Source organism: Streptosporangium jomthongense, assembly GCF_042650425.1.
Classification (GTDB): domain Bacteria; phylum Actinomycetota; class Actinomycetes; order Streptosporangiales; family Streptosporangiaceae; genus Streptosporangium.
This window is the reverse complement of record NZ_JBHSBC010000012.1, coordinates 323,567-381,237: the sequence shown is the minus strand read 5'-3', so window position 1 is coordinate 381,237 and position 57,671 is coordinate 323,567. Positions and strand designations below refer to the sequence as shown.

51 protein-coding genes and 1 tRNA gene (2 of these 52 running past the window's edge) are annotated in these 57,671 nt (G+C 69.5%); 39 read left to right on the top strand and 13 right to left on the bottom strand.

The features are described 5' to 3' along the window. From ACFOYY_RS13420 to ACFOYY_RS13375, 10 genes are all read left to right on the top strand, one after another. Positions 1–198 carry the 3' portion of a DUF2752 domain-containing protein gene (locus ACFOYY_RS13420; RefSeq protein ID WP_386189949.1) on the top strand. 195 nt of this gene lie to the left of the window's left edge, so 198 of the gene's 393 nt are visible here — the last part of the coding sequence; the start codon falls outside the window, past its left edge; its stop codon occupies positions 196–198. Positions 199–366: 168 nt separating this feature from the next. Beyond that, a complete protein-coding gene (gene trpC / locus ACFOYY_RS13415; RefSeq protein ID WP_352009057.1) occupies positions 367–1,176 on the top strand; it encodes an indole-3-glycerol phosphate synthase TrpC in 810 nt (269 codons plus the stop codon). A 22-nt stretch (positions 1,177–1,198) separates the two neighbouring features. Then, complete coding sequence (gene trpB / locus ACFOYY_RS13410) at positions 1,199–2,422, top strand: tryptophan synthase subunit beta (protein WP_386190055.1); 1,224 nt, start codon at positions 1,199–1,201, stop codon at positions 2,420–2,422. Positions 2,423–2,488: 66 nt separating this feature from the next. Then, entirely contained in the window at positions 2,489–3,283 is a 795-nt protein-coding gene (gene trpA / locus ACFOYY_RS13405; protein ID WP_352009058.1) for a tryptophan synthase subunit alpha, read from the top strand. Positions 3,284–3,947: 664 nt separating this feature from the next. Continuing rightward, positions 3,948–4,454 (top strand): DoxX family protein, encoded by a 507-nt coding sequence (locus tag ACFOYY_RS13400; protein ID WP_352009059.1) that lies wholly within the window; start codon positions 3,948–3,950, stop codon positions 4,452–4,454. Next, positions 4,454–5,218 carry a DsbA family protein gene (locus ACFOYY_RS13395; RefSeq protein ID WP_352009060.1) on the top strand — a complete coding sequence of 255 codons (765 nt, stop codon included), beginning with the start codon at positions 4,454–4,456 and terminating at the stop codon, positions 5,216–5,218. The genes ACFOYY_RS13400 and ACFOYY_RS13395 overlap by 1 nt, the downstream gene beginning before the upstream one ends. 26 nt (positions 5,219–5,244) lie before the next feature. Further along, a complete protein-coding gene (gene lgt / locus ACFOYY_RS13390) occupies positions 5,245–6,357 on the top strand; it encodes a prolipoprotein diacylglyceryl transferase (RefSeq protein ID WP_386189948.1) in 1,113 nt (370 codons plus the stop codon). 45 nt (positions 6,358–6,402) lie between these two features. Then, positions 6,403–7,122 carry a VIT1/CCC1 transporter family protein gene (locus tag ACFOYY_RS13385; protein ID WP_352009062.1) on the top strand — a complete coding sequence of 240 codons (720 nt, stop codon included), beginning with the start codon at positions 6,403–6,405 and terminating at the stop codon, positions 7,120–7,122. Next, positions 7,119–7,961 (top strand): hypothetical protein, encoded by an 843-nt coding sequence (locus tag ACFOYY_RS13380; protein WP_352009063.1) that lies wholly within the window; start codon positions 7,119–7,121, stop codon positions 7,959–7,961. The genes ACFOYY_RS13385 and ACFOYY_RS13380 overlap by 4 nt, the downstream gene beginning before the upstream one ends. A gap of 26 nt (positions 7,962–7,987) precedes the next feature. Continuing rightward, positions 7,988–8,623, top strand: a complete 636-nt coding sequence (locus tag ACFOYY_RS13375) for a hypothetical protein (protein ID WP_386189947.1) — start codon at positions 7,988–7,990, stop codon at positions 8,621–8,623. Between the two features lie 6 nt (positions 8,624–8,629). On the opposite strand, the gene ACFOYY_RS13370 is transcribed toward ACFOYY_RS13375, so the two are convergent. Then, a complete protein-coding gene (locus ACFOYY_RS13370) occupies positions 8,630–10,162 on the bottom strand; it encodes a bis-aminopropyl spermidine synthase family protein (RefSeq protein WP_352009065.1) in 1,533 nt (510 codons plus the stop codon). 199 nt (positions 10,163–10,361) lie between these two features. Between ACFOYY_RS13370 and gltB the strand changes: the two genes are divergently transcribed. The 4 genes from gltB (at position 10,362) to pyk (ending at position 20,181) form a co-directional block, all read left to right on the top strand. After that, entirely contained in the window at positions 10,362–14,867 is a 4,506-nt protein-coding gene (gltB, locus tag ACFOYY_RS13365) for a glutamate synthase large subunit (protein WP_386189946.1), read from the top strand. A gap of 14 nt (positions 14,868–14,881) precedes the next feature. Then, complete coding sequence (locus tag ACFOYY_RS13360; protein ID WP_362771577.1) at positions 14,882–16,360, top strand: glutamate synthase subunit beta; 1,479 nt, start codon at positions 14,882–14,884, stop codon at positions 16,358–16,360. Between the two features lie 117 nt (positions 16,361–16,477). Next, complete coding sequence (locus ACFOYY_RS13355) at positions 16,478–18,130, top strand: S8 family peptidase (RefSeq protein ID WP_386189945.1); 1,653 nt, start codon at positions 16,478–16,480, stop codon at positions 18,128–18,130. A 620-nt stretch (positions 18,131–18,750) separates the two neighbouring features. Then, positions 18,751–20,181, top strand: a complete 1,431-nt coding sequence (pyk, locus tag ACFOYY_RS13350; protein ID WP_352009069.1) for a pyruvate kinase — start codon at positions 18,751–18,753, stop codon at positions 20,179–20,181. 70 nt (positions 20,182–20,251) lie between these two features. Here pyk and ACFOYY_RS13345 read toward each other — a convergent pair whose 3' ends face one another. The 3 genes from ACFOYY_RS13345 to ACFOYY_RS13335 form a co-directional block, all read right to left on the bottom strand. Further along, positions 20,252–20,794, bottom strand: coding sequence for a GNAT family N-acetyltransferase (locus ACFOYY_RS13345; RefSeq protein WP_352009070.1), 543 nt, complete (start codon positions 20,792–20,794; stop codon positions 20,252–20,254). 81 nt (positions 20,795–20,875) lie between these two features. Beyond that, positions 20,876–21,631, bottom strand: coding sequence for a helix-turn-helix domain-containing protein (locus ACFOYY_RS13340; protein ID WP_352009071.1), 756 nt, complete (start codon positions 21,629–21,631; stop codon positions 20,876–20,878). Between the two features lie 75 nt (positions 21,632–21,706). Next, positions 21,707–21,782: transfer RNA gene (locus tag ACFOYY_RS13335), tRNA-Leu, on the bottom strand. A 129-nt stretch (positions 21,783–21,911) separates the two neighbouring features. Here ACFOYY_RS13335 and ACFOYY_RS13330 point away from each other — a divergent pair. The 6 genes from ACFOYY_RS13330 to ACFOYY_RS13305 all read left to right on the top strand — a co-directional run bounded on the left by ACFOYY_RS13330 (position 21,912) and on the right by ACFOYY_RS13305 (position 27,819). Beyond that, complete coding sequence (locus ACFOYY_RS13330) at positions 21,912–22,493, top strand: ANTAR domain-containing response regulator (RefSeq protein ID WP_352009462.1); 582 nt, start codon at positions 21,912–21,914, stop codon at positions 22,491–22,493. Positions 22,494–22,851: 358 nt separating this feature from the next. After that, entirely contained in the window at positions 22,852–24,030 is a 1,179-nt protein-coding gene (locus tag ACFOYY_RS13325; RefSeq protein WP_386190054.1) for a branched-chain amino acid ABC transporter substrate-binding protein, read from the top strand. A gap of 160 nt (positions 24,031–24,190) precedes the next feature. Continuing rightward, positions 24,191–25,159 carry a branched-chain amino acid ABC transporter permease gene (locus ACFOYY_RS13320; protein WP_352009072.1) on the top strand — a complete coding sequence of 323 codons (969 nt, stop codon included), beginning with the start codon at positions 24,191–24,193 and terminating at the stop codon, positions 25,157–25,159. Beyond that, positions 25,156–26,301 carry a branched-chain amino acid ABC transporter permease gene (locus ACFOYY_RS13315; protein ID WP_352009073.1) on the top strand — a complete coding sequence of 382 codons (1,146 nt, stop codon included), beginning with the start codon at positions 25,156–25,158 and terminating at the stop codon, positions 26,299–26,301. The genes ACFOYY_RS13320 and ACFOYY_RS13315 overlap by 4 nt, the downstream gene beginning before the upstream one ends. After that, positions 26,298–27,110: an ABC transporter ATP-binding protein gene (locus ACFOYY_RS13310; protein WP_362771583.1), complete on the top strand. Its 813-nt coding sequence runs from the start codon at positions 26,298–26,300 to the stop codon at positions 27,108–27,110. Before ACFOYY_RS13315 ends, ACFOYY_RS13310 begins: the two co-directional genes overlap by 4 nt. After that, complete coding sequence (locus ACFOYY_RS13305; RefSeq protein WP_352009075.1) at positions 27,100–27,819, top strand: ABC transporter ATP-binding protein; 720 nt, start codon at positions 27,100–27,102, stop codon at positions 27,817–27,819. Before ACFOYY_RS13310 ends, ACFOYY_RS13305 begins: the two co-directional genes overlap by 11 nt. A 49-nt stretch (positions 27,820–27,868) precedes the next feature. Here ACFOYY_RS13305 and ACFOYY_RS13300 read toward each other — a convergent pair whose 3' ends face one another. After that, positions 27,869–28,420 (bottom strand): DUF4352 domain-containing protein, encoded by a 552-nt coding sequence (locus ACFOYY_RS13300; protein WP_386189944.1) that lies wholly within the window; start codon positions 28,418–28,420, stop codon positions 27,869–27,871. A 342-nt stretch (positions 28,421–28,762) separates the two neighbouring features. Here ACFOYY_RS13300 and ACFOYY_RS13295 point away from each other — a divergent pair, with 342 nt between their 5' ends. Genes ACFOYY_RS13295 through ACFOYY_RS13285 form a run of 3 tightly spaced genes read left to right on the top strand, consistent with a single transcriptional unit; the run spans position 28,763 to position 31,242 of the window. Continuing rightward, positions 28,763–29,605, top strand: a complete 843-nt coding sequence (locus tag ACFOYY_RS13295) for an ABC transporter substrate-binding protein (RefSeq protein WP_352009077.1) — start codon at positions 28,763–28,765, stop codon at positions 29,603–29,605. Positions 29,606–29,608: 3 nt separating this feature from the next. Beyond that, a complete protein-coding gene (locus ACFOYY_RS13290) occupies positions 29,609–30,460 on the top strand; it encodes an amino acid ABC transporter permease (RefSeq protein ID WP_362771587.1) in 852 nt (283 codons plus the stop codon). Beyond that, positions 30,457–31,242 (top strand): amino acid ABC transporter ATP-binding protein, encoded by a 786-nt coding sequence (locus ACFOYY_RS13285; protein ID WP_352009079.1) that lies wholly within the window; start codon positions 30,457–30,459, stop codon positions 31,240–31,242. The genes ACFOYY_RS13290 and ACFOYY_RS13285 overlap by 4 nt, the downstream gene beginning before the upstream one ends. Positions 31,243–31,470: 228 nt before the next feature. On the opposite strand, the gene ACFOYY_RS13280 is transcribed toward ACFOYY_RS13285, so the two are convergent. Continuing rightward, a complete protein-coding gene (locus ACFOYY_RS13280) occupies positions 31,471–31,890 on the bottom strand; it encodes a PaaI family thioesterase (protein WP_362916463.1) in 420 nt (139 codons plus the stop codon). Between the two features lie 68 nt (positions 31,891–31,958). Between ACFOYY_RS13280 and polA the strand changes: the two genes are divergently transcribed. The 6 genes from polA to ACFOYY_RS13250 all read left to right on the top strand — a co-directional run bounded on the left by polA (position 31,959) and on the right by ACFOYY_RS13250 (position 39,994). Further along, positions 31,959–34,658, top strand: coding sequence for a DNA polymerase I (polA, locus tag ACFOYY_RS13275; protein ID WP_352009081.1), 2,700 nt, complete (start codon positions 31,959–31,961; stop codon positions 34,656–34,658). 187 nt (positions 34,659–34,845) lie between these two features. Continuing rightward, positions 34,846–35,994, top strand: coding sequence for a polysaccharide deacetylase family protein (locus ACFOYY_RS13270; RefSeq protein ID WP_352009082.1), 1,149 nt, complete (start codon positions 34,846–34,848; stop codon positions 35,992–35,994). Between the two features lie 217 nt (positions 35,995–36,211). Beyond that, positions 36,212–37,693: a 30S ribosomal protein S1 gene (gene rpsA / locus ACFOYY_RS13265; protein WP_352009083.1), complete on the top strand. Its 1,482-nt coding sequence runs from the start codon at positions 36,212–36,214 to the stop codon at positions 37,691–37,693. A 165-nt stretch (positions 37,694–37,858) separates the two neighbouring features. Further along, the gene (locus ACFOYY_RS13260; RefSeq protein WP_352009464.1) at positions 37,859–38,308 is read left to right on the top strand and encodes a GNAT family N-acetyltransferase; all 450 of its coding nucleotides are present in this window, start codon (positions 37,859–37,861) and stop codon (positions 38,306–38,308) included. A gap of 20 nt (positions 38,309–38,328) precedes the next feature. Next, positions 38,329–38,928, top strand: a complete 600-nt coding sequence (coaE, locus tag ACFOYY_RS13255) for a dephospho-CoA kinase (protein WP_362771591.1) — start codon at positions 38,329–38,331, stop codon at positions 38,926–38,928. Positions 38,929–39,124: 196 nt separating this feature from the next. Next, the gene (locus tag ACFOYY_RS13250) at positions 39,125–39,994 is read left to right on the top strand and encodes a PIG-L family deacetylase (protein ID WP_386189943.1); all 870 of its coding nucleotides are present in this window, start codon (positions 39,125–39,127) and stop codon (positions 39,992–39,994) included. Between the two features lie 103 nt (positions 39,995–40,097). Here the strand turns inward: ACFOYY_RS13250 and ACFOYY_RS13245 are convergent, their stop codons facing one another. The 3 genes from ACFOYY_RS13245 to ACFOYY_RS13235 are packed head-to-tail and all read right to left on the bottom strand — an operon-like array spanning position 40,098 to position 43,806. Then, positions 40,098–40,871: a sporulation protein gene (locus ACFOYY_RS13245; RefSeq protein ID WP_352009086.1), complete on the bottom strand. Its 774-nt coding sequence runs from the start codon at positions 40,869–40,871 to the stop codon at positions 40,098–40,100. 26 nt (positions 40,872–40,897) lie between these two features. Next, on the bottom strand, positions 40,898–42,160 hold the full coding sequence (locus ACFOYY_RS13240) for an SPFH domain-containing protein (RefSeq protein ID WP_352009087.1): 1,263 nt from the start codon (positions 42,158–42,160) through the stop codon (positions 40,898–40,900). Positions 42,161–42,162: 2 nt separating this feature from the next. Further along, a complete protein-coding gene (locus ACFOYY_RS13235) occupies positions 42,163–43,806 on the bottom strand; it encodes an SPFH domain-containing protein (protein WP_352009088.1) in 1,644 nt (547 codons plus the stop codon). A 188-nt stretch (positions 43,807–43,994) separates the two neighbouring features. Between ACFOYY_RS13235 and uvrB the strand changes: the two genes are divergently transcribed. Further along, a complete protein-coding gene (uvrB, locus tag ACFOYY_RS13230) occupies positions 43,995–46,106 on the top strand; it encodes an excinuclease ABC subunit UvrB (RefSeq protein ID WP_352009089.1) in 2,112 nt (703 codons plus the stop codon). Between the two features lie 59 nt (positions 46,107–46,165). Here the strand turns inward: uvrB and ACFOYY_RS13225 are convergent, their stop codons facing one another. The 4 genes from ACFOYY_RS13225 to ACFOYY_RS13210 form a co-directional block, all read right to left on the bottom strand. Next, a complete protein-coding gene (locus ACFOYY_RS13225; RefSeq protein ID WP_362771598.1) occupies positions 46,166–46,792 on the bottom strand; it encodes a hypothetical protein in 627 nt (208 codons plus the stop codon). A gap of 141 nt (positions 46,793–46,933) precedes the next feature. Further along, complete coding sequence (locus ACFOYY_RS13220) at positions 46,934–47,524, bottom strand: DUF4126 domain-containing protein (protein ID WP_352009091.1); 591 nt, start codon at positions 47,522–47,524, stop codon at positions 46,934–46,936. A 135-nt stretch (positions 47,525–47,659) separates the two neighbouring features. After that, positions 47,660–48,817, bottom strand: a complete 1,158-nt coding sequence (locus ACFOYY_RS13215) for a ScyD/ScyE family protein (RefSeq protein WP_386189942.1) — start codon at positions 48,815–48,817, stop codon at positions 47,660–47,662. A gap of 218 nt (positions 48,818–49,035) precedes the next feature. Continuing rightward, positions 49,036–49,761 carry an acyltransferase gene (locus ACFOYY_RS13210; protein ID WP_386189941.1) on the bottom strand — a complete coding sequence of 242 codons (726 nt, stop codon included), beginning with the start codon at positions 49,759–49,761 and terminating at the stop codon, positions 49,036–49,038. Positions 49,762–49,917: 156 nt separating this feature from the next. On the opposite strand from ACFOYY_RS13210, the gene ACFOYY_RS13205 reads away from it, so the two are divergent. From ACFOYY_RS13205 to ACFOYY_RS13165, 9 genes are all read left to right on the top strand, one after another. Beyond that, the gene (locus tag ACFOYY_RS13205) at positions 49,918–51,588 is read left to right on the top strand and encodes a CTP synthase (protein ID WP_352009094.1); all 1,671 of its coding nucleotides are present in this window, start codon (positions 49,918–49,920) and stop codon (positions 51,586–51,588) included. Beyond that, the gene (locus ACFOYY_RS13200) at positions 51,585–52,226 is read left to right on the top strand and encodes an NUDIX hydrolase (protein WP_352009095.1); all 642 of its coding nucleotides are present in this window, start codon (positions 51,585–51,587) and stop codon (positions 52,224–52,226) included. Before ACFOYY_RS13205 ends, ACFOYY_RS13200 begins: the two co-directional genes overlap by 4 nt. After that, positions 52,223–53,164: a site-specific tyrosine recombinase XerD gene (locus ACFOYY_RS13195; protein WP_386189940.1), complete on the top strand. Its 942-nt coding sequence runs from the start codon at positions 52,223–52,225 to the stop codon at positions 53,162–53,164. Before ACFOYY_RS13200 ends, ACFOYY_RS13195 begins: the two co-directional genes overlap by 4 nt. A 99-nt stretch (positions 53,165–53,263) precedes the next feature. Next, the gene (locus tag ACFOYY_RS13190; RefSeq protein ID WP_352009097.1) at positions 53,264–54,205 is read left to right on the top strand and encodes a ParA family protein; all 942 of its coding nucleotides are present in this window, start codon (positions 53,264–53,266) and stop codon (positions 54,203–54,205) included. Positions 54,206–54,254: 49 nt separating this feature from the next. After that, positions 54,255–55,082, top strand: a complete 828-nt coding sequence (locus ACFOYY_RS13185) for a segregation and condensation protein A (protein WP_352009098.1) — start codon at positions 54,255–54,257, stop codon at positions 55,080–55,082. Further along, complete coding sequence (gene scpB, locus ACFOYY_RS13180; protein WP_352009099.1) at positions 55,072–55,632, top strand: SMC-Scp complex subunit ScpB; 561 nt, start codon at positions 55,072–55,074, stop codon at positions 55,630–55,632. The genes ACFOYY_RS13185 and scpB overlap by 11 nt, the downstream gene beginning before the upstream one ends. After that, positions 55,629–57,218: a pseudouridine synthase gene (locus tag ACFOYY_RS13175; RefSeq protein ID WP_386189939.1), complete on the top strand. Its 1,590-nt coding sequence runs from the start codon at positions 55,629–55,631 to the stop codon at positions 57,216–57,218. Before scpB ends, ACFOYY_RS13175 begins: the two co-directional genes overlap by 4 nt. 54 nt (positions 57,219–57,272) lie before the next feature. After that, complete coding sequence (gene aroH / locus ACFOYY_RS13170) at positions 57,273–57,632, top strand: chorismate mutase (protein WP_352009101.1); 360 nt, start codon at positions 57,273–57,275, stop codon at positions 57,630–57,632. Between the two features lie 33 nt (positions 57,633–57,665). Continuing rightward, a protein-coding gene (locus ACFOYY_RS13165; protein ID WP_352009102.1) for a prephenate dehydrogenase crosses the window boundary here: on the top strand, positions 57,666–57,671 show its 5' portion. The gene runs 1,077 nt beyond the window's last position; 6 of the gene's 1,083 nt are visible here — the first part of the coding sequence; it begins with the start codon at positions 57,666–57,668; the stop codon falls past the right edge of the window.

Below are 57,671 nucleotides of genomic sequence, written 5' to 3'. Positions count from 1 at the left end.
CTGGGGTTCAATCCGTTCGTCGTGATCATGATCCCCGTGGTGGTCCTGCTGTGGGGACGCTGGGCGTTGTTCTCCTGGCAGGGAAGACGAGATGCCGGAAAAGTTATAAATCCTGCCTATGTATGGGCATTTCTTGGTTTAATGATCGTTTTTTGGATAGTGCGGAATGTTCCCTTTGGGGAATTCTTGGCCCCATAGTCACCTATAGGCGTCACCCGGTGGCGGGGCGACCACGGCAAGGCCGATAGCATCGGCGAGACAGGGCAATCGATCGGGAGGGGCCTTACTCGTGAGCGAGTGGAGTGAGCGGACCATGCGTACGGCAGCGTTCGCCGACATGACCTCCGAGTTTCGCGAGGAGGACAGGTGAGCGTACTGGAGGAGATCCTCGAAGGAGTCCGCGCGGACCTGGCCGACCGGCAGCAGACGGTGTCGCTGGCGCAGCTCAAGGAACGCGCGGAGCGGGCGCCCGCCCCCCGCGACGCCTACGCCGCTCTCGGCGGCGACCAGGTGGCGGTCATCGCGGAGGTGAAGCGTTCGAGCCCGTCGAAGGGCGCGCTGGCCGCCATCGCCGACCCCGCCGCGCTCGCCGGTGACTACGAGTCCGGTGGCGCCCACGTCATCAGCGTCCTGACCGAGCGTCGCCGCTTCGGCGGCAGCCTGGAGGACCTGGCCGCCGTCCGCGCCGTGGTCGACATCCCGGTGCTGCGCAAGGACTTCGTCGTCACCTCCTACCAGCTGTGGGAGGCCCGTGCCTACGGCGCGGACCTCGTGCTGCTGATCGTTGCCGCGCTCGAACAGAACGCGCTGGTCTCCCTCATCGAGCGGGCCGAGTCGATCGGGCTGGCCCCGCTGGTCGAGGTGCACACCGAGGAGGAGCTCGACCGGGCGCTCGCCGCCGGAGCGAAGATCATCGGTGTCAACGCGCGCAACCTCAAGACCCTCGAGGTCGACCGCGAGGTGTTCGCCAAGATCGCCCCGAAGATCCCGGACGGTATCATCAAGATCGCCGAGTCGGGTGTGCGCGGTCCCCACGACCTGCTCGCCTACGCCAGGGCGGGGGCGGACGCCGTCCTTGTCGGCGAGAGCCTGGTGACCGGCAAGGACCCCAGGGCCGCCGTGGTCGACCTGGTCACCGCCGGAGCCCACCCCGCATCCCGACCAGAGGGACAGTGAGCACGTGACAGTGACAGACGGCATCCTCACCTCCGCGGACCTCGCGGGCAACGGCGTCCACGGCGACGACCCGGACACCGACGGCAAGTTCGGCGTCTTCGGTGGGCGCTACGTCCCCGAGGCCCTCATCCCCGCGCTGGACGAGGTGGCGGCCGAGTACGAGAAGGCCAGGAACGACCCCGCCTTCCTGCGGGAGTTCGACCACCTGCTGCGCACCTACGCGGGCAGGCCGACCGCCCTCACCGAGATCCCCCGCTTCTCCGAGCACGCGGGCGGCGCCCGGATCGTGCTCAAGCGCGAGGACCTGACCCACACCGGCGCCCACAAGATCAACAATGTGCTCGGCCAGGCCCTGCTCACCAAGCGGCTCGGCAAGAACCGCCTGATCGCCGAGACGGGCGCGGGTCAGCACGGCGTCGCGACGGCGACCGCCGCGGCCCTGATGGGCCTGGAGTGTGTGATCTACATGGGGGCCGTCGACTGCGAGCGCCAGGCGCTCAACGTCGCCCGCATGAAGCTGCTCGGCGCCAGTGTCGTCCCGGTGACCAACGGCAGCCAGACCCTCAAGGACGCCATCAACGAGGCCTTCCGCGACTGGGTGGCCAACGTCGACCACACGCACTACCTGTTCGGCACCATCGCCGGACCGCACCCGTTCCCCGAGATCGTCCGCGACTTCGCCCGCATCATCGGCGTCGAGGCCCGCCGCCAGATCCTCGACCTCGCGGGCAGGCTGCCCGACGCGGTGGCCGCGGCCGTCGGCGGCGGTTCCAACGCCATCGGCATCTTCCACGCCTTCCTTGAGGACCAGGACGTCCAGCTGCACGGCTACGAGGCCGGCGGCCGCGGCAAGGAGACCGGCGAGCACGCCCTCACCCTCACCGAGGGCTCCATCGGGGTCCTGCACGGGTCGCGCACCTACGTCCTGCAGGACGAGGAGGGCCAGACGATCGAGTCCCACTCGATCTCCGCGGGCCTCGACTACCCCGGTGTCGGCCCCGAGCACGCCTGGCTCAAGGACACCGGACGCGCCGCCTACCACGGCATCACCGACGCCGAGGCCATGGACGCCTTCGCCCTGCTCGCCAGGACCGAGGGCATCATCCCGGCCATCGAGTCCTCGCACGCGCTCGCCGGAGCCCTCAAGCTCGGCCGCGAGCTCGGCCCCGAGGCGCTCATCCTGGTCAACCTCTCAGGCCGGGGCGACAAGGACATGGGCACCGCCATGAAGTACTTCAACCTCTGACGACCGACTTGCTTCCCCTCCGCCCCGCGGAGGGGACGGAGGCCACGACCGACAACGGAACCAACGATGACGACTCTTCAGACGGTGTTCGCCAAGGCTAAGGCGGACGATCGCGCCGCCCTCATCGGATACCTCCCCGCGGGTTTCCCCACGAAGGACGGCGCGATCGCGGCCGCGACCGCCATGGTCGAGGCCGGCTGCGACGTGATCGAGATCGGCCTGCCGTACTCCGATCCGCTCATGGACGGCCCGACCATCCAGGACGCCGTGCACCGGTCGCTGATCAACGGCACCCGCATCGCCGACGTGCTGCGCACGGTCGAGGGGGTGGCCAAGACGGGCGCCGCCACGCTGGTCATGACCTACTGGAACCCGATCGACCGCTACGGCGCCGACCGGTTCGCCCGTGACCTGGCCGCAGCGGGCGGGACGGGGACCATCACCCCCGACCTGACCCCGGAGGAGTCGGGGCCGTGGCGGGAGGCCAGCGCGGGGGCCGGAATCGACACCGTCTTCCTCGTCGCACCCAGCTCTCCCGAGACACGCATCAAGGCCGTCGCCGAGTGCTGCACGGGCTTCGTCTACGCCGCCTCCCTGATGGGCGTCACCGGGGCGCGCGCCACGGTCGGTGAGGCCGCCGAAGGCCTGGTCGAGCGGACCCGCAGGCAGACCTCACTGCCGGTCTGCGTCGGCCTCGGAGTCGGCACCGGCGAGCAGGCGGCCCAGGTCGCCCGCTACGCCGACGGCGTCATCGTCGGCTCGGCGTTCATCCGCCGCCTGCTCGACGCCCCGGATGAGGCCTCGGGCCTGGCCGCGGTCAGGGAACTGGGAGCCGAGCTGGCGGCGGGCGTGCGCGCCTGATTCGCCGCTGAAAACCGGGCTTGCCCGGGACACGCCTGAAATCTCATACGACGCGGCCGTCCACACAGGACGGCCGCGTTCTTCGTACGGCGCCGCCCCATGGAGCCGGGGCGTCGTCATGCCCGCCGACCTGCGCGGAAGGCTGCGGCGTACTCTGGAAATGCGTACGCTGGAAGCGGCGCATCGGCCCCGGGGGTGCGAGACCTCTCTCCCGGTTCAGTCCGAACGCTCCCCCCGTTGACCTGAAAACGCCGCGAGGACCGTGCCTCGGCTACGATTTCCCAGTTCGAACAGGCTCGGCCCGCCGATCGCACAGGCGCAGGGACATGGGGGAAACCGGGACGGTCATCGAACCTGGAGGGTGTGTGCCAGTGGCGGAGGAGCCGAGGCGGCGGCCATGCCGTCCCCGCCTTCGCGCCATGCCACGCCCGGCCGGACACTCGGCGAACGGGAGACCGGAGTTTCGGGACCCTCACGGAGCGCGTTACGGTCGGCCGATTGACTTACCCGACGCTTATCCAGCACGTGATGGGGTTCCTCAGGAACGCGTGTAGCCGCCGGCGACGGCCGCGACGCAGGTCCGGAATGGGAGACGATGATGCTCGTGACTTCTGAAAAGCAGGCCCCCCCGAGGTCGCGCAGAGCTAGTTCGACGCTACCCTGGGTGACGACCGTCTCGCGGTTGGTGCTGGCGGGGGTGCTCATTGTCGCAGGTTGGGGCAAGATCGGCACGCCTGTGCTTTCCGTCCAGTCGGTCAAGGCGTACGAACTGCTTCCAGACTCGCTTGCCACGGTGGTCGGCTACGGCCTGCCCATCCTGGAGATCGTCATTGGGGTGTTGCTGGTTGTCGGACTGCTCACCCGCGTCGTGGGCGGCATCTCCGCGCTGCTCATGCTGGCGTTCGTCATCGGCATCGCCTCCGTGTGGGCGCGCGGCCTGCGGATCGACTGCGGCTGCTTCGGCGGCGGCGGCCAGCTCAAGCCGGGGGTCGAGCCCGACTACCTCGTCGACATCCTGCGGGACTCCGGTCTCTTCGTTCTCGGCGTGCTCGTCGCCCGGTTCGGTCCGGGACGACTCGCGCTGGACTCCGCGCTCGGGCTGGCCCCTGAGCGGGAGTCGTACGACGAGGTGGACGGCGAGGAGGAACCACGGAAACAGGAGGATCACTGATGGGCAAGGCCGCACGGGAGCACTCGGTGCGTGAGCGGATCAAGGCACAGCGGGAGGAGCAGCGGCAGAAGGAGCGGCTCAAGCGCGTCGCGACGGTGACGACCGTGGTGGTCGTCGCCCTCGGCGCGATCGGAGCCGGATGGTGGTACGCCGCCAACGGCAGCAAGCCCGAGGAGGTCACCCAGGCGCTCGCGCCGATCACCGCCTCCCCGGACGGTTCCGTCGTGATGGCCGTCGCGGGCGTCGAGAAGCCGGTCCTGGACGTCTACGAGGACTTCCAGTGCCCCGCGTGCAGGGCGATGGAGCAGACCAGCGGGCCCACCATCAAGAACCTGGCCGCCGAGGGAAAGGTCAAGGTGGTCTACCACCCCATCACGATCTTCTCGCAGGAGATGAACCAGGGCGTCACCAGGGGTAACTCCCTGCGTGCCGGGGCCGCCTCCCGGTGCATCCCCGGAGGGACCCCGTGGTCGAAGTTCCACGACAAGCTGTTCAAGGAGCAGCCCTCCGAGACCGTCGAGGGCTTCAAGGTGGACGACATGGTCGACTGGGGCAGAGACGCAGGGGTCACCGGCTCGGCCTTCGCCACCTGCGTGACCACCCAGCAGAAGGCCCAGGAGCAGATCGACTACAGCACCAGGACCATGCAGGCCGCCAAGCTCAGCGGCACGCCGACGCTGAAGATCAACGGGACCGAGATCGGCAACGACGTCGCGTTCAAGCCCGCGGATCTCCGTAAAGCCGTTCTCGATGCCGCCAAGTAGCCCGCGACACGGTAACGTCACCTGACATGCCCCTCGCCTCGATTCCCAGCCCCTCGCAGGGGGTCTGGTACCTCGGTGTAATCCCCATCAGGGCCTACGCGCTGTGCATCGTGCTCGGCGTCATCGTCGCCGTCGCCATCGGCGAGCGCCGCTGGCGCGCCCGTGGGGGAACGCCGGGCACCATCGTCGACCTCGCCGTCTGGGCCGTGCCGTTCGGCCTGGTCGGCGGGCGTCTCTACCACGTCATCACCGACTGGCAGCTCTACTTCGGGCCTGACGCCCCTCACACGCCCATCGAGGCGCTCTACATCTGGAACGGGGGGCTGGGCATCTGGGGGGCCGTCACCCTGGGCGCGCTGGGCGTCTGGTTCGGCTGCCGCAATCGGGGAATCTCGGTGTCCGCGGTCGCCGATGTCGTGGCCCCGGCCATCGCGGTCGGCCAGGCCATCGGCCGGTTGGGCAACTACTTCAACCAGGAGCTGTTCGGCAGCCCGACGACCCTGCCGTGGGGCCTGGAGATCGACCCCGACAAGCCGGGAACGCTGCCGGGGGTCTCCACCTACCACCCCGCCTTCCTGTACGAGATGGTGTGGGACCTGGGTCTGGCCCTCGTGCTGGTCTGGGCGGGCCACAGGTTCGCCCTCAGGCACGGCCGGTTGTTCCTGCTCTACATCGCGGGCTACACCCTGGGCCGGTTCTGGATCGAGGGGTTGCGCATCGACACCGCCCACCACATCCTCGGCCTGCGGCTCAACCAGTGGACCTCCATCGTGCTGTTCGTCGCGGCACTCATCTGGTTCTGGAGCACCAGGAACAAGACCGGTGAGGAGCGGGTCGTCGGGGTGACGCAGGACCAGGAGGCCGGCGATCCGGCCGACCCCGCGCACGCCGCCGACCAGGCGGACGAGCACGAGACCGGGCCGCGGGCGGAGTCCGAGGACGACCGGCCCGCTGATTCCGCGCCCCCCTCGGAGCAGGCCGGCGGGCAGGACGGGCAGGATGGAAAGGCGGAGTTCGTGTCCGCCTTCGCCCAGACGGGCGCAGAGACCGACCCCGCCCACGGGTCCGACCAGGCCGACGAGGCCGAGACGGCCGCGGCCGACGGCGAGCGCGCAGCAGGGGAGAAAGGCACGGCGTGAGCCGGGTCTGCCCCCGCTAAGGAACCAGGCGAAGAAAGAGGAACGATGAGTCAGGGCGGCGCCCAGGAGCGCGCCGAGATCCACCACGCCCACCGGGATGTCAACGGCGGCTGGCTGCGGCCCTCCGTCTTCGGGGCGATGGACGGGCTCGTGTCGAACTTCGCGCTGATCGCCGGTGTCGCGGGCGGCACGACGAGCACCCAGGTCGTCGTGCTGGCGGGCATCGCGGGCCTGGCGGCGGGGGCGTTCTCCATGGCGGGCGGCGAGTACGTCTCGGTCGCCAGCCAGCGGGAGCTCGCCGTCGCCGAGATCGACGTCGAGCGGCGTGAGCTGGAACGCAACCCCGAGGCCGAACTGCGCGAACTCGCCCAGCTCTACGAGTCGCGCGGTGTCCAGCCCGAGCTGGCGGCGGAGGTGGCCAGGCAGATCTCCCTCAATCCCGACAAGGCGCTTGAGGTGCACACCAGCGCCGAACTCGGCGTAACCCCGGGGGACCTTCCCTCGCCCAAGGTCGCCGCGGTCTCCTCGTTCCTGTCCTTCAGCGTCGGCGCGGTCCTGCCGCTGCTGCCGTACCTTCTCGGGGTCACCAGCCTGGTCGGTTCCGCGATCGTCTCGTGCCTGGCGCTGTTCGGGGCGGGGGCACTGGTCTCCAGGGTCACCGCGCGCAGCTGGTGGTACAGCGGGCTGCGCCAGCTCGGCGTCGGCGCGCTCGCCGCGCTCCTGACCTTCGGCCTCGGCCACCTGCTGGGCGGGGGCGGCCTGTGAACGCGCCCAGCCCCCAGGCCCCGACCCCGTCGCGCAGGCGCCGGCGCGGCTCCTCCAGGACGGCGCAGCCCGTGGAGGGCGGCAGACTGCGGGAGCTGGGGCTGAGTCGCCTCCAGCAGCGGCTGCTGGTGATCGGCGGTTCCGTCGTCGGAGTGATCGTCACCGCGGTCGTCCTGGCCTTTGTGATCTCCGCGGTCGGCAACGACTTCGTCCCCGAGCGGGCGACCGCCGCCGCCATCGTGACCCAGCCGAGGCCCGACACCTACAAGGGATGGAACTCGCCGAAGCTGTTCGCGCCCATCGAACGGAACACGGCCGACCCGGCGCCGCTCACCCTCAAGGAGATCTTCCCCGTCAGGACCCTCAAAGAGGGTGCGATCACCCTGAAGCTGGGCGCCACCAAACTCGACGCGACCTGCTCGGCGGCGGTCTGGGGGAGGGAACTGGCCGACCAGCTCACCAGGTCGGGCTGCACCCAGGCGCTGCGGGGCACCTACACCAGCGCGGACGGCCGCTACGTCGCGCAGTACACCCTGTTCAACCTGCGTGACACCGCCGCGGCCAACGAACTGGTCCAGTCCCTGACCGCGGGCTACCGGGGAGGCTGGCCACAGCCGCTGGGGCAGGGCGGCAGGGCACCGTTCTCCTCCTCCGGTTACAGCGAGGGCAGCGGCAACGCCATGGGCCACTACGCGGCCCTGGTCTGGATCGGCCGCGCCGACGGCGCCGATCCCGGCGAGAAGGACGACTTCGTCTCCCTGTCCCTGGCGGTCAGGGGCGCGGAGAGGGCCGTTTTCCGCCGTGTCGTCGCGGTGAAGCCCGCCGCGTCCCCCTCGTGACCCCACGGACAGTAGGCTCATCGGTCATGCGTAAGTGGATCATCGCCGTCGCCGTCGTGGCCCTCGCCGCCGCGGGGACCGCGGTGTTCCTGTGGTCACGGGCGGGTACGGACACCCAGCGCCCGGCGACCTTCAGGGCCGAGCGGACCACGGCGCACTACGACCCCATCGCCACCCGGGCCGCCGATCCCGACCCGCTGACCGTCGCGGAGGTCTTTCCCACGGGTTCGGTGAGCGCGGGCGGCGTCACGCTCACGCGCCAGGGCACCGAACAGCTGACCGACTGCGCCTCGGCGGTCTGGGGTGGGGCACGGGAGGCCGTGGCCGGATGCACCCAGGTGTTGCGCGCCCGTTACGCGACCCGTGACGGCCGGGTCCTCGGCCAGTTCGTCGTCTTCAACCTGGCCGACTCCGCCGCCGCCGACCGGCTCGTCGGCGTGCTGGGCCGTGACGGTTTCGTACGGCCGGTCCCGGGTGCCCCGGAGGGCTTCCAGGGGGCCGCGGGCTGGGCACAGGCCCGCGCCCTCGGCCACTACGTCACCGTCAGCTGGGTCGCCCCCGCCGGGAACACGGGGCAGGGGGCGGGTAAGGCCGACCTGACCTACCCGCAGGTGGCCGTCGACAGCCCCAGCCTGCTGCTCCAGCACCGTCTGGTGCGCTGAGCGCGCTCAGTCCGCGGGCACGGGCGCGGTCAGGGAGCGCGCGACCGCGTCCTGGAGCTCCCGCAGCCGGTGCGCGGGCAGTTCGAGGACGGTGACGTCCTGCGCCCACGGCGCGCTCAGCGCGACGAGTGCCCTGGCCTGCCGTTTGGTCAGCTCACCTCTGACCGAGATGAGAGCCTCCCGCCAGGTGTTGGCGACCTTGCCGTGGGCGTTGTCCAGGACGCGCCGCAGGACGCGGCCCTCGTCGGTCTGCGGGGGCGGCAGCCGTACGGCGTGCACGGTCCGGCCCTCGGCGGTCAGCTCGTAGACGGCCGACAGCTCGGCGGGCAGGGCGGTGGGAGGCTCGGCCAGTGTGACCTGGACCCGGCGGGCGCGGGTGGCCAGCAGCAGCCGGGGCAGCGCGGCCTCAAGCCCCGCGGGCACCGCGATCGCCACCTCGGCGGGGTCGGTGGCGTACGGCTTGGCGAGCCAGGTCGACAGGCGGGCCCTGGGGGTGCGGGGCAGCACCTGGGCGGGCCAGTCCCCGACCAGCACCTCGGGACTCCCGGTGACCGGGGGAGGAGGAGCGGATGAGGCCGCCGACTCGACCGCCTGGGGGCCCTGGGTGTAGATGGCGGCGCTGAGGCCCTCGACGCGGGCGGCGACGGCGGGCCAGGTCTTCGTGGTCGGCCGCAGGACGTACAGGTCGGCGGCCGAGCCGATGGCCTCGGCGCCGAGATAGCGGTTGAAGTCGGGGTAGATCGCCTCGTTGACGAGGTTGAGGGCGGACAGGGCGTTCTGCACCTTCAGCGCCAGGGCGGGAGTGCGTTCGCTGGCGCCGTAGGCCAGCAGGACGCGGCCCTGGTCGCGGTCGCGCAGCCCCTCGGCGGCGCGGGCGACGAACAGCCCGACCCCCTCGGGCGTGTAGGGCGGGTCGGTGATCGCCAGGTCGGCCCATCCGCGAGCCGAGGCGGGCAGGCCGAGGCGCAGGTCGGCCCAGCGGGTGCGCACCGGCAGGCCCAGGCGTCCGGCCTGCTCGGCGATGTAGCCGAGGATGCGCTCGTCGATGTCGGCGACGGTCACCTCAAGGCCGGGGCACAGCGCCGCGACGGCCAGCGAGGTCAGGTCGTGGTCGCCGACGCACAGCAGGCGGGCGCCGTCGAGCCAGAACCTCGCCTCAAGCAGCAGGGCCCGTCTGACCACGGTCTCCGCGGTCGCCGACACGTGGTCGAGCGTGTGACGCCCCCGGGGCGCGCCGGTGATCAGCTTCTCCATCGTGGCGACCAGGCCGGCCTGCTCGGGCAGCAGGTGGGCCACCGGGTCGGCGGGCGCACGGGACACGGGTGCCTCCGGCAGCGGGGCCCTGAGCCTGAACCGGTCGCCGGAGCGCTCCAGGTCGAGCTCGCGCAGCAGGGACTCGACCGTCCGCCGTGACGTCGCGGTCAGCCTGACCAGATCGGCGAGGGTCCACCAGCGGCCGTCGCCCAGCGCGGCCAGCACGGCCCTCGGTCTCCTGCCGTCGACTCCCGCCCGCGCGAGGAGATCCGCAATCGCGTCCATGCGCCAACCTTAGGGCGCCCGATGGAATGCCGTGCCGTACGGGCATGTTGACTGAAGTGGGCAAACCTGTACTAAATGGTCGCTATGCGGACCGGGTAGGTAGCTTTCCGGCAGGGTACGGTAATGTCTACCCACCACGCAGCAGGGCCAACGTCGTCCCTAGCTTGATCCAGAGCAGCGAGACGACGGGAGGGATTCGATGCCTGCTGCCCACCTCGGTTTCCCCGAGCCCCAGGGCCTGTACCACCCTTCGAACGAGCACGACGCCTGTGGCGTCGCCATGGTCGCCGACGTCGCGGGCCGCCGCAGCCACGACATCGTCACAAAGGCGCTGACGGCCCTGTGCAACCTCGACCACCGGGGAGCCCAGGGAAGCGAGCCCGACACCGGTGACGGTGCCGGCATCCTCACGCAGATCCCCGACACCTTCCTCCGCGCGGAGGCGGGCTTCCCGCTCCCCGAGGCGGGCTCGTACGCGGTCGGCACCGCCTTCCTGCCCGCCGAGGCGGAAGCCCGCCACGACGCGGTACGGCAGATCGAGCGGATCGCGGACGAGGAGGGCCTCACGGTCCTCGGCTGGCGCGACGTCCCGACCGACCGGGCACTGCCCGGCCCCAGCGCCCGTGCGACCATGCCGCACTTCGCGCAGCTGTTCGTCTCCTCCCCCGGAGGTGAGAGCGGCCTCCAGCTGGACCGGATCGCCTTCTGCCTGCGCAAGCGGGCCGAGCACGAGACGAAGGTCTACTTCCCCTCGCTCAGCTCACGGACGATCGTCTACAAGGGCATGCTCACCCCCGGCCAGGTCGAGCCTTTCTTCCCCGACCTGAGCGACGAGCGCTACGAGACCGCCATCTCGCTGGTCCACTCGCGCTTCTCGACCAACACCTTCCCCTCCTGGCCGCTGGCGCACCCCTACCGCTACGTCGCCCACAACGGCGAGATCAACACGGTCAAGGGCAACCGCAACTGGATGCGCGCCCGCGAGGCCATGCTGAGCACCGCCGCCCTGCCCGGCGACCTGTCGCGGCTGTTCCCGATCTGCGACCCGGACGGCTCCGACACCGCCTCCTTCGACGAGACGCTCGAACTGCTCCACCTCGCCGGACGCGAACTGCCCCACGCCGTGCTGATGATGATCCCCGAGGCGTGGGAGAACAACACCGAGATGGACCCCGCACGGCGGGCCTTCTACGAGTTCCACTCCACCCTCATGGAGGCCTGGGACGGCCCCGCCTCGATCACCTTCTCCGACGGCACCCTCGTCGGCGCGGTCCTCGACCGCAACGGCCTGCGCCCCGGCCGGTTCTGGGTGACCACCGACGGCCTCGTCGTACTCGCCTCGGAGGCGGGCGTCCTCGACATCCCCGCGCAGGACGTGGTCCGCAAGGGCCGCCTGCAGCCCGGCAGGATGTTCCTGGTCGACACCGCCCGCGGCAAGATCATCGAGGACGACGAGATCAAGGCCCGGCTCGCCGCCGAACTGCCCTACGGCGACTGGCTGCACGCGGGCCTGGTCCGCTTCGAGGAACTGCCCGCCCGCTCGCGGGAGATCCCCACCCACGAGGCGCTCATCAAGCGGCAGCAGACCTTCGGCTACACCGAGGAGGAGCTGCGGATCATCCTGGCGCCCATGGCGACCACGGGCGCCGAGCCCATCGGCTCCATGGGAACCGACACCCCCGTGGCCGTCCTCAGCGACCGGCCCAGGCTGCTGTTCGACTACTTCAGCCAGCTGTTCGCGCAGGTCACCAACCCGCCGCTGGACGCCATCCGCGAGGAACTCGTCACCTCCCTGGCCAGCACGCTCGGCCCCGAGGGCAACCTGCTCGCCCCCGAGCCCTCCTCCTGCCGCCAGCTCGTGCTGCCCTACCCGGTGATCGACAACGACGAGCTCGCCAAGATCATCCACATCAACGACGAAGGCGCGCTGCCCGGCTTCCGCCCGCACGTCGTCTCCGGCCTCTACGAGGTCCACGGCGGCGGCGAGGCCATGCTCCACCGCATCGAGGAGATCCGCACCGAGGTCTCCGCGGCGATCGAGGGCGGCGCACGGATCATCGTGCTGTCCGACCGGGGCTCCTCCGACGCCCTCGCGCCCATCCCGTCGCCGATGCTCACCGGCGCGGTGCACCACCACCTCATCGCCGAGAAGACCCGCACCCGGGTCGGCCTGGTCATCGAGACCGGCGAGGCACGTGAGGCCCACCACATGGCCCTGCTCATCGGCTACGGCGCGGGCGCCGTCAACCCCTACCTCGCCATCGAGACCGTCGAGGACATGATCGCCTCCGGCGTCCTGAAGGTCGAGCGCGACAAGGCCGTGCGCAACCTCATCAAGGCGTACGGCAAGGGCGTCCTGAAGGTCATGTCCAAGATGGGCGTGTCCACCGTCGCCTCCTACACCGGCGCGCAGATCTTCGAGGCGCTCGGCCTCGACGAGAACGTCATCGGCACCTGCTTCACCGGCACCACCTCCCGCCTCGGCGGCGTCGGCTTCGACGTCCTGGCCGGGGAGTCCGCGCTGCGCCACGCCCGCGCCTACCCCAGGGCGGAGAACGCCCACCGCAGGCTTGAGGTCGGCGGCGAGTACCAGTGGCGCCGCGAGGGCGAACCCCACCTGTTCAACCCCGAGACCGTCTTCAAGCTGCAGCACGCCACCCGCTCACGCCGCTATGAGATCTTCAAGGAGTACACCTCCCTCGTCGACTCCCAGGCCGAGCGGCTGATGACCCTGCGCGGCCTGTTCACCCTCCGTGAGGGAGTCCGCGAACCGGTCCCGATCGACGAGGTCGAACCGGTCAGCGAGATCGTCAAGCGCTTCTCGACCGGCGCCATGTCCTACGGCTCCATCTCCAGGGAGGCGCACGAGACCCTCGCCGTCGCGATGAACCGCCTCGGCGCCAAGTCCAACACCGGCGAGGGCGGCGAGGACCCCGACCGGCTCCACGACCCCGCCCGCCGTTCGGCCATCAAGCAGGTCGCCTCGGGCCGCTTCGGCGTCACCTCCGAGTACCTCGTCAACGCGGACGACCTGCAGATCAAGATGGCCCAGGGAGCCAAGCCCGGCGAGGGCGGCCAGCTGCCCGGCCACAAGGTCTACCCCTGGATCGCCAAGACCAGGCACTCCACCCCCGGCGTCGGCCTCATCTCGCCGCCGCCGCACCACGACATCTACTCCATCGAGGACCTCGCCCAGCTCATCCACGACCTGAAGAACGCCAACCCGGCCGCCCGCGTGCACGTCAAGCTCGTGGCGGAGGTCGGCGTCGGCACGGTCGCGGCGGGCGTGTCCAAGGCCCACGCCGACGTCGTGCTCATCTCCGGCCACGACGGCGGCACCGGCGCCTCCCCGCTCACCTCCCTCAAGCACGCGGGCGCCCCCTGGGAGCTCGGCCTGGCCGAGACCCAGCAGACGCTGCTGCTCAACGGGCTGCGCGACCGCATCGTCGTGCAGGTCGACGGCCAGCTCAAGACCGGCCGTGACGTGATCATCGCCGCGCTGCTCGGCGCCGAGGAATACGGCTTCGCCACCGCCCCGCTGGTCGTCTCCGGCTGCGTGATGATGCGCGTGTGCCACCTGGACACCTGCCCGGTCGGCGTCGCGACCCAGAACCCCGAGCTGCGCAGGCGCTTCAGCGGCAAGCCCGAGTTCGTCGTCAACTTCTTCGAGTTCATCGCCGAGGAGATCCGCGAATACCTCGCCGCCCTCGGCTTCCGAACCCTCGACGAAGCCGTCGGACACGCGGAACTGCTGGACACCGCCCCCGCCGAGCAGCACTGGAAGGCCTCAGGCCTGGACCTCACGCCGATCCTGCACCGCCCGGAACTCCCCGAGGGAACCGCGCTGCGCCGCGTCACCGAACAGGACCACGGCCTGGAACGAGCCCTCGACCACACCCTGATCCAGCTCGCCGAAGGCGCCCTGGCCAACGGCGACCCGGTCACGCTCGACCTGCCCATCCGCAACGTCAACCGTACGGTCGGCACCATGCTCGGCCACGAGGTGACCAAGCGGTACGGCGGCGCGGGACTACCCGACGACACCATCGACGTCCGCTTCACCGGCTCAGCGGGCAACTCCTTCGGCGCCTTCGTGCCCAAGGGCGTCACCCTGCGCCTGACCGGCGACGCCAACGACTACCTCGGCAAGGGCCTGTCCGGCGGCCGGATCACCGTGAGGCCGCACGAGGAGGCCCCCCTCGACGGCCACATCATCGCCGGAAACGTCGGCCTGTACGGAGCGACCTCCGGCGAGGCCCACATCCGCGGCGTCGTCGGCGAACGCTTCTGCGTACGGAACTCCGGGGCGACCGCCGTCGTCGAGGGCGTCGGCGACCACGGCTGCGAGTACATGACGGGCGGCAGGGTCGTCGTCCTCGGCCCCACCGGCCGCAACTTCGCCGCGGGCATGTCCGGCGGCGTCGCCTACCTCCTCGACCCGGAAACCGCGCGGATCAACCGCGAGATGGTCGAGATCGAGGACCTGGACGAGACCGACGCCGACACACTGCGGGAGATCGTCGAGACCCACCTGGCGGAGACCGGCTCGCCCGTCGCCAAGGAACTCCTGGCCGACTGGGACCCGGCCCGCTTCCGCAAGATCATGCCGACCGACTACAAGCGGGTGCTGCGCGCGGCCGAGGCCGCCAGGCGCGAGGGCAGAGACATCGACGAGGCGGTCATGACGGCCGCGGTGCAGGGATAAGGGGGTACACACCGATGGCTGACCCGAAGGGTTTCCTCACTCACGGACGCGAGCTGCCCGCCCGCCGCCCGGTCGACGTGCGCATCCGCGACTGGAAGGAGGTCTACCAGGACTTCCCCAGGCCCGCCCTGACCAAGCAGGCGTCCCGCTGCATGGACTGCGGCATCCCGTTCTGCCACAACGGCTGCCCCCTGGGCAACCTCATCCCCGAGTGGAACGACCTGGTCTACCGCGACGACTGGCGCGAGGCCGTCGAACGCCTGCACGCCACCAACAACTTCCCCGAGTTCACCGGCCGCCTGTGCCCCGCGCCCTGCGAGGCCGCCTGCGTGCTCGGCATCAACTCGGACCCGGTGGCGATCAAGCGCGTCGAGGTCGAGATCATCGACCGCGCCTTCGACGAGGGCTGGGTCACCCCCCAGACCCCCACGGCCAGGACCGGCAGGAAGATCGCCGTCGTCGGCTCGGGGCCCGCGGGCCTGGCCGCCGCCCAGCAGCTCACCAGGGCCGGGCACGACGTGGTGGTGTTCGAACGCGCCGACCGCGTCGGCGGCCTGCTGCGCTACGGCATCCCCGAGTTCAAGATGGAGAAGCGGCACATCGACCGCAGGCTCGCCCAGATGCGGGCCGAGGGCACCGAGTTCCGCACCGGCGTCAACGTCGGCGTCGACGTCACGGCCGCCCAGCTCCGCGCGGAGTTCGACGCCGTCGTCCTGGCCGGCGGCGCCACCCTGTGGCGGGACCTGCCGGTCGCCGGACGCGACCTCAAGGGCGTCCACCAGGCGATGGAGTACCTCCCCCTGGCCAACAAGGTCCAGGAGGGCGACCACACCGTCTCGGCGATCGACGCCAAGGACAAGCACGTCGTGGTCATCGGAGGCGGCGACACCGGAGCCGACTGCATCGGCACCGCGATCCGCCAGGGGGCGGCCTCCGTCACCCAGCTGGAGATCATGCCACAGCCCCCGGCCGAGCGCCCCGGCAGCCAGCCCTGGCCCACCTTCCCCATCCTGTTCAAGATGGAGAGCGCCCACGAGGAACTGGCCGACGGCGGCGGCGACCGCGTCTACGCCGTCTCGACCACCGAGTTCGTCGGCGACGCCGACGGCAACGTCAGGGCACTGCGTCTCGTCGAGGTCGAGGGCCCCGCGAACGGCTTCAAGCCGATCCCCGGCACCGAACGGGAGATCCCCGCAGACCTCGTCACCCTCTCCATGGGCTTCGTCGGCCCGGAGAAGGCCGGCCTGCTCCAGGACCTCGCGGACTCCGCCGACGGCGAGTTCTTCGACGCCCGGGGCAACGTCGCCAGGGACAAGGGCTACATGACCTCCGCCGAGGGCGTCTTCGTCGCCGGAGACATGGGACGCGGCCAGTCGCTGATCGTCTGGGCGATCGCCGAGGGCCGCTCCGCCGCCGCGGCCGTCGACCGCTACCTCACCGGCCAGACCGCCCTGCCGACGGCGATCCCGCCGACCGCCAGACCCCTGGTCTGAACACGACCCGGCGTTCCCGGTACGGCTCTGCGCCCGCCGTACCGGGAACATCGGTTTGCTTTGCAGGTCGGATGGCTTGAGGATGATTCTCCTGGCTCCAACGGATGTGGAGGATCGATGAACCGCTGGCGCGCACGCCTGACCGGGGCGGCAGCCGTCGTCGCCGTGGTTGCGGGTCTCACCGCGGCCGCCCCCGCGAACCAGGCCACGGCCGGCGGCGGGGCGCTGCGCGACTACCTCGTCTTCTACGCCGACGGCGCACGGACCGGAGCGGTCAAGGCCGTCGAGGAGGCCGGGGGAACCCCGCTCTCCACCGAACCCAAACTCGGCTACGTCGTCGCCAGAGGCCCCGCCGCCGGCTTCGTGGAGAGCCTCGCCGGTGACCCCTCCGTCGCCGGAGTCTCCGGCGACCGCAGGATCGGCCACGCCGCCTCCGTCCCCGCCACGGCGACCGGGGTCAACGTCTCCGACATCAGGACCATCGCCCTCAGCGGCGGCGAACCCCTCGCCGGACGGCAGTGGGACATGAAGATGATCGGCGCGACCGCCACCGGATCGCACGCCACCGCCCCCGGCGACAAGCGGGTGCTGGTCGGCGTCATCGACACCGGCATCGACGGCAAACACCCCGACATCGCCCCGAACTTCAACCGCGACCTCAGCCGCAACTTCGTCACCGACATCCCCAAGGACCCCAACGGCAAGGAACTCGACGGCCCCTGCGAGTTCAAGGGCTGCAAGGACCCCGTCGACCGGGACGACGACGGCCACGGAACCCACGTGGCCAGCACCATCGCCTCCCCGATCAACGGCCTGGGCATCGCAGGTGTCGCCCCCGGCGTCTCCCTCGTCAACCTCCGCGCGGGCCAGGACTCCGGGATGTTCTTCCTCAAACCCAGCATCGACGCCCTCACCTACGCCGCGGACAACGGCATCGACGTGGTCAACATGAGCTACTACATCGACCCGTGGCTGTTCAACTGCACCGCCAACCCCCGCGACTCCAAAGCGGAACAACTCGAACAGCGCGGCGTCATCACCGGCATGCAGCGCGCCCTCGACTACGCCCGCGCACACGGCGTCACCCTGATCAGCGCGATCGGCAACGAGGCCACCGACCTCGGAAACCCGAAGACCGACCTCATCAGCCCCGACTACCCCCTCGACGCGCAGCGCACCCGTAAGATCGGCAACTCCTGCCTCAGCGTCCCCGCCGAGTCCAAGGGCGTCATCTCGGTCTCCGCAGTCGGCCCGACCAAGCGCAAGGCCTCCTACTCCGACTACGGCCTCGAACAGACCGACCTGGCGGCCCCCGGCGGCGACGCCGCCGACGGCGAGAGCGGCCAGGACATCACCAGGACCGTTCTGGCGGCGGCCCCGGAAAACGTGCTCCGCGCCGAACACCTCATCGACGCCGACGGCAAGCCGCGCAGCGGCTCCGTCGTACGTGACTGCCAGGCGGGAACCTGCGCCTACTACCAGTACCTCGCCGGCAGCTCCATGGCCGCCCCGCACGCCACCGGCGTCGCCGCCGTGATCATCAGCCGCTTCGGCAAACCGTCCAAGGACGGCGTCACCATGCGCCCCGCCGACGTCGAACGGCTGCTCTACGCCAGCGCGACCCGCACCTCCTGCCCGAAGCCCCGCCGCTACGTCTACCAGGGCTTCGGCGACGAGGCCGCCCACACCTGCCAGGGCTCCAAGTCCCGCAACGGTTTCTACGGCCGCGGCATCGTCGACGCCGCCAAGGCCGCGACCATCGCCCCCTGACGTTCCGGGCGTCATACCCACACGGGCCGGTGACGCCCCGCGAGGGCGCCTGAACCGGGGCGGAGCCGCGTCCGCCCCGGCCCTGTGAGGCCGGCTGCCACACCCGCGGCGTTGCAACCGTCCATACGACGACGTACGGCACCGCCCCGTCGGGACCCGCTCCGTCCCACCCCGCCACCGGCAGGGGGGGCAGGCCCCTGACCGCCCGCGTCGCCGTACACGGGCACCAGGCCGGAGCGCCGCCACGGCTCACCGCCGCCGGTGCGGCACGACGACCGCGAACCCCCTCGACCACGTACGGCAGGACCAGCACCGATTGCATCGGACGCCCCGAAGAAGTCCGACGGGCTCATCCCGCCGGCCGGATGGAGATCGCCGTACCCGGCCGGTCCCGACGCCCGGCCGTACGGCACCGCCGCGACCGAGACCCCTCGGCCATCATGGTCCGCGCCCGCATTCACAGGCCACGACTCCGGCCGCCGCCTCAACACCCCAGGCACCCCACAGGCGTTCAACGGGAACACCCGGGTCCGCACCGGTGACACGATGTCATCGAGTTTTTCACCCCTGCTCCGGCCAACGTAACGACCAAGTGGTCTGTACCAATTAGGGTGGGACCCGTGACTCGTCGCGCAAAAATCGTCTGTACCCTCGGCCCCGCCACCTCCTCCCCGGAACGCCTCCGCGAACTCATCGCCGCAGGCATGGACGTGGCTCGTTTCAACCTCAGCCACGGCAGCCAGGAACTGCACAAAGAGGTATACGACAGGGTGAGGGAGGCCGCCGCCGAACTCGGCCGCGGTGTGGGCGTGCTCGCCGACCTGCAGGGCCCCAAGATCCGCGTCGGAAAGTTCGAGGAGGGTCCCGTCCGCCTCGGTTTCGGAGACGTCTTCACCATCACCACCGAGGACGTCCCCGGTGACCGCGAACAGGTCTCGACCACCTACCTCGGCCTCCACAAGGACGTCCGCCCCGGTGACAGCATCCTCGTCGACGACGGACGCGTCCACCTGGAGGTCACCCGCATCGACGGCCCCCGCGTGACCACCCGCGTGATCATCGGCGGCATGATCTCCGACAACAAGGGCCTCAACCTGCCCGGCGTCAACGTCAGCGCCCCCGCCCTCACCGACAAGGACGAGGCCGACCTCCGCTGGGCCCTGCGCACCGGCTTCGACCTCATCGCCCTGTCCTTCGTCCGGCGCCCCTCGGACGCCGACGTCGTCCGCAACATCATGGAACAGGAAGCCGTCCGCCTCCCGCTGCTCGCCAAGATCGAGAAGCCCCAGGCGGTCGAACGACTCCCCGAGATCATCGAGGCCTTCGACGGCATCATGGTCGCCCGCGGCGACCTCGGCGTCGAACTACCCCTCGAAGAGGTGCCGATCGTCCAGAAACGCGCCATCCAGCTCTGCCACGAGAAGGCCCGGCCGGTCATCGTCGCCACCCAGATGCTCGACTCCATGATCTCCGCCCCCCGCCCGACCCGCGCGGAGGCCTCCGACGTCGCCTACGCCGTCATGGAGGGCGCCGACGCCGTCATGCTCTCCGGCGAGACCTCCGTCGGCAACTACCCCATCGAGACCGTCCAGACCATGAGCCGCATCGCGGTCGCCGCGGAGAAGACCTCCCTGCACGCCACGCACAGCCTCGACCGGCTGCCCGAGACCACCGGAGGCGCCATCGCCCGCGCCGCGGCCGAGGTCGGCGCCATCGTCGGGGCCAAGGCCCTCGTCGCCTTCACCATGTCCGGCGAGACCGCCCGCCGCCTGGCCCGCTACCGCTCGCCCATCCCGCTGCTCGCCTTCACCTCCGCCCCCCACGTCCGCAACCAGCTGGCCCTCACCTGGGGCGTGGAGACCTTCGAGGTGCCCTTCGTCCACCACACCGACGACATGGTCCGCCAGGTCGAGGCCTCCCTGCTCGCCAACGCCCGCCTGGAGAAGGGCGACAAGGTCGTCATCGTCGCCGGATCCCCTCCCGGCACCGCGGGCTCGACCAACGCCCTGCGCGTCCACACCATCGGCGCGGCCGTCTCCCACCCCGCCTGACCAACCGCACCCAACCGGTACGGCCGGCGCCCCGACGCCCGCCGTACCGGCATCGTGGGCCAACGGCGGGTCAACCGTCGTACTCCCACGTCCGCAGGAACAACCTCCTGCCCTTCTCCTCACCGGGAATCGGCGGCGCCTCCGTCAGGGAGTAACCCGCCGCGCCCGCCACCGCCGCGCTCGCCGTGTTCTCCTTCTCGATCTCCAGCAGCAACCGGTCGATCCCCAGCGTGCCCCGCGCGAACTCCGTCATGACCCGCACCGCCCGCACCGCCAGCCCACGCCCCCGATGGGCCGCACCCACGCTGTAACCGATCTCCGCGACCCCCGAACCGGGCTCGCTCCACATCAGCAGCACCTCACCCAGCGCCGCCCCCGAGCCTTCTGTGATGGCCAGCTGGACGGCCTGCCCCGCCGCCCGGCGCTCCCGCGCACGCTTCAGATAGAGCCGGGCGGCCTCCAGATCGAACGGGGAGACCAGAGGCGTCCAGTAGGCCACCTCGGGATCGTCGAACAGGCCGACCATCGTCTCCAGGTCATCGTCCTCCCACTCCCGCAACACCAGGCCGTGCCCGCTCAGGCGGAGCTCCCCCGGGACGACGCCACCAGTCATGTCTGCCTCTCAGATCGAAGGGCCGCAACCGCCGACTCTTCCCGATGCCTCCCCTCAGCGGCAAGTCGTCCACGCGGACCGTCAGTGCTTCGGGCCGACGAACTCGTCCAGCCTCTCGACGGCCTCCCTGCGGGCGACGGAAACGGTGTTCGGCTTGGGACGACTCCAGGCGACCCCGAGCATGTCGAGGGTCTCCTCACAGAGGGTGAGAATGTCACGGGATTCGTTGACGAAGAGGTAACGCGGATATTCGTACCACTGTGACCGGCCGCCGAACTCTCGCCGGACCCGGTTGTTCGATCTGCATCCGTCGGAGTGGAAAAGGCCCCGTGCAAGGCTGCCGGGATTGGCCTCGACGATCTCTCGCTGCCAGCTCTCCAGACTGATCCGGCGTTCGTGTTTCTTTCCCGGCCCGTGCTGGGGGAACAGGTGAGGCCAGTGCTTGGAGAAGCAGTTGATCTCTGTGCATCCCTGGCGGGGGAGCCTGCGGACCTTGTTGCCCGGTCTGATGACGGTGAGGGCTTGGACGCACTCCTCCTGGAGCCCGGGCCAGGCGTCCGCGCACATGATCCGTAGTGACCACACCTGTTTCGCGGGGTCTCCGACGGCACTGATACAGCCGTCACCGAGATAAAGGCCCAGAAGGTAGGCGTAGACGTCACCGGGTGTGGGAGGCTGCGGGATCTCCTGACACCGGGGACACGAGGCCGTACGGGAGGGCGGACGGTCGGGATGGTCCCGCCACTGCCTGACCGTCGCCCGGGAAACACCCGTCTGGCGACTGACCGAGCTTATGGTCTGCCCGGAATCGAGCAGCCGGAGCACTCTCTGACGCACAGTGAGGTGATACATGCGGAGAGTTTCGCAGGAGGGTGCGACAAAAACGCGCGGTGCGCCGAGGGGTCTGACCTTTGGTGCCCTGAGTGGGATTCGAACCCACACTAGATGGTGTTTGAGACCATTTCCTCTGCCGTTGGGATATCAGGGCATATTTCCGGACTTGTCCGGATTGTGTGCCGGTGGTGAGCTTACCCAGAACTGGATCGGCTGTGGGCACCGGCGTGGTTCTAATCTAGCGGACATCGGTACTCTCTTGCTCGTGAGTACGCAGCGGCGAGTGGTGATCGCGGAAGACGAGGCTCTGATCCGCCTCGACCTGAAGGAGATGCTGGAGGAGGACGGGTACGCCGTCGTCGCGGAGGCCGGGGACGGGGAGGCCGCCGTCGCGCTGGCCGCCGAGCACCGGCCCGACCTGGTGATCCTGGATGTGAAGATGCCCATCCTGGACGGAATCTCGGCCGCCGAGCAGATCGTGTCGCGGCGGATCGCCCCGTGTCTGATTCTCACGGCGTTCTCCCAGCGTGATCTGGTGGAGCGGGCGAGGGACGCCGGGGCCATGGCGTATTTGGTGAAGCCGTTCACGAAGTCGGATCTGGTGCCCGCGATCGAGATGGCGGTCAGCAGGCACGAGGAGATCGTGGCGCTTGAGCGGGAGGTGGGGTCGCTCTCTGATCGGCTGGAGACGCGCAAGCTGGTCGAGCGGGCGAAGGGTCTGTTGATGTCGGAGCACGGGTGGAGTGAGCCGCAGGCGTTCCGGTGGATTCAGAAGGCGTCGATGGATCGCCGGTTGAGCATGCGTCAGGTGGCGCAGATCGTGGTCGACGGGGTGTCCGGGGCCGGGGGTGCGCCGGGGGAGTGAGGGGTGGGCCCGGTGGGGAGGCCCCCCTTCCTTTAGGAAGGTTTCCTGTTTGTTAAGCCCGCGCGGCTCCGGTGACCCCGGTCTGACGCGGGCTTTTGCATCTTCGAAGTGATCTATGTGAGGGTGGTGATGCGCGTGGTGACCATGACTTTTGTCAGTTATAGCTGAAAAGAATCGGTGTAATAACGAAATAGTTACGGTGGCCTGTCCTGTATCGACCCGTGACATCCGCTGGCTGTACTAACCGACACAACCCCCTGGCCACTCCGTCAGGGAGGGCATCTGTGAACCCGCTCCCCATGAGGGGTCGGGCGAAAGGAAGGCAACCTTGCGGCCCAAGACTGCTCGCCTCGGTGGAGTGCTCGCTGCCGGTGTGGCGCTCACCCTCGGTCTCGCTGCTTGTGGTAACAGTGGCTCTGGGACCCCGCAGTCGGACGGTGGCTCCAGTTCCGCCGACTCCGCTGCCGGGACCGTCAAAATCGGTTTCATGGGTGACCTGACCGGCGCCAACGCGGGTATCGTCATTCCGCCGTGGAACGGCGCGAACCTCGTCGTCGACGAGTACAACAAGACGAACCCGGCTGTGAAGATCGAGCTGGTCAAGTACGACAGCCAGGGTGACGCCTCCAAGGCCGTCGCGCTGGCGCAGCAGGCCATCAAGAGCGACAAGGTCGCCGGCCTGATCGGCCCGGCGTTCTCCGGTGAGTCCGCGCAGGTCGCGCCGGTGCTCGAAGAAGCGGGTGTTCCGAGCATCACGGCCTCGGCGACGAACGCCAAGCTCGCGGAGAACGGCTGGAAGTTCTGGCACCGTGTGCTGCCGAACGACGGCGTTCAGGGTCCCGGTATCGCGGACTTCATCGCGGGTGCGGCGGGTGCGAAGAACGTCTTCGTCATCGACGACAAGTCGGAGTACGGCAAGCCGCTGGCCGACGCGGTCCGTACGCAGCTCGGCACCAAGGGTGTGAAGCTGACCAACGACTCACTCGACCCGGCCGAGAGCGACTTCTCCTCGGTGGTGAACAAGGTCGCGGCGGCCAAGCCTGACGCGATCTTCTTCGGTGGTTACTACGCGGCGGGCGGCAACCTGCTCAAGCAGCTGCGTGACAAGGGCGTGAAGGACGCGAAGTTCTTCTCCGGCGACGGTTCGCTGGACAAGGGCCTCATCGACGGCGCCGGCGCGCAGAACGCCGAGGGCGCCCTCGTCGGCTGCCCCTGCTACATCGCCACCCCCGATGTCACCGACCCGAAGGTGAAGAGCTTCGCCGACTCTTACAAGGCGAAGTTCAACGCCGACCCGGCGATCTACGCCTCTGAGGGTTACGACGCCGCGTCCGTCTTCGTCGAGGCGGTCAAGGCGGGCAACACCACCACCGACAAGATCAACGAGTTCATCAAGACCGTTGACCTGGCCGGTGTCTCCAAGCAGGTGAAGTTCGGCGACAACGGTGAGGTCGTCGCCAAGGACATCTACATCTACCAGGTCAAGGGCGGCGCCATCACGCTGCTGGGCAAGGCCACCGAGGCCAAGCTGGGCTAGGGACGGACCGCGAGAAGAGAAGGTAGTTGGCGCACGGGGAGCGGGATCGCCGAAGCGCGGTCCCGCTTTCTGTGTACTTCCACCAGAGTCCACGAGGTTCTGCTGGAAGCGGTGTGCTACCGGCAGTGCAGGCGACCCCCGCTAGAAGTGGTAAACCCTAGTGCTCAATGACTTCATCAATCAGTTCTGGCCGGCCACAATCGACGGCCTGGCCTTCGGTTCGATCTACGCCCTGATAGCGCTCGGCTACACCATGGTGTACGGCGTGCTGCGTCTGATCAACTTCGCGCACTCGGAAGTGTTCATGATCGGGACCTTCGGCGCGATGTTCGTCCCGTTCGTGTTCGGCATAAGTTCACCCCTGACCGGCATCGCGCTGGCCGGGGTGATCCTGCTGATGGTCGTGGCCGGGATGCTCGCCTCCGCGGGAACCGCGGTGGCGCTGGAGCGGATCGCGTACCGGCCGTTGCGCAAGCGTGGGGCCTCCCGCCTCGCGGCGCTCATCTCGGCCATCGGTGCCTCGATCTTCCTGCAGGAGCTGTTCGCGCTCCTGGTGATTCCGAACGTCTTCAACCGCCCGCAGCAAGGCCGCATCCAGATGGGCCTTCCCCGGTTGATGGAACGGAACGAGCTTTTCTCGATCTTCGGCCACTCGGTCCGGGCGGACCAGGTGCTGGTGATCGTGGCGGCGGTCGGCATGATGATCGCCCTTGACGCCCTCGTCAACCGTACGAAGATCGGCCGTGGTATCCGCGCCACCGCGCAGGATCCGGAGGCGGCGGTCCTCATGGGCGTCGACATCAACAAGATCGTCCGGATGACGTTCCTGATCGGCGGCGGCATGGCCGGTGTGGCCGGGGCGCTGTATCTGATCTCGTACGAGAACACGTACTACTACATCGGCTTCCTCTTCGGGATCAAGGCGTTCACCGCGGCGGTCCTGGGCGGCATCGGCAACCTGCGCGGTGCTCTGGTGGGCGGTGTGGTGCTCGGCCTCGTGGAGAACTACGGGGCGATCTTCGCGGGCTCCGACTGGAAGCACGTGATCTCCTTCAGCATCCTCGTCTTGGTCCTGATGTTCCGCCCCACCGGAATCCTCGGTGAATCACTCCAGCAGGCGCGCGCATGAACCAGAAGAATTCACTGGCAGATTTCCGTCACAGGCTCAGCCAGTACGGCGACGCCGTACACGAGCGCTGGCTGAACACGCCGGGCTGGCAGCGCTGGGTCGTCTACGTTCTCCTGATCGTCGGGGCGCTGCTGCTGCCCTCGGAGAGCATCGGCTCGTTCATGTCGCCCTACACGGACTGGGCGAGCATCCTGTTCTTCCCGATCGGCACCTATGTGGTGCTGGCCATCGGGCTCAACGTGGTCGTCGGTCAGGCGGGCCTGCTCGACCTGGGGTTCGTCGCGTTCTACGCGGTCGGCGGCTACGCGATGGCGTTGATCGGCACCAGGCTCGGCTGGAACTTCTGGCTGATCCTGGTCGTCGGCATCGGGCTGTGCGCCCTGTCGGGCATCACGCTGGGCGCTCCGACGCTGCGGCTTCGCGGCGACTATCTGGCGATCGTCACGCTGGGCTTCGGTGAGATCATCCGGATCACGGCGCGTAACACCGACGCGATCGGCGGCCCGAACGGCGTCCGCGGCATCCCGCACCCGCCGAGCTTCCCCGACATCACGATCGGTGACGTGGCGATCTTCAAGTACGGCGTGCTCGACCCGCGGCCCTACTACTACCTGCTGGTCGCGCTCGCGGTCATCGTGATCATCCTGGTGAAGCGCTGGGAGAAGAGCCGGGTCGGACGGGCCTGGGCGGCGATCCGTGAGGACGAGGACGCGGCCGAGGTCATGGGTGTGCCGACGTTCCGCTTCAAGATGCTCGCCTTCGCGATCGGTGCCTCGATCGGCGGCGCGATGGGCGTGCTGTGGGCGGCCAAGGCCATCTCGATCAACCCGAACGACTTCCAGTTCCTGCTGTCCGCGACGATCCTGGCCGCGGTGGTCATGGGCGGCGCGGGCAACCTGCCGGGTGTCATCCTCGGCGCGTTCGTCGTGGCGTGGCTGCCTGAGCGCTTCCGTGGCCTGCAGGACTACCGCATGCTGATCTTCGGCGCGGTGCTGGTCGCTCTGATGATCTTCCGGCCCGAGGGGCTGCTGCCCTCGCGTCAACGCAAGGCGGAGCTGCAAGAGGGATCGGGCGGGATGGGAAGCCTCGGCGCAGAGGTGTCCGGTCCCGAGTCGCATGGTGAGGAGGTGGCCTCCCGATGAGCACCGAGGTGAGCGGGACGGCCGGTGGGCGCGGTGGCCGAGCGATGCTGGAACTGCAGGGTCTTGTCATGCGGTTCGGCGGCGTCACGGCGCTGCGCGAGGTCGATCTGACCATCGGCGAGGGGGAGATCTTCGCTCTCATCGGTCCGAACGGCGCGGGCAAGACCACGGTCTTCAACGTGGTGACCGGGGTCTACCAGCCGACGGAGGGGCAGGTCCTCTTCCAGGGCGAGCGGATCAGCGGTGTCAAGCGCTTCAGGATCACCAAGCGGGGCGTCGCCCGTACGTTCCAGAACATCCGGCTGTTCCACAACATGACGGCTGTGGAGAACGTCATGGTGGGCGCGGACGCGCACCACCGTTCGGGCATGCTGAGCGTGGCTCTCGGGCTTCCCGCGCACCGCAGGGCGGAGCGTGAGGGGCGCGCGCTGGCGATGGAGCTGCTCGACTTCGTCGGCATCTCGCACCGGGCGAACGACCACGCCAAGAACCTGCCCTACGGTGACCAGCGCAGGCTGGAGATCGCCCGCGCGCTGGCGACCAACCCGAAGTTGCTGCTGCTCGACGAGCCCGCCGCCGGTATGAACCCGGCGGAGAAGGTCGCCCTGCAGCAGCTGATCCGCGACATCCGCGACGCGGGGCGGACGATTCTCATCATCGAACACGACATGAGCCTCATCATGGGCATCAGCGACCGTATCGCGGTGCTGGACTTCGGCCAGAAGATCGCCGACGGCCTGCCGGACGAGGTGCGGAGCGACCCCCGGGTCATCGAGGCGTATTTGGGGGCTCCCGCAGATGCTTCTTGAGGTCAAGGACATCCACGTCCACTACGGAAAGATCGCGGCGCTCAAGGGCATCTCGGTCGAGGTGAACGAGGGCGAGATCGTCACGCTCATCGGCGCGAACGGGGCGGGCAAGACCACGACCCTGAAGACGATCTCCGGTCTGCGTGGCCTGACGTCGGGCAGCGTCGTCTTCGACGGCCAGGACATCAGCAAGATGCCGGGTCACAAGAGGGTCCTGGCGGGCCTGGGGCAGGCGCCTGAGGGCCGGGGGGTCTTCCCCGGTATGACGGTGCACGACAACCTGCTCATGGGTGCCTACACCCGTTCCGGTGACTTCGACGCGGACCTGGCCGAGGTCTACGAGCTGTTCCCGAGGCTCGCCGAGCGCAGGACGCAGATGGGCGGCACGATGTCCGGCGGTGAGCAGCAGATGCTGGCCATCGGGCGCGCGCTGATGGCCAAGCCGAAGGTGCTGCTGCTCGACGAGCCGTCGATGGGGCTGGCGCCGCTGATGGTGCAGCAGATCTTCTCGATCATCGAGGAGATCAACCGCCGTGGGACCACGGTGCTGCTGGTCGAGCAGAACGCCCAGCAGGCGCTGAAGCTGGCCCACCGGGCCTACGTCCTGGAGACCGGCAAGGTGGTCAAGAGCGCGCCCGCCGCCGACCTGCTCAACGACCCCGACGTGCAGGCCGCCTACCTGGGCGGCGGGCTCGGGCACGAGGCCTAGGAAGGGTTCCACGTCCTCGCCGCGCGCGTGCGGCGAGGACGTGCCCGGCCTAGCCCAGGGGGACGGTCGCGCCCTGGGTGGTGCCGCCGACGCCGAGGGGCGGGTCGCCGTACAGGCGGACGCCGGTGATCTTCGCGTCCTTGGGGACGTCGAACCACAGGTCCATCTCGATCCTGACCTCGGCACCGAGCGGGAGGGTGTCCGGCTGGCGTTTGATGGCCTGGGCGAACCTGTCGACGGCGTGGGCCGTGCCGTCGGCGGTGAGGAGCCGCTGGCGGCCGGCGACGAAGCGGGAGTTGGTGCGGCCCGGGTTCTCGGCGACGATCCGCACGACCACGTACTGGCCCTTGGCCTGCCACTCGCCGTGGCTGCCGACGAACCCGCTCAGGCCGGTCTGCAGGCCGATCACCTGGAAGCGGATGTCGCCGTCCGTCACGGGCGCGGCGGTGACCGGGTGCTCGCCCGGCCGTACCGGGCGGGGCGTCAGCTGGTAGGTGGGGGTGGGCGAGGGGGAGGGGGCCGCGGAGGGCTGCCCCGAGCACGCGGTGAGGAGCGCGGTGGCCAGGACGGCACCGGTCAACGTCTTTGGGAGGTTGCGCACACCGGGCAAGGTAACCGAGGCGTGGGCTGTTCCTCAATGTACTTTCCCCATGGATTCGGGGAGTTTCGTAGCGGCCTTTACCCCACCTGAAGTGCGAAGATAGAATATTTGCACCGTTTTGTGGCTTGGTGATTTCCTGTCCCGGACCGTATTGGGTGGCAGTGTTGACCACTCGGCGTCCGAAGGTGTCAAGGGCCTGGTGGGGCATGATACCGATCATGGTGGCGCCGAAAGGGGTTGTTGTCCGAATCGTGTTGTAGCGGTGATCCATACGTCCGTACGGGTGGGCAGTATTACCCGGAGGTAACTGTCCACGATGTGACTCTGACCGAAGGAGGCCTTGTGGGCCTGAGTTTTGTTTCCCGTCGTGTGCTCGCGGCGGGGGCGGTGGTGGTCGCCGGCACGTTCGGCCTCGCGGCCTGCGGTACCGAGAACACCGGAGGTTCCTCCGCGAGCGCCCCCTCGGAGGGCGGCGTGAAGGTGGTCCACCCTGGCAAGCTGACCACCTGCACGAACCTTCCCTACGAGCCCTTCGAGTTCAAGGAAGGGGACAAGACCGTCGGCTTCGACATCGACATCGTCGACCTGGCGGCCAAGAAGCTCGGCCTGACCCAGGACGTCGTCGACATCGACTTCGCCGTCATCAAGAGCGGCGCGGCGATGGCCGCGGGCAAGTGCGACGTGGCGGCGGCGGGCATGACCATCACGCCCGAGCGCAAGGCCAACATCGACTTCTCCGTTCCGTACTTCGACGCGACCCAGGCGTTGCTCGGCAAGAAGGGCATCGGGATCAAGACCCTTGAGGAGGTCAAGGCGAAGAACCTGCGCCTGGGCGCGCAGGCCTCGACCACGGGCCTGGAGTACGTCAGGAAGAACGGTTTCGACCCCAAGGAGTTCGCGGACTCGCCCAAGGAGCTGCTCGGCCTGCAGTCCGGCCAGGTCGACGTGATCGTCCAGGACCTGCCGGTCGTGCTGGCCTGGCTGAAGAAGCCGGAGATCGCCGACAAGTTCGAGCTGCTCGCCAGCCTGGACACCGGTGAGCAGTACGGCATCGGCCTGAAGAAGGGCGCCGACCCGGCGCTGCTCAAGGCCGTCGACGAGGCGATCACCACGGCCAAGGCGGACGGAACCTACGAGAAGCTCTACGTCAAGTGGTTCGGTAAGAAGCCCGGAGAGCTCGGCTGATCCATGACCGACCAGTCAACGACGGCTGAGAAACCGGGTCCGGCGGGGCGCGCCCGCAGGACCCGGCTCAGTCCGCGAAAGAGACAACGCGTCAGCCGGGCCGTCCAGTACGCCGTGCTGGTCGCCGTGGCCGTGTTCCTCGTCCTGCGCATCGACTGGAACAGTCTGGCGCAGAACTTCGCCAAGCCGGAGATCGCCGCCGAGGCGTGGCCCGAGGTGATCACGGTCGCGCTGAAGAACACGATCATCTACTCGGTCGGCGGTTTCGTCTTCGCCTTCCTGTTCGGCCTGCTGCTGGCCCTGATGAGGATGTCGTCGGTGCTGCCGTACCGATGGCTCGCGATCGCCTACATCGAGGTCTTCCGGGGCCTGCCCGCGCTGCTCATCTTCCTGCTCATCCTGTTCCTGCCACAGGCGCTGCCCGGCTTCCAGGTGCCCGGCGACACCTACGGGCAGGGCATCCTGGGCCTGACGGTCGTCGGGTCCGCCTACATGGCCGAGACGCTGCGCGCGGGCCTGCAGGCCGTTCCCAAGGGCCAGATGGAGGCGGCGCGCTCGCTGGGCATGTCCCACACCCGCGCCACGGTCAGCATCGTCATCCCGCAGGCCGTGCGGATCGTCATCCCGCCGACGACCAACCAGTTCGTGTCCCTGCTCAAGGACTCCTCACTGGTGCTGTTCCTCGGCGTGACCAGCGAGTACGTCGAGCTCACCAAGTTCGGCAACGACCTGGCCTCCACACACGCCAACGCCACGCCCATCCTGGTCGTCGGCATCACGTATCTGCTCGTCACGATCCCGCTGGGTTACCTCGCGAACCGGCTGGAGAGACGGCAGGGGAGGGGACGGCGATGACCGAGCCGACGACCCAGGCGGCCGCCCCCGTGGCGCACGCGGTCGAGATCAGGGACCTGCACAAGCGCTTCGGCAGGCTGGAGGTGCTCAGGGGGATCGACTTCGCCGTCGACCCCGGCCAGGTGGTGTGCGTCATCGGCCCCTCCGGGTCGGGCAAGTCGACGCTGCTGCGCTGCGTGAACCTGCTGGAGCAGCCGACCTCGGGCAAGGTCGTGCTCGAAGGCGTCGAACTGACCGACCCCGACGTCGACATCGACGCGGCCCGGCGCCGTGTCGGCATGGTCTTCCAGCAGTTCAACCTCTTCCCGCACATGACCGTGCTGCAGAACGTGATGATCGCCCAGCGGCGGGTGCTCAGGCGCGGCGCGGCCGAGGCCGAGCGGATCGCCAGGGAGCACCTGGCGAAGGTCGGCGTCCTGGAGAAGGCGGCCTTCTACCCGGCCCAGCTGTCCGGCGGCCAGCAGCAGCGGGTGGCCATCGCCAGGGCGCTGGCCATGAACCCCGCGTTGATGCTCTTCGACGAACCGACCTCCGCGCTCGACCCGGAGCTGGTCGGCGACGTGCTCACGGTCATGCGCAAACTGGCCGAGGAGGGCATGACGATGCTCGTGGTCACCCATGAGATGGCCTTCGCCAGGGACGTGGCCGACCGCGTGGTCTTCATGGACGGAGGCGTGATCGTCGAGGACGGCCCCCCGGACCAGGTGATCGGCTCACCCCGGTACGAACGGACCAGGAGCTTCCTGCGCCGGGTGCTCGACCCCACGCACACCGACGTGTGACCCTCGGCCCCGTACGGCCCGAGCCCGGAAGGGCCCGGGGCGGGCCGTACGGGGCCGAGCGAACACGAGCCCGGGGAGAGCCTTTGGCGCCGCGCAGGACTTCCCCGACCCTGCGCGTTTTCTACTCGGCTCCCCCACGGGCATCGATGTCACCCACCGTAGCGACTCCTGTGGCAAGAGTGCAAAAAGGGGAGGTCGGGTAATGATCGAAAACCGGTGAGTTCCCGTTCAGGCGTCGCGCAGCATGCAGGTCAGGCGTGAGCTGCACACCCTGCGGCCCCGCTCGTCGGTGATCTCGATCTCGTAGGTCGCCACGCTCCTGCCGCCGTGCACCCGGGTCGCGACGCCGGTGACGTGGCCGGAGCTGACGGCGCGGTGGTGGGTGGCGCTGATCTCGATGCCGACCGCGACACGCCCCTGGCCCGCGTGCAGGGCCGCCCCGATCGAGCCCAGGGTCTCGGCCAGCACACATGAGGCCCCGCCGTGCAGCAGGCCGTACGGCTGGGTGTTGCCCTCGACGGGCATGCGGCCCGTGACCCGCTCGGGGGAGGCCCCGGTCAGCTCGATGCCCATCCGCTCGACGAGCGCGCCACCGGCGCCGCCGAGGGTCTCTTCGAGGATCCGGGCGACTTCCTGTGGGTCTGTCATGGTCAAGGGGGCGTCTCCTTGTCGCGGGACCAGCGTTTTCTGTCGTATCAGGAGACTAGGCTTCCCCTGTGCCGAAGAACGAAGCGACCCCCTCGCGTCCGTGTCTGCTGCTGCTGGATGGACACTCCCTGGCATACCGGGCCTTCTACGCCCTGCCCGAGGAGAACTTCTCCACCACGACGGGGCAGACGACCAACGCCGTCTTCGGGTTCACCTCCATGCTGGTCAACGTGCTCCGTGACGAGCGGCCCACGCACGTGGCGGTCTGCTTCGACCGGTCAGAGCCGACGTTCCGGCATACGGAGTACCCGGAGTACAAGGCCAACCGCAGCGCGGCCCCGGACAGCTTCCGCAGCCAGATGAGCCTGATCCACGAGATGCTCGACGCCCTGCGCGTGCCGTACCTGTCGCTGGCCGGATACGAGGCCGACGACCTGATCGCCACGCTCGCCACCCGCGCCGCCGCGCAGGACATGAACGTGCTGGTCGTCACCGGTGACCGCGACGCGCTCCAGCTGGTCGACGAGCGCATCACGGTGCTGATGACCAGGGTCGGCATCAGCAACATGACCAGGTTCACGCCCGAGGCCGTGCTGGAGAAGTACGAGCTCACCCCCGCCCAGTATCCCGACTTCGCGGCCATCAGAGGCGACAGCAGCGACAACCTCAGGAACATCCCCGGTGTCGGCGAGAAGACCGCGGCCAAGTGGATCCGCGAGTTCGGCTCGCTGGAGGAACTGGTCAACCGGGTCGACGAGGTCAAGGGCAAGGTCGGGGACAAGCTGCGCGACCACCTCGACCAGGTCCTGCTGAACCGCCGTCTCACCCAGCTCACCCGGGACGTCCCGCTCGAAGCCGAGGTCACGGCGCTGACGGTCGGCCAGGGCGAGCGCGCCGAGATCGACAAGATCCTCGACACGCTGGAGTTCAGGGGCGAGCTGCGCGACCGGCTGTTCAAGACCCTCTCCTCGGCCGAGCCGGAGACGGGCGAGGGCTTCGAGGTCGAGACGGTCGTGCTCGGGCCGGACGAGGTCGGGCCCTGGCTGCGGGCCATGCCGGAGGGCCGGGCGGGCCTGGCCTTCCGGGGTTCCCACGGCAGCGGCACCGGGCGGGTCGACAGCGTCGCGATCGCCGCGCCCGGCGACGGCGGGCGCGGCGCGGCCTTCATCGACCAGACGACGCTCACCGAGGCCGACGAGGCGGCGCTGCGCGAGTGGCTGTGCGACGCGTCGCGGCCCAAGGCCGTGCACGACGCCAAGGGGCTGATCCTGGCGCTGTGGGCCCAGGGGATGGACCTGCGCGGGCTGACCAGCGACACGGCGCTGGCGGCCTACCTGGCGATGCCCGGCCAGCGCTCGTTCCCGCTTGAGGACCTCGTCCGGGTCTACCTGCGCCGGGAGTTGCGCGGGGAGGAGGACAACAGCGGCCAGGCCAGCCTGTTCGACGACCAGGAGACCGACGCCGCCCACGACCTCGGGCTGCGGGCCATGGCCGTGCGGGAGCTGGCCGACGCCCTTGAGGACTTCCTCGAACCACGGGGCGGCACCCACCTGATGGGCGACGTCGAGCTGCCCCTGGTGACGGTCCTGGCCGAGCTCGAACGGGCCGGGATCGCCGCGGACGGTCCCTACCTCAGCGGCCTGGAGGCCGAGTTCGGCGCCGCGGTCAAGCAGGCCGTCGACGCCGCGCACGCCGCCGTCGGGGAGCAGTTCAACCTGGGCTCGCCCAAGCAGCTCCAGGAGATCCTGTTCGTCAAGCTCGGGCTGCCCAAGACCAAGAAGATCAAGACCGGTTACAGCACGGACGCCGAACAGCTGGCCTGGCTGGCCACGCAGACCGACCACGAGCTGCCGGCCATCATGCTCAGACACCGTGACCAGGCCAAGCTGCGCGTCACGGTCGAGGGGCTGATCAAGGAGATCGCCGACGACGGCCGGATCCACACCACGTTCAACCAGATCATGGCGGCCACCGGGCGGCTCAGCTCGGAGAAGCCCAACCTGCAGAACATCCCGATCCGCACCGCCGAGGGCCGCAGGATCCGGCAGGGCTTCGTGGTCGGCCAGGGCTACGAGACCCTGCTGACCGCCGACTACAGCCAGATCGAGCTGCGGATCATGGCCCACCTGTCCGGCGACGCGTCGCTGATCGCGGCCTTCGAGTCCGGGCACGACTTCCACCAGGCGACCGCCGCGCGGGTCTTCGACATCGAGCCCCAGCAGGTCACCGGTGAGATGCGGGCCAAGATCAAGGCGATGAACTACGGCCTCGCCTACGGACTGTCCGACTTCGGGCTCTCCGGGCAGCTCGGCATCCCGGTGCAGGAGGCCAGGGCCCTCAAGGACGAGTACTTCGAGGAGTTCGGCGGCGTCCGCGACTTCCTCAACGCGATCGTCGTCCAGGCCAGGCAGGACGGCTACACCGAGACCATCATGGGCCGCCGCCGCTACCTGCCCGACCTCAACAGCGACAACAGGCAGCGCAGGGAGATGGCCGAGCGGATGGCGCTCAACGCGCCGATCCAGGGGTCGGCGGCCGACATCATCAAGGTCGCCATGCTCGGTGTGCACGACGCGGTCAAGGAGGCCGCTCTGCGCTCGCGGATGCTGCTCCAGGTCCACGACGAGCTGGTGTTCGAGGTGGCGCCGGGAGAGCTGGAGACCCTGCGTGAGCTGGTCGTCGACCGGATGAACGCCGCCTACTCGCTGCGCGTCCCCCTTGAGGTCTCCGTCGGGGTCGGCCGCACCTGGGAGGACGCGGGCCACTGAGGGCCGCCTTCCCGGTTCGATCCTCCGCACCCGCCCCGCGACGTTCCGCGGGGCGGGCGTCGTCACGATGTGGTTCCCGTGCGGACACCCAGTGGTGACCAGGTAGATCATTGGTTGTTTGCCCGGCCTGCCCGAGTCTGTTCTAGGGTGGTAATCCAGTCGAGATCTCGATGGGTACGGGAGTTTTGTGCGGAGTTCAGCGCCACTGACGCAGATCATCATGCTCGCCAACGTGGTGGTTGTGATCACCGCGGTGGTGGTGCTCCTGGTGCGCCCCGACGCGGCGCCGACCTCCGTCTCACTGGCGGGTACGGCGACGCCGCTCAGCACACCGCCGGTGACACCGCCCGCCCAGACCCCCTCCCCGCCGCCGTCGCCCGGCCCCTCGCCCGCGGTCACGCTGCCCTCCGCGGAGCTGCCGCCGCCGGTGGTGGCCTCGCCGGAGTTCGCCCGGCAGGTCAAGGCCAACGAGGCCGGAGTGGTCCCGGTGCTGATGTACCACCGCATCCAGAAGAAGCGGCTGGCCTCCATCGACAGGACCCCCGCCCAGGTGCGCCAGGAGATGGAGCGGCTGGCCAGGGACGGCTACGTGCCGATCACCGCGCACGAGTTCGTCACCGGCGACATCCGTGTCCCGGCGGGCAAGCACCCGGTCGTGCTGACCTTCGACGACGGTCACCCGAGCCACTTCGCGCTCGACAAGGCGGGCGTGCCGCTCAAGGACACCGCGGTCGGAATCATCTATCAGGTGGCCAAGAAGTACCCAGATTTTCGGCCTGTCGCGACATTTTGGGTAAATCATCAGCCCTTCGGGCTGCGGGACGCGCGCGCCCAGGAGAACGCGGTGCGGTGGCTGGCCTCGCGCGGCTTCGAGGTGGCCAACCACACCTGGGACCACCCCTACCTGCCGGGCCTGTCGAAGAAGCGGGTCGCCGAGCAGCTCGTCCGCGTCCAGCGGATGCTGGCCAAGTACGGCGCGGGCACCCCGGACACGCTGGCGCTGCCGTTCGGCGCCATGCCGCGCAAACGGTCGACCGTCCAGAAGGGCAAGTGGGACGGCACCTCCTTCGCCTTCAAGGGCGTCTTCCTGGCCGGCGCGCAGCCGTCGGTCTCGCCGTTCACCAAGGACTACGACTGGCGGGCGATCCAGCGGGTCCAGAGCAACGGCAAGAAGGGCGAATGCCGTAAGTGGTGCTCGCAGTACTGGCTGGAGTGGCTCAACAAGCACCCGGGCAAGCGGTACACGGCCGACGGGGATCCCGAACGCATCTCCGTTCCACGGGAACTTCGGGGTAATATCAGCCCGCAGTGGAAGCAGCGGATCAATGCCTACTGACGGCGTTGAGCCATGGCTTTGTCATCGGTGTGTCGTGCTACCGGATTGACCAGGCTCGTCTGTTCTCATATGCTGATCGCTGCGCTGTGGGCTCGCGTGTGTCTCGGACCGAGTGGGCTCGCGCTCGATCAGGCCGGTGGATTCCCGGCTGAACGATAAGAGGCCTGCCGCGTGTTCGCCACATCGACATCTGTCCGCGTTCGGAGCAATTCCACACATGACGAGCAGCACTGAGGCCACCTCGAGCACCCCGCAGGTAGCGGTCAACGACATCGGCTCCGAGGAAGAGTTCCTCGCAGCGATCGACCTGACCATCAAGTACTTCAACGACGGCGACATCGTCGAGGGCACCGTCGTCAAGGTCGATCGAGACGAAGTTTTGCTCGACATCGGCTACAAGACCGAGGGCGTCATCCCCTCGCGTGAGCTCTCGATCAAGCATGATGTCGACCCGGCGGACGTCGTCGAGGTTGGCGAGCACGTCGAGGCCCTTGTCCTCCAGAAGGAGGACAAGGAAGGCCGTCTCATCCTGTCCAAGAAGCGCGCCCAGTACGAGCGCGCCTGGGGCACGATCGAGAAGATCAAGGACGAGGACGGCATCGTCACCGGCACCGTCATCGAGGTCGTCAAGGGCGGCCTGATCCTCGACATCGGTCTGCGCGGCTTCCTTCCCGCCTCGCTGGTCGAGATGCGCCGGGTCCGCGACCTGCAGCCCTACGTGGGCCGTGAGCTCGAGGCCAAGATCATCGAGCTGGACAAGAACCGCAACAACGTGGTCCTGTCCCGCCGTGCCTGGCTGGAGCAGACCCAGTCCGAGGTTCGCCAGACGTTCCTCAACACCCTCCAGAAGGGCCAGGTCCGCAAGGGCGTCGTGTCCTCGATCGTCAACTTCGGTGCCTTCGTGGACCTCGGTGGCGTCGACGGACTGGTTCACGTCTCCGAGCTGTCCTGGAAGCACATCGACCACCCCTCCGAGGTCGTCGAGGTCGGCCAGGAGGTCACCGTCGAGGTTCTCGACGTCGACATGGAGCGCGAGCGGGTCTCGCTGTCGCTCAAGGCGACGCAGGAGGACCCCTGGCAGCAGTTCGCCCGCACCCACCAGATCGGCCAGGTCGTGCCGGGCCGCGTCACCAAGCTGGTGCCGTTCGGCGCGTTCGTCCGCGTCGAGGAGGGCATCGAGGGCCTGGTCCACATCTCCGAGCTGGCCGAGCGCCACGTCGAGATCCCCGAGCAGGTCGTCCAGGTCGGCGACGAGATCTTCGTGAAGATCATCGACATCGACCTCGACCGCCGCAGGATCTCGCTGTCGCTCAAGCAGGCCAACGAGAGCGCGCTGGGCGCCGACGTCGAGTTCGACCCCACGCTGTACGGCATGGCGGCGACCTACGACGACTCGGGCAACTACATCTACCCCGAGGGCTTCGACTCCGAGACCGGCGAGTGGCTTGAGGGCTTCGACCGCCAGCGCGAGGAGTGGGAGCGGCAGTACGCCGAGGCCCAGACCCGCTTCGAGGCGCACAAGCGTCAGATCGAGGAGGCCCGCAAGGCCGAGGCGGAGGCGGGCGAGGCAGCCCCCACCTCCTACTCGGGCGAGACCCCGGCCTCCGGTTCGAGCTCCTCCGCTCCGGCGGCGGGCGCTCTTGCCTCCGACGAGGCTCTCGCCGCCCTGCGGGAGAAGCTCGCGGGCGGTCAGAGCTGACCTCTTCCAGTGGTTGATGTGGCGATCTGAAGATCCGAGGAAGGGCCCCGCTCAGGCGGGGCCCTTTTTCGTTCCCGCCGGTCCGCCCGGGGCGCGCTCCCGGCCTGTCCGGTGCCGGGGGCCGGGTTCACCCGTCGCCGGTCACGCTAGGGTTGGCGGGTGACCATGATCGGGCGGGCGGCCCCCGCGGACGCGGGAGAGATCCTCACGGTCCAGCGGGCCGCGTACGTGAGCGAGGCCCAGCTCTACGGCGATCCGTTCATCCCGCCTCTGGTCGAGTCCGCCGAGCAGGTCGAGCGGGCGATACGGACCGGTGTCGTGCTCGTCGCCAGGCGGGACGGACGGATCGCCGGGGCGGTTCGCGGGCAGATGTCCGGCACCACCTGCCTGGTCGGCCGCCTGGTGGTCGCGCCCGACCTGCAGGGCGGGGGTGTCGGCGGCGCCCTGCTGGACGCCCTTCACGGGGAGATGGGCTCCGCCCTGGCGTTCGACCTGTTCACCGGGCACCTGTCGGAGGGCAACCTGCGGCTCTACCGCCGGCGCGGCTACCGTGAGACCCACCGGGAGCGGATGAGCGACCACCTGACCCTGGTCCACCTGCGCAGGCAGCGGTAGCGGCGCGTATTCTGCGGACCATGTTGAAGGTGGGGCTCACCGGAGGGATCGGTTCCGGCAAGAGCGAGGTGTCACGGCGTCTGGCCGCCAGGGGCGCCATGGTGATCGACGCCGACATGATCGCCCGTGAGGTGGTCGAGCCGGGAACCGAGGGGCTGGAACGGATCGTCGCGATCTTCGGGCCGGACGTCCTGCGCGAGGACGGCTCGCTCGACCGGGGACGGCTCGGCTCGATCGTCTTCGCCGACTCCGAGAAACTGGCCTCCCTCAACGCCGTCGTGCACCCGCTGGTCGGGGAGCGCGTCGCCGAGCTGCAGAGTCAGGCGGACGAGGACGCCATCGTCGTCTACGACGTGCCGCTGCTGGTCGAGAACAACCTCGCCCCGATGTACGACGTGGTCGTGGTCGTCGACGCGGCCGACGAGACGCGCGCCGGACGGCTGCTGACGCTGCGCGGCATGACCGAGGCCGACGTCAGGGCCAGGATCGCCGCCCAGGCGAGCCGTGAGGAGCGGCTGAGGGCCGCCGACGTCGTGGTGCCCAACGAGGGATCCCTGGAGGAGCTGGAGGCCCGGGTGGAGGCTCTGTGGGCCGATCTGGCCGCACGCGCGAAGGCCTGAGCGCGAGGGCGTACGGCTGGGCTCCGCCTATGGGACGAGAAAGGACGATCCTCTTGGATGAGGACGCCTTACCGTAAATCGTCCAATCGGCTCAGGTGGCCGGGGGATCCGCTCCTTTACCGTCGAGTTACTTTCATCGGCGGCGGCGGGGGGCGACGTGCGGGGCGTTCGAGGTGTGGGCGGGATCATGGCGGCCGTGACGGCCGTCGTTCTTCTCCTCGCGCCGTTGCTGTCGCCGAGCCCCGGCCTGCCCGGGCCGGGAAGCCTGATGTCCGGCGGGACGCCCGAGGGCCTCCACCTCCAGATCGCCGCCCATCCGGACGACGACCTGCTCTTCATGAGCCCCGACCTGTTGAGGCTGCTCGCGCGTGGCGCGAGCACCGTCACCGTCTATCTCACCGCGGGGGAGGGGACGGCGGGGGTCGGCGACGGGCACCCGCCCAGGCGGTACAGCATCGACAGGCAGCGGGGGGTCAGGGCCGCCTACGCCTGGGCCGCCGGGGTTCGTGACCGGTGGCGGCGGAACCTGATGACCGTGGGCAGGATCCGGGCCGAGGTGGACACGCTGGCGGACCGGCCACAGGTCCGGCTCGTCTTCGCCGGACTGCCCGACGGCGGCGACCCCAGGGCGGACGGCGGAAGGAGCGCCCTGAGCCGCCTGTGGGCCGCCTCAGGGGACCTGAGCTGCGTGCGCCCCTTCACCAGGCCCTCCGTCTGCCTGTCCCGCTCCGACGTCCTGGAGGCGCTCCGCGGGCTGATGCGGGTCTTCCGGCCTTCGGTGCTGAACACCCTCGATCCGGACCCGCCGCCGGGCGTCGCCGACCACCCCGACCACATCGCCGCCGCGAGGTTCGCGGCGGCGGCCGCCCCGCCGGGCGTCAGGGTGGTCGTCTACCGGGGCTACACCACGCTGCCCCTGCCCCCCAACCTCACCCCCGCCGAACACGAGATCAAGCGCGAGGCCTTCGCCGTCTACCGGGGACACGACTACCGGGCGGGCTCGGGCCGCCGCTACGACGCCTGGCTGCGGCGGATGTACCGCGGCCCCGGCGCGGCCTCGCCGTGAGGGACGTCACGGCGAGGGGTGGCGCGCCCGTGCGGCGTGGGGGGCGGGGGAGCGGCCCCGGGCGGCGGGAGGCGGCCGCCGGGGCGCAGCCGTGAAAGGCGGGTCAGAACCAGCCGCGGCGCTGGGCCATCGAGTGCAGGCCCGCGCGCAGCGACTGCTCCACCTGGCCGGGGTGGTCGTCGTAGTGGACCGTGAACCGGTTGTAGGTGTCGTGACTTGAGGTCAGGAAGCCGCCGCGCTTGTCGGCCTCCAGGATGACGTCCACCGCCCGCGGGCCCGCGATGAAGGTCAGTTCGAGCTCGCTGAAGTGCCGGGAGTACTCGGGGCCGACGTAGTACTCGATCTCCTGGAAGAACGGCATCCGGGAGCCGTGCAGCGTGCCGCGCTCCAGGTCGGCCTTCTTGAAGCGGAAGCCCATGTTGTCGAGCGCGCCGAGCACGTGGTCCTGGGCGGGCAGCGGGTTGACGAACAGCGCGTCGAGGTCGCCCTTGTCCAGCGCCCCGGCCAGGGACAGCTCGGTGGAGACACCGAGCTGCATGCCGCGCAGCGGGTGGCCGCCGATGGCGCTGATCGGGGTCTCCCACGGGACGGGGATCTCGAACGGGGCCGACTGCGGCGCTCCCGCGGCCAGGTGGAAGGAACCGGTGATCTGCTGGCGCAGGAAGCTGTAGGTGGTCTTGTACTCGTTGTCGCCGCTTTCGACCTCGACGACTGCGGTGAAGTCGATGAAGATGCCCTCCACCCGGTAGTCGGAGCCGCCGCCGCGGAAGTTGACCTGTCCGCGCAAGGTCTCGCCGGGGCGGACGTTGGAGTTCAGCAGCACCGTGTCGACCTCGACGCCGGCGCCGAAGGCGGCCATGAGTTTACGGAACACCATTGGGGGACTCCCGGGGTTGAGATGTTTCAGTTGGGTTCAACGGACGGTTTGGCCTGGCCGTTCCCCGCGCCGCCGTCCGCGCTGAGCTGCGGCAGGAGCTGGGCGAGGAGCAGGGTGGCCAGCGGAGAGGTCTCGCCTGAGGCGCCGCCGGTGCGCACGACGATCGGGCGGGGGGCGTTCTCGGCGAGCTTGGCGCCCACGTCGAGACGGCGGCGGGCCAGCTCGTACTGGAGCACGGCGCGGTTGTCACGGTAGGAGTCGGCGAGCCTGCGCAGCCCCTTGGCCTCGTTCTCCGCCGAGGTCAGCTCGGCCCTGCCCCTGGCCTCGATCTCCCAGCGCACCCGCTGGGCCTGCGTCTCGTGCTCCTCCAGCATGCGGGCGACGTCCTTGCGGGCGGTGTTGGCCGCGGCCCTGACCTCGACGATACGGGCGTCCCTGGTCTTCTTGGCCCGCTCGATCTCCATGAGCAGGGTGTCGATGCGGCGCTTGCGGGTCAGCTCCCACTCACGCTCGAAGGCCGACAGCTCCTTGGCGACCTTCTCCCGGGTCGCCAGGTGCTGCTGGTACTGGTCGGGCAGCTGCACGTCGGGGATGTTCGCGCCGGTGATGCGCACGCCGTACCTGCCGAGCTGGCGGGTCAGCAGCTCCTGCATGTCTCCCACGTCGGAGCCGCGCAGGTCGTAGGCCCGCTCGGTGTGGACCCTGCGGCTGCGCTGGCGGATGGCGTCCTGTACGGCGCTGCTGAGCACGAGGTCGAAGTTGCCCGCCCCGATCGTCCTGACGAAGGCGACCGGATCGACGATGCGGAACTTCAGGAAGAACTCGATCGACTTCAGCGGCACGTTCTCCGCCGTCGGGCAGGCCGCGATCGGCGCCGAGTAGGGGATCTCGGTCGAGGTGTCCACGACCGCGTCGACCCGGTCCCAGGGCAGCCACAGGTAGTGACGGCCGGGGGGCAGGGTGCCGACGATCGCCCCCCACCGGCTGCGCACGCCGGTCGTGCCCTCCTCGATCTCGACGATGGCCCTGCGCCACAGCCAGACCAGGGCGGTCAGCAGGAAGAACACCGCGCCCACGGCGGCCAGGGCGGACAGGACGCCGCCACCGCCGAGCAGAGCGGTGCCCACGAGGTAGAGCGCGAACATCAGCAGTGCGACCCAGGCGAAACCCCTGCGGTCCTTGGGGATCACGACCGGGACGATCTGGCCGGACTCGCCGCCGCGCAGCAGCTGGCGGATCTCCGACCAGGAGGCCAGCGATTCCTTGATCTTGGAGAACTCTCTGCTCATCTTCAGGCGTCTTCCTGCGCGGCGGGCGGTACGGCGTGCGGGGCGTGCGCGGGCTCCCCATCGGTGACCTGGGCGGTTTCCCGGCCGGCGCCCTGGTCGGCGCCCTGACCGGTCTCCTGGCCCGCGTCCTGGCTGAGCAGGGCGGTGATCTCGGCCTCGCGGTCCTCGACACGGCGGCTGATCTCGGTGATCCGCGCCCGGATCGCGGCGGTGTCCGCCTCGGAGAACAGCCGGGCCTCCCCGCCGCCGACGAGCTGCCCGGCCAGGGCGAGCAGGTCGATGTCCGTCGTCTCACCGACCTGCACCACGCGGGGCAGGTGGGCGGCGACGGATTCGAGCCTGTCGAGCAGGTCCTGCTGGAAGCGGTGGTCCAGGATCTCCGGCGCCTGCGCCGCGCTCAGCGCCCTGATGTCCAGCGCCTGGGCCTCAAGCAGCGCCGCGTTGGCCTTCGCCGTCGACTCGGCCTCGACCAGCCGCTGGCCCGCCTGGGCCTTGGCCTGGTTCGAGGCGCGTTCCAGAGCGGTGTCCATCCGGGCCTGGTAGCCCGCGATCTCCGCGTGGATGGCCGAGAGCTGCTCCTGCAGCCCGGCGAGCTCCTTGACCAGGTCGCCCTCGTTCTGCTCCTTGCGCAGCTGCAGCTCGTACTCGTAGGTGTAGGCCTCCTTGGCGACCCTGATCATCTCCGGCGCCGCCAGGTCCATCCGGTACTCCTGGCTGGAGGGCTCGGCGTGGGTGATGTTCACGTCGGTGAGCCGTACGGCGGGCAGGAACTGCTGGTTGAGACTGTCCAGCATGCCCAGGGTGCTCTCGCCGACCAGGTCGTAGATGTCCTCGGCGCGCTGGGCGTAGATGAGGGAGCGGGTCACCTCGCTGATCGCGTTCTGCAGCTTGGCCTGGAAGCCGCCGACCGAGCCGAGGACGAAGATGAACTCGGCCGGGTCCTCGATCCGGAACTGCAGGAAGAGGTCGACGCTCGCCTTGACGCCCTGCTGGGTCGGGGCCTCGCGGATGGGGGCGTTGAAGGGGTACTCACGGGTGGTGTTGACGATGTAGCTGACCCGCTTCCACGGGTTGAGCAGCGTCACCCGCCCGGGTTCGGCGATCTGGACGAGCTTGCCGAACTTGGTGATCAGCGCCTTGCAGCCCTCGGGGACCATGACGACGCTGCGCCGCCACCACAGGAACGCCGCGGCCAGCACCAGGACGGCCCAGTAGTGCGGGCCGAACAGCACCCGCGCGCCCTCGGGCAGGCCGTTGGCGATCAGGCCGACCAGGCCGAGTCCCGCCAGGACGACCAGAGGGATGACGACCCGTGCCGTGGTGCTCTTGGGGATCACCACGGGGGAGATCACGTGGACCGCCTCGCCGTTCTGGCCGCTGCCGCTGAAGCTGCGGTTGACGATCTCCCCGGCCTCGTTCAGTGAGGCGCTGCGGGCTTCGATCAGCGTGCCGACGGACGCGCCCTGCTCACGCGCGGCGAGGAAGTCGGTGGGGTTGAGCGTGAAGCCCTGTTCCCCTGCCTGTCCCGTCACCTGACCGGTGAGCTGGCCTGCGACCTGCCCGGCGATCTGGCGCAGGTCTCCGCCCTGGCCGTACGCCTGGGCGGCCGCGACCGCCGCCTGGATGGCCTCTTTTGGCCGCGACATCACACCTCCGTGGGTCTTGTCCGAAAGCCCGATATATCACGCTTTGTGATTGCCTGCAGGGATGCCAGTAAAGAACATGTGGCTTGCGGATGGCTTGACAGCCGATTGAACGGGTGCTGAACGCCGTGCCCTACGGGGTTCCCGGAGAGGGGACGGGAATGTCGGTGGGGCGTCCTACAGTGGGTGAGGTGAGGCCGGTAACAGATTTGCAGCGCAAGGTGGCCCCCTTCGAGGTCGTCACCGACATGACCCCCTCCGGCGACCAGCCGGCCGCGATCGCCGAGCTTGAGCGGCGGGTGAGGGCGGGTGACAAGGACACCGTCCTGCTGGGCGCGACGGGCACGGGCAAGACGGCCACGGTCGCCTGGCTGATCGAGCGGCTGCAGCGGCCGACCCTGGTCATCCAGCCGAACAAGACGCTCGCCGCGCAGTTCGCCAACGAGCTGCGGGGGATGCTGCCCAACAACGCGGTCGAGTACTTCGTCTCCTACTACGACTACTACCAGCCGGAGGCGTACGTCCCGCAGAGCGACACCTACATCGAGAAGGACTCCTCCATCAACGAGGAGGTCGAGCGGCTGCGCCACTCCGCGACCAACTCGCTGCTGACCCGCCGCGACACGGTCGTGGTCGCCTCGGTCTCGTGCATCTACGGCCTGGGAACCCCCCAGGAGTACGTCGACCGGATGACCGCCCTGAAGGTCGGTCAGGAGATCGAGCGCGACACGCTGCTGCGGCGCCTGGTCGACATGCACTACACCCGCAACGACCTGGCCTTCACCCGCGGCACCTTCCGGGTGCGGGGCGACACGATCGAGATCATCCCGAAGTACGAGGAGCTCGCCGTACGGATCGAGATGTTCGGTGACGAGATCGAGAAGCTGTCCACCATGCACCCGCTGACCGGTGAGGTGATCACCGAGGACGAGGAGCTCTACATCTTCCCCGCCTCCCACTACGTGGCGGGCCCCGAGCGGATGGAACGGGCCGTGCGGGACATCGAGGCCGAGCTGGCAGAGAGCCTGCAGCGGATGGAGCGCCAGGGCAAGCTCCTTGAGGCCCAGCGGCTGCGCATGCGCACCACCTACGACCTGGAGATGATGCGCCAGATCGGCACCTGCTCCGGCATCGAGAACTACTCGCGGCACATGGACGGCCGATCCCCGGGCAGCGCGCCGAACACCCTGCTCGACTACTTCCCCGAGGACTTCCTGCTGGTGCTGGACGAGTCGCACCAGACGGTCCCGCAGATCGGCGCGATGTACGAGGGGGACGCCTCCCGTAAGCGCACGCTCGTCGAGCACGGCTTCCGGCTGCCCTCCGCCCTGGACAACCGCCCGCTGAAGTGGGAGGAGTTCCTGGAGCGGATCGACCAGACGGTCTACCTCTCGGCGACGCCCGGCTCCTACGAGCTGGGCCGCTCCGGCGGCGACGTCGTCGAGCAGGTGATCAGGCCGACCGGCCTGGTCGACCCCGAGGTGGTCGTCAAACCCACGAAGTCGCAGATCGACGACCTGGTCCACGAGATCAGGACCCGCGCGGAGAAGGACGAGCGCGTCCTGGTCACCACGCTGACCAAGAAAATGTCGGAGGACCTCACCGACTACCTGCTCGAACTGGGCATCAGGGTCCGCTACCTGCACAGCGAGGTCGACACGCTGCGCCGCATCGAGCTGCTGCGAGAGCTGCGGCTGGGCGAGTACGACGTGCTGGTCGGCATCAACCTGCTCCGTGAGGGCCTGGACCTGCCGGAGGTCTCCCTGGTGGCCATCCTCGACGCCGACAAGGAGGGCTTCCTGCGCTCGGAGACCTCGCTGATCCAGACCATCGGCCGCGCGGCCCGTAACGTCTCCGGCCAGGTCCACATGTACGCCGACCGGATCACCCCCTCCATGGAGCGGGCGATCGAGGAGACCAACCGGCGCCGGGCCAAGCAGACGGCCTACAACGAGGCCAACGGCATCGACCCCCAGCCGCTCCGCAAGAAGATCGCCGACATCCTCGACTCCCTCAACCGGGAGGACGCCGACACCGCCCAGCTCCTCGGGGGCAGCGGCCGTCAGCAGTCGCGCGGCAAGGCCCCGGTCCCCGGCTTCGCGGTCAAGCAGGCCGGTCAGCACGCCAGGGCGATCGCGGGGGAGATGCCCAGGGCGCAGCTTGAGGCCCTGGTCGAGTCGCTCACCGAGCAGATGCACCAGGCGGCGGCGGACCTGCAGTTCGAGGTGGCCGCCAGGCTGCGTGACGAGATCAAGGAGCTCAAGCGCGAGGTCCGCGACATGCGCGAGGCGGGGGTCTCCTGACCCGGCCCGCCGGAACACGGGCGGGTGTCGTACGGCCCCGCCCGTCTCGGCGGAGGCTCTCAGCGGTGGTCTGAGCGGCGCTCGTCGTCGGGGAAACGGGGCACCGCGGTGCGGCGGTAGAGCTCGTCGATCTCGTCCAGGGGGTCGGGAGCGCGGCGGCGCGCCTCGATCTCCAGGTCGGTCCGGTCCCGGATGTCGTCGATGCCGTTCGCGGAGTGCGTCATCTGGTCGTTGAGCAGGTCCGCCCGGATTCTGGCGCACGAGGTGGTCAGCTTGGCGTGGTGCTCGCGCAGACGGCCGAGGGAGGCGTGGTCGACGTAGGCGGAGTTCCGGCTGTGCCGGGCGTAGAGCGCGAGCTGGCCGTCCAGCTGGTCGGCGTGCACGCCGATCTCGGCCACCAGCCGCGGCAGGTCGCCCAGCCCCCATCCGGCCTGGAGCGCCTGGTCGACGGCCTGCCGGGTCAGGGAGACCTCCTTGCGCAGGTCCAGGCGCATCCGCTCGGTCTCACCGGCCTGGCCCGGGTCCATCGCCGCCACCTGGGAGGCCACCCGCTCGGTCACCTTCCTGGCCTTCTTCGTGGCCTTCTTGCCGAGCTTGACCAGGAGGTAGACGCCCACACCTCCGGCGAGAAGGAACAGCACCATGAGCACCAGCACGATGGTGAGGAAAGTGGTGATCTTGATCACCTCCCGGCGGGGGAAACAGGTGTTTCGAGCATAGCCCGCCTGCCCGTGCACACGGGGGTTCGCGACGTGCGCGGGGTCCGGCCGGGAGCCGAAGGGACCTCGCCGTGCACCCCGCCGGTGTCCGCCTCGGGGCGCCGGGGTTCAGACGGGACTTCGCCGCAGGGCGCGGCGGCGCCGTAGGCGGCGGACGGTCCACCAGGCGAACACCGCGAGCACGGCAACCGCGATCACGACCAGGACCGGGAGGAAGATCGCAACCAGGGCCATGGCGAGAGACCCCACGTCCTCCATCGTGCTCACCACCGGTGCCCCCACCCCGGCGGTCGTGGCGTTGACCACCGGTCTGGCGGTCGCCTTCATCACGTGCACCGCGAGCGCGACGCCGATGCCGAGCACCCAGCCGGCCCAGGGGTTGTGGGTCATCCAGTCGGAGCCGTCGAGCCGGGCCGCGGCCTCGGTCGCGCTGAAGACCACGCCGCCGGACAGCGGGCGGATCACGGTCTGGATCATGTCGTTGACGCTGTCGACCACCGGGACCTTGTCGAGGACGAACTCGGCGACCAGCAGCACGCCGACGATCGCGAGCACCCAGCCGTTGGCCAGCCAGGCGAACTCCGGCTGCAGCCGCACCTGGTCGGTGAGGTTGGCGAGCAGGCCGACGACCAGCAGCGGTATGTAGGCGTTCAGCCCCGCCGCGGTGGAGAGTCCAAGGCCTGTCAGTGCCGCGAGCATCGTGCCTCCGTGGTGTCTCGGTCCTCCCATTCAACGTCCTCGGGGCACCGGTGGATCCCGCCGGGTTCCGGTGCCGGGCGAAACGGCGGCGGGGGCGTGTCCGTGATGGACACGCCCCCGCCTGTTTCCCGCGGGCTACTCCGAAACGGGGATCCGGAGGATTTCGCCCTTGCCGGGCGCCATGGCCTTGTCGGCCACATAGACGGCGCCGTCGGGGCCTACGGCCACGCCGAGGGGGGTGGTCAGCGTGCCGGGCTTGAGAAGCTCGGTACGGGTGCCGTCACCCTCGACGCGGTAGACGGTGGTCTTGCTCATGCCGTTGGCGGGAAGCGGTCCGGCGGACCCCAGGACGATCAGCCGCCCCTTGGCGTCGAAGGTCACGTCGGCGGCCGTGGTGAAGCCGCGTGCGGCGGTGGTGACCTTGCCGTCCTTGAGACGGAGGACCCGGGCCGCCCCCTCGGGGTTGGGGAATCCGCCGTGCTCGGCGATGTAGTAGGCGCCGTCGGGGCCCTTGGCGATGCCCATCGGCACCGACTGCATCGGGATCTTGCTGCCCTTGGGCATCTTGAGCGCCGGGGGAGCGGCGACGGACCTGGCGTGCAGGACCGCCTCGGTGCTGACCCTGCCCTTGCGGTCGACCCGCAGCACGGAGTTGCCGCCGGTGTCGGTGACCAGCGCGCCGCCGCCGGGCAGCGGGGCGAGGCCGAACGGGTAGGAGTCCACGGCGCTGCCCTTGTCCTTGCGGTCCGGGTTGTGCCTGGTCTCGTGGGCGGCCAGGTCGGCGAAGGACAGCCGCCTGCCCTTGGTGGAGAGGGTCAGCAGCGTGCCCAGGGTCCTGGCCTTGGGGCCGAGCTTGGCACGGAAGGCGGTGTCGCCGGAGAAACCGACGGTCACCAGCAGGTCGCCCTTGGGGGTGAACGCCACGTCGTGCGGGCCGAGGGCGAACGGGCCGCTGGCAGCCGAGGGCAGGCCGCCGACCAGCACGGAGGTCTTGCCGTCCTTCAGGACGCTGATCCGCCCGGTCAGGCCGAAGCACATCTTCTCCGCCTTCTCCCCCTTCTTGGCGGGGGTCATGGCGCACTTGACCTTGCCGCCGTGACCGGACTCGGCGATGTAGAGGGCACCGTCGGGACCGAAGGAGATGCCGCGCGGGCTGTCGAGGCCCTTGGCGACGACCTCGGGCGCGCCGCCGTCCGCCCGTGCCGCCGTCACCGGACCGGCCGTCACGGCCAGTGCCGCGACTCCTCCTGTGGCAGCAGCGAGCAGCCTGCGGCCGATACGAACTCCGCTCAACGCAATCCCCTCCACGATCCCCGCCATATCCGTCAAGCCGGGGCGAACACCCGGAAAGCTACGAGCTTCTTCGGGTCGCTCACAAGGAAAAAACGCCACAATCCACCCTGCTGCGCGGCGATTTCCCCCGGGCGGGTGACCGTCCCTCCGCCTCCCGGCGGACGACCCCGCAGGCGCCTCTCAGCCGACGGCCGACGGACCGGCCCCGGGCGCGGGGGTCACGGCGGTGTCGAGCCCGCCGGTGCGGCCGACGCGCCGAGGGCCCGGTCCGCGGCCACGGTCCCGGCACGGCCGGCCGAGGTGCCGTCCAGGTGGGGCGGCAACCATCCCCGCCCCGGCACGTGGTGGCGCACGACCCGGGCGGGCACCCCGGCGATCACGCTGTGGTCGGGGAACTCGCCGCGGACCACGGCGCCGCCCGCGACCACGCACTGCCTGCCGATCCTGGTCCCCGGCAGGATGATCGCGCCGGTGCCGAGCCAGGAGCCCGAACCGATGACCACCGGGTTGTTGCGCGGCCACTGACGGCCGATCGGCGTCTCCGGGTCGTCGTAGACGTGGTTCTGGTCGGTGATGTACACGTAGGGGCCGGTGAAGACATGGTCGCCGATGTCGATCGACTGGTGTCCCACGATGTGGCTGCCCCTGCCGATCGAGCAGCTCTCGCCGATCCGCACGATCGAGACGGGGCCGAGGTCGACGCCGGGGCCCATGCCCGCGGAGATCGACACCCGCTCGCCGACCAGGGTGTGGGCGCCGATCTCGATCCAGGCCTCGCCGAAGACGGCCCCCATGGGGAAGGCGAGGCACGCGCCCTCGCCGATGTGGCGGAAGCGGTAGCCCGCGGGGCTGGTGGCGCTCACCGCGCCCACGGTGCGGATCGCGGACCAGACACGGTGCACAAGGCTGCCCATGGCACGCCGTACCACACCACGAAGTGACATAGCGGCCCAAGGTACCGTCAGGTCATATGACGGCGAAATGCGGGTCAGGGGATGTACGGGCCGATCACGGGAACCGTTTGATATTCTGAGAGCCCGTGGACATGTAGGCCGTCAGCAGGACGCGCCGACTGATCTATGACGACCACGGGAGACTCCTTGCGCAGCGCCGCACACACCAAGCATCTGTTCGTCACCGGCGGCGTCGCCTCCAGCCTCGGCAAGGGACTGACGGCCTCCAGCCTCGGCCGCCTCCTGAAGCTGCGGGGCCTGCGGGTCACCATGCAGAAGCTCGACCCCTACCTCAACGTGGACCCCGGGACGATGAACCCGTTCCAGCACGGCGAGGTCTTCGTGACCGACGACGGAGCCGAGACCGACCTCGACGTCGGCCACTACGAGCGCTTCCTCGACACCGAGCTGCACGGCTCCGCCAACGTCACCACCGGCCAGGTCTACTCCAACGTCATCGCCAAGGAGCGCCGTGGCGAGTACCTCGGCGACACCGTCCAGGTCATTCCGCACATCACCAACGAGATCAAGGACCGCATCCGGGCCATGGCGGGCCCCGACGTCGACGTGGTCATCACCGAGGTCGGCGGCACCGTCGGCGACATCGAGTCGCTGCCCTTCCTTGAGGCGGTCCGCCAGGTCCGCCACGAGGTGGGCCGGGACAACGTCTTCTTCCTGCACGTGTCGCTGCTGCCGTACATCGGGCCGAGCGGCGAGCTGAAGACCAAGCCGACGCAGCACTCGGTCGCCGCGCTGCGCAGCATCGGCATCCAGCCCGACGCGATCGTGTGCCGCTCCGACCGGCCGATCACCAACTCCCTCAAGCGCAAGATCAGCCTCATGTGCGACGTCGACGAGGACGCGGTCGTCTCCGCCGTCGACGCGTCGAGCATCTACGACATCCCCAGGGTGCTGCACTCCGAGGGCCTGGACGCCTACGTGGTGCGCCGCCTCGGCCTGCCCTTCCGCGACGTCGACTGGAAGGAGTGGGAGCAGCTCCTTCGCCGGGTGCACCGCCCGGCGAAGGAGGTCACGATCGCCCTCGTCGGCAAGTACATCGACCTGCCCGACGCCTACCTGTCGGTCACCGAGGCGCTGCGCGCGGGCGGCTTCGCCAACGACGCCCGCGTCAACATCCGCTGGGTCAAGAGCGACGACTGCGAGACCCCCGAGGGCGCGGCCCGTGAGCTCGACGGCGTCGACGGTGTGCTGATTCCCGGCGGATTCGGTGTGCGCGGCATCGAGGGCAAGCTGGGCGCCGTACGGCACGCGAGAGAGACCAAGATCCCGCTGCTCGGCATCTGCCTGGGCATGCAGTGCATGGTCATCGAGGCCGCCCGCAACCTTGCGGGCGTCGAGGACGCGGGCAGCACCGAGTTCGACCCCGAGACCACCCACCCGGTCATCTCGACCATGGCCGACCAGGAGGACGTCGTCTCCGGCGAGCGCGACATGGGCGGCACCATGCGCCTCGGCCTGTACCCCGCCAAACTCTCCGAGGGCTCCCTGGCCCGCCAGCTGTACGGCATGGCCAAGGTCGAGGAGCGCCACCGGCACCGCTACGAGGTCAACAACTCCTACCGCGAGCAGCTTGAGAAGATCGGCATGGTCTTCTCCGGGCTCTCGCCGGACGGCCGTCTCGTGGAGTACGCCGAGCTTCCCGTCGACGTGCACCCGTTCTTCATCGGCACCCAGGCGCACCCCGAGTTCCGTTCCCGCCCCACCCGCCCGCACCCCCTGTTCAAGGGTTTGATCGGGGCGGCCCTGACCTACGCCGACATCCGCGGCACCGCGGCCAAGGCGGGCAGGAGCAAGTGAGCGACACCGTCAAGGCCCTGAACGCCGGGGACGTCGTGGACGTCCCCGAGGAGTGGAAGGTCGTCTCCTCGGTCAGGCACTTCAGCGGGCGCGTCATCACCGTGGTGACCGACGCCGTGGTCATGCCGGACGGAGAGGTCGTCAACCGTGACTACGCGCTCCATCCCGGCTCCGTCGCGGTGGTCGCGCTCGACGACCAGGACCGTGTGCTGCTGCTCAGGCAGTACCGCCACGCGGCCGGGCACCTGCTGTGGGAACTGCCCGCGGGCCTGCGGGACGTCGAGGACGAGCCGCTGCAGGAGGCGGCAGCCAGGGAGCTGGCAGAGGAGGCGGGCTACCGGGCACGGACCTGGCACACCCTGGTCGACGCCTTCACCTCGCCCGGGATGACGGGGGAGCGGACCAGGATCTTCCTGGCCAGGGACCTCAGCCTCATCCCCGAGGGGGAGTTCGACTTCGTCGGACGACACGAGGAGTCCGACATGCCGGTGGTCTGGATCCCCCTGTCAGACGCGGTTCGCCGTGCCCTGGCGGGAATGATCCACAATTCCCAAGCCGTGGCCGGTATTCTCGCCGCATACGCCGCTTCGGCGGATGCTTTCGCCTCGCTGCGGCCCGCCGACGCACCGGAGGCATGACAGGAGGAGCCCTGAGCGAGACGGAGGTCGTCCTGGCCAGCTACCTCGCCCACCTGGCGGTGGAGCGGGGCCTGGCGGCCAACACCCTGGCCTCCTACCGTCGTGACCTCCTTCGATACCTGGAACACCTGAGGAACCGCGGCCGCGCCACCTTCGGCGAGGTCGCGGAGGCCGACGTCGCAGCCTTCCTCACCGCGCTGCGGGAGGGAGACGAGGAGCATCGGGCGCTCGTGGACAGCTCGACGGCGCGCGCGGTCTCCTCGGTGCGGGGTCTGCACCGCTTCGCCCTGCGTCAGGGCGTGTGCGACCACGACCCCACCCGCAGGGTGCGTCCGCCGCGCCAGCTCAGGCGCCTGCCCAAGGCGATCAGCGTGGACGAGGTCGAGCGTCTGATCGCGGCCTCGGGCCCGGAGGGGGCGCCGCTCACGATGCGCAACCGGGCGCTGCTCGAACTGCTGTACGGCACGGGCGCCCGCATCTCCGAGGCGGTCGGGCTCGCGGTCGAGGACGTCGACCTGAGCCCGGCCAGCCAGCGGGTGAGGCTGCGAGGCAAGGACGGACACTCCCGTTTGGTGCCACTCGGCCGTTTCGCCAGGGAGGCGCTCAGGGTCTACCTCACCCGCGCCCGTCCCGGCATCGCCGCCCACGGCAGGGGTGGTTCGGGGCTCTTCCTCAACGCCAGAGGCGGAAGGCTCACCCGGCAGGGGGCCTGGGAGGTGCTGCAGGCGGCGGCCGAACGCGGAGGGCTGGCGGGAATCTCCCCCCATATCTTGCGACATTCGTTCGCAACACACCTCCTGGACGGGGGCGCGGACGTTAGGGTGGTTCAGGAACTACTCGGCCACGCCTCGGTGACCACCACCCAGGTGTACACCCTGGTCACGGTCGACAAACTCCGTGAGGCCTGTGCCGCCGCGCATCCGCGCGTGCGGCATTGACCTTTGTCGTGTCCGGGCGTGCCGCCTTGCCGCATACGTGTTGACGCCATAGTGTCCGTCCGGACGGTCCGGTTCGAGGCCGTCAGGGAGGTTCGACTGGTGACTGTGACCACCGACGGTTCTGGCCGGGGGACGGCCCCTGGAAACCCCGAGAATCCATGGGGGGACACCAAGACCACCGGCACCCCCCGGAGCGGGGGCGTTCTCGGCCCCACCGGGCGGCCTCGCCCGGTGTTCCCCGACCCATCCCCTCGTACGGTGCACGGACCGGCGCGCGTCGTGGCCATGGTCAACCAGAAGGGCGGCGTCGGCAAGACGACCACGACCATCAACCTGGGCGCGGCGCTGGCCGAGGCCGGGCTGAGGGTGCTGCTGGTCGACTTCGACCCGCAGGGCGCCCTGTCCGTCGGCCTCGGCATCAACCCCCACCAGCTCGATCTGACGGTCTACAACCTCCTCATGGAGCCGCAGATCACCGCCAGGGACGTGCTGATGGAGACCGGCGTCGAGGGCATGGACCTGCTGCCGAGCAACATCGACCTGTCGGCGGCCGAGGTCCAGCTCGTCACCGAGGTCGCCCGCGAGCAGGTGCTCGGCAGGGTGATCAAGCCCCTGCTGCCCGAGTACGACGTCTGCCTGATCGACTGCCAGCCGTCCCTGGGTCTGCTCACGATCAACGCGCTGGCCTGCGCGCACGGCGTCATGGTGCCGCTGGAGTGCGAGTTCTTCGCCCTGCGTGGTGTCGCGCTGCTGATGGACACCATCATCAAGGTCCAGCAGCGCATCAACGAGGACCTGGTCATCGAGGGCCTGCTCGCCACCATGTACGACGCGCGCACCCTGCACGGCCGTGAGGTGCTCGCCCGGGTGGTCGAGGCGTTCGACGAGAAGGTCTACCACACGGTGATCAACCGGACGGTCCGCTTCCCCGACGCCACGGTCGCCGGAGAGCCCATCACCAGCTTCGACCCCTCCTCACTCGGCGCGAGCGCCTACCGGGAGCTGGCCCGCGAGGTCCTCGCCAGGTGGAACGCCGAGTAACCACCCCTCACCCGCGGTGACCGGGATCCCGGTGCGGGACAATGACGGGATGACCGAGCAGGCACAGACGGCCGACGACACCTTCAGAGTGCACCTGGAGGTCTTCGAGGGTCCCTTCGACCTGCTGCTCGGCCTGATCTCCAAGCACAAGCTGGACATCACCGAGGTCTCGCTCAGCAAGGTCACCGACGAGTTCATCGCCCACATCCGGGCCAGGGGCCCCGAATGGGACCTCGACCAGACGAGCCACTTCCTCCTCGTGGCCGCGACCCTGCTCGACCTCAAGGCGGCGAGGCTGCTGCCCTCGGGAGAGGTCGACGACGAGGAGGACCTCGCGCTCCTTGAGGCCAGGGACCTGCTGTTCGCCCGTCTCCTGCAGTACCGCGCCTACAAGGAGGTCGTGAAGGTCTTCTCCTCCCGGATGGCGGAGGAGGCCCTGCGCTTCCCCAGGATCGTGCCGATGGAGGCGAGGTTCGCCAACCTGCTGCCCACGCTGGTCCTCGGCGTCGGCCCGGAACGGCTGGCGGAGCTGGCCCGGCGCGCCTTCGCACCCAGGGTTCCCCCCGCGGTCTCCGTCGCCCACATCTACCAACCGCTCGCCAATGTCCGCGAACAGGCGGCTATCCTTGTCCAGCGGCTGCGGCGCATGCGCCGGGCGACCTTCCGCGCTCTCACCTCCGACTGCACGGGCACCTTCGAGGTTGTCGCTCGTTTCCTGGCCGTCCTGGAGCTCTACCGGGAGGCGGCGGTCTCCTTCGAGCAGGTCGAGCCCCTCGGCGAGCTGCATGTGACCTGGACCGGCAGCGACGACGGTGATGTGACCGTCGCCGACGACTACGACGCGAGCGCGGGTAAGGAGCCCTCCGATGACCGATGAGGCGTCCGGCCCCGGCCTGCGCGCCGGGCTTGAGGCGATCCTGCTCGTGGTCGACGAGCCGGTCGCCGAGACGATCCTCGCCCAGGCGCTGGAACGGCCCGTTCCCGAGATCTCCGCCGCGCTTCGGGCGCTGGCGGCGGAATACACGGCCCAGGGCCGGGGTTTTGACCTGAGAGAGGTCGCGGGCGGCTGGCGGTTCTACACGCGGGCCGGATGCGCGGCCCTCGTCGAACGGTTCGTCCGTGACGGCCAGCAGGCGCGGCTCACCCAGGCGGCGCTTGAGACGCTGGCCGTGGTCGCCTACCGCCAGCCGGTCAGCCGGGCCAGGGTGGCGGCCATCCGAGGGGTCAACAGCGACGGCGTCATGCGCACGCTGGTGGCCAGGGGGCTGGTCGAAGAGGCCGGCACCGATCCGGAGGGGCAGGCGTTGCTCTACCGGACGACTTCATATTTCCTTGAGCGGATGGGCCTGCGGGAGCTCGAAGAGCTTCCGGAACTCGCGCCCTTCCTGCCAGACGACGTGGAAAACCTAGAGGAGCAGAAGCAGTGAACAGCAGGCGTGGTACCCCGTCCGGTGATGGACGCGGTCGAGGCCGTGGCGGCGCCCCGCGCGGTGGCGGCTACCGCGGGAGCGGCGACTCCAGAGGCGGATCGCAGGGCGGTTTCCGCCCGGACGCCTCCCGAGGCGCCTCCCGTGGCGGTCCCCGGAGCGACGATCGCGGTGGTTTCCGCGCCGATCGCGGCGGGTTCCGTTCCGAGGGCCCGCGTCGCGATGATCGGGGTGGCTTCCGCTCCGAGGACCGTGGCGGCTTCCGCGCGGAGCGCGGCGGGTCACGCGGCGGGTTCCAGTCCGACGAGCGCGGCGGCTCACGCGGCCGGTACGGCAGGCCGGAGGGCGGTTTCCGGCAGGATTCCCCTCGTCGTGATGACCGGGGCGGTTTCCGTTCCGATGACCGGGGTGGGTTCCGTTCCGAGGGTCCGCGTCGTGACGATCGGGGTGGGTTCCGTTCTGAGGGTCCGCGTCGTGACGATCGGGGTGGGTTCCGTTCCGAGGGTCCCCGTCGCGATGACCGTGGTGGGTTCTCCGACGAGCGCGGCGGCTCGCGCGGCCGGTACGGCAGGCCGGAGGGCGGTCCGAGGGAGAACCGCGGTGGCGGTTCCCGAGGTCGTTACGGCAAGACCGGCCGTGGCGCGGAGGTCCGTACGATCGGCGGTGGCCGGGCCGACTCCTACGGCGAGCGCCGTCCCGCGCCCGCCAAGGGCGCCTCGGCGAAGGACCGGCAGGGCCAGAAGCCCGCTCTGCGGCCCGGGGGGATCGAGAACGACCGGTTCAAGACCGCCCGCCAGCCCAAGCGCGACTTCGACTTCTACGACTCCGACTACGTCGACGAGCGCGACACCACCGAGGTCCCCGGCGGTGTGCGGCTGCAGAAGGTCCTCGCCCAGGCGGGCGTCGCAAGCCGCAGGGCGTGCGAGGAGATGATCGGCGCGGGCAGGGTGACGGTCGACGGCCAGACCGTCCGCCGTTTCGGCGCCAGGGTCGACCCCGCCAAGCAGGTCATCCACGTGGACGGCAAGCGTCTGCCGACGATGCCCGACCTCGTCTACCTCGCCATCAACAAGCCGCTCGGCGTCGTCAGCACCATGTCCGACCCCGACGGCCGCCCCTCGCTGGCCGACTACGTGGCCGACCGCACCGAGCGGCTGTTCCACGTGGGCCGTCTCGACACCGAGACCGAGGGCCTCATCCTGCTCACCAACGACGGGGAACTGGCCAACCGGCTCACCCACCCCAGCTACGGCGTGCAGAAGAAGTACTGGGCGAAGGTGCCGGGCAGGATCGAGCGTGACCTGGGCCACCGCCTGAAGAAGGGCGTCGAGCTTGAGGACGGCATCGCCAAGGCCGACTCCTTCAGCATCGTCCAGGAGCACGGCCAGCAGGCCCTGGTGGAGATCGTCCTGCACGAGGGGCGCAAGCACATCGTCCGCCGCATGCTGGAGGAGGTCGGGCACCCGGTCATCGACCTGGCCCGTATCGAGTTCGGCCCGGTCAAACTCGGCAGGCTCAAGCCGGGGACGATCCGCGCGCTGACCCTCAAGGAGGTCGGGGAACTCTACGCCGCCGTGGGTCTGTGACCCGAGGCCGGTAACCTTCCCCGACATACACGTTCAGGACACGAAGGAGCGACGATGGTGCGGGCGATCCGCGGGGCGGTCCAGGTCGACGCGAACGACAGGGACGCGATCCTGGCCGGGGTGACCGAGCTGGTCACGGAGGTGATGGGACGCAACAGGCTCACCACCGACGACGTGATCAGTGTGATCTTCACCGCGACGCCCGACCTGAACGCCGAGTTCCCCGCCCTGGCGGCACGCAAGCTCGGCTTTCACGACGTCCCGTTGATCTGCGCCTCGGAGATCGACGTCCCGGGCGCGCTGCCCCGCGTCGTACGGCTGATGGCGCACGTGGAGACCGACCGGCCGCGTCAGGAGATCCACCATGTCTACCTGCACGGCGCGGCGGCCCTGCGGGTCGACATCGCCCAGTGACCCCCGTCCAAGCGTCACGCCGGAGGAGTGCGTGTGAAC

Bases quoted from the DNA above. Each gene is read 5' to 3' on its own strand.
- ACFOYY_RS13375 (WP_386189947.1), top strand. From the start codon at position 7,988: ATGCGTAAGTGGATCATCGCCGTCGCCGTCGTGGCCCTCGCCGCCGCG.
- ACFOYY_RS13280 (WP_362916463.1), bottom strand. From the start codon at position 31,890: ATGACAGACCCACAGGAAGTCGCCCGGATCCTCGAAGAGACCCTCGGC.
- ACFOYY_RS13305 (WP_352009075.1), top strand. From the start codon at position 27,100: ATGCTTCTTGAGGTCAAGGACATCCACGTCCACTACGGAAAGATCGCG.
- ACFOYY_RS13355 (WP_386189945.1), top strand. From the start codon at position 16,478: ATGAACCGCTGGCGCGCACGCCTGACCGGGGCGGCAGCCGTCGTCGCC.
- lgt (WP_386189948.1), top strand. From the start codon at position 5,245: ATGCCCCTCGCCTCGATTCCCAGCCCCTCGCAGGGGGTCTGGTACCTC.
- ACFOYY_RS13235 (WP_352009088.1), bottom strand. From the start codon at position 43,806: ATGTCGCGGCCAAAAGAGGCCATCCAGGCGGCGGTCGCGGCCGCCCAG.
- ACFOYY_RS13395 (WP_352009060.1), top strand. From the start codon at position 4,454: ATGGGCAAGGCCGCACGGGAGCACTCGGTGCGTGAGCGGATCAAGGCA.
- rpsA (WP_352009083.1), top strand. From the start codon at position 36,212: ATGACGAGCAGCACTGAGGCCACCTCGAGCACCCCGCAGGTAGCGGTC.
- gltB (WP_386189946.1), top strand. From the start codon at position 10,362: ATGCCTGCTGCCCACCTCGGTTTCCCCGAGCCCCAGGGCCTGTACCAC.
- ACFOYY_RS13195 (WP_386189940.1), top strand. From the start codon at position 52,223: ATGACAGGAGGAGCCCTGAGCGAGACGGAGGTCGTCCTGGCCAGCTAC.
- trpA (WP_352009058.1), top strand. From the start codon at position 2,489: ATGACGACTCTTCAGACGGTGTTCGCCAAGGCTAAGGCGGACGATCGC.
- scpB (WP_352009099.1), top strand. From the start codon at position 55,072: ATGACCGATGAGGCGTCCGGCCCCGGCCTGCGCGCCGGGCTTGAGGCG.
- ACFOYY_RS13290 (WP_362771587.1), top strand. From the start codon at position 29,609: ATGACCGACCAGTCAACGACGGCTGAGAAACCGGGTCCGGCGGGGCGC.
- coaE (WP_362771591.1), top strand. From the start codon at position 38,329: ATGTTGAAGGTGGGGCTCACCGGAGGGATCGGTTCCGGCAAGAGCGAG.
- ACFOYY_RS13210 (WP_386189941.1), bottom strand. From the start codon at position 49,761: ATGTCACTTCGTGGTGTGGTACGGCGTGCCATGGGCAGCCTTGTGCAC.
- ACFOYY_RS13310 (WP_362771583.1), top strand. From the start codon at position 26,298: ATGAGCACCGAGGTGAGCGGGACGGCCGGTGGGCGCGGTGGCCGAGCG.
- ACFOYY_RS13245 (WP_352009086.1), bottom strand. From the start codon at position 40,871: ATGGTGTTCCGTAAACTCATGGCCGCCTTCGGCGCCGGCGTCGAGGTC.
- ACFOYY_RS13240 (WP_352009087.1), bottom strand. From the start codon at position 42,160: ATGAGCAGAGAGTTCTCCAAGATCAAGGAATCGCTGGCCTCCTGGTCG.
- ACFOYY_RS13370 (WP_352009065.1), bottom strand. From the start codon at position 10,162: ATGGACGCGATTGCGGATCTCCTCGCGCGGGCGGGAGTCGACGGCAGG.
- ACFOYY_RS13385 (WP_352009062.1), top strand. From the start codon at position 6,403: ATGAGTCAGGGCGGCGCCCAGGAGCGCGCCGAGATCCACCACGCCCAC.
- ACFOYY_RS13285 (WP_352009079.1), top strand. From the start codon at position 30,457: ATGACCGAGCCGACGACCCAGGCGGCCGCCCCCGTGGCGCACGCGGTC.
- ACFOYY_RS13220 (WP_352009091.1), bottom strand. From the start codon at position 47,524: ATGCTCGCGGCACTGACAGGCCTTGGACTCTCCACCGCGGCGGGGCTG.
- ACFOYY_RS13260 (WP_352009464.1), top strand. From the start codon at position 37,859: ATGATCGGGCGGGCGGCCCCCGCGGACGCGGGAGAGATCCTCACGGTC.
- ACFOYY_RS13360 (WP_362771577.1), top strand. From the start codon at position 14,882: ATGGCTGACCCGAAGGGTTTCCTCACTCACGGACGCGAGCTGCCCGCC.
- ACFOYY_RS13345 (WP_352009070.1), bottom strand. From the start codon at position 20,794: ATGACTGGTGGCGTCGTCCCGGGGGAGCTCCGCCTGAGCGGGCACGGC.
- ACFOYY_RS13315 (WP_352009073.1), top strand. From the start codon at position 25,156: ATGAACCAGAAGAATTCACTGGCAGATTTCCGTCACAGGCTCAGCCAG.
- aroH (WP_352009101.1), top strand. From the start codon at position 57,273: ATGGTGCGGGCGATCCGCGGGGCGGTCCAGGTCGACGCGAACGACAGG.
- ACFOYY_RS13185 (WP_352009098.1), top strand. From the start codon at position 54,255: ATGACCGAGCAGGCACAGACGGCCGACGACACCTTCAGAGTGCACCTG.